This is a genomic window from Streptomyces sp. NPDC127119, assembly GCF_042677425.1.
Lineage (GTDB): Bacteria > Actinomycetota > Actinomycetes > Streptomycetales > Streptomycetaceae > Streptomyces.
In genome coordinates this window covers 1-56,940 of sequence record NZ_JBHXTO010000019.1, presented here as the reverse complement: position 1 = coordinate 56,940, position 56,940 = coordinate 1, and the positions used below count along the sequence as shown (strand labels likewise).

At 69.0% G+C, this 56,940-nt stretch carries 45 protein-coding genes, 1 tRNA gene and 1 riboswitch (1 of these 47 only partly in view); of the genes, 23 read left to right on the top strand and 23 right to left on the bottom strand.

Features of this window, described 5'->3' with window-relative positions; all coding sequences use genetic code 11:
• Nucleotides 1-550, top strand: the 3' portion of a protein-coding gene (locus ACFVH5_RS11970; RefSeq protein WP_385833415.1) for an MBL fold metallo-hydrolase. 203 nt of this gene lie to the left of the window's left edge; only the last 550 of its 753 coding nucleotides appear in the window; its start codon lies beyond the left edge, outside the window; its stop codon occupies nt 548-550.
• Nucleotides 551-628: 78 nt separating this feature from the next.
• Here ACFVH5_RS11970 and ACFVH5_RS11965 read toward each other — a convergent pair whose 3' ends face one another.
• Both ACFVH5_RS11965 and ACFVH5_RS11960 read right to left on the bottom strand, forming a co-directional pair.
• The gene (locus ACFVH5_RS11965; protein WP_385833413.1) at nt 629-1,879 is read right to left on the bottom strand and encodes a PTS transporter subunit EIIC; all 1,251 of its coding nucleotides are present in this window, start codon (nt 1,877-1,879) and stop codon (nt 629-631) included.
• Nucleotides 1,880-2,165: 286 nt separating this feature from the next.
• Nucleotides 2,166-3,452, bottom strand: coding sequence for a PTS transporter subunit EIIC (locus ACFVH5_RS11960; protein WP_385833412.1), 1,287 nt, complete (start codon nt 3,450-3,452; stop codon nt 2,166-2,168).
• A 131-nt stretch (nt 3,453-3,583) separates the two neighbouring features.
• Between ACFVH5_RS11960 and ACFVH5_RS11955 the strand changes: the two genes are divergently transcribed.
• The 4 genes from ACFVH5_RS11955 (at nt 3,584) to rdgB (ending at nt 5,973) form a co-directional block, all read left to right on the top strand.
• Nucleotides 3,584-3,883 carry a glucose PTS transporter subunit EIIB gene (locus ACFVH5_RS11955; RefSeq protein WP_384805189.1) on the top strand — a complete coding sequence of 100 codons (300 nt, stop codon included), beginning with the start codon at nt 3,584-3,586 and terminating at the stop codon, nt 3,881-3,883.
• Nucleotides 3,884-3,976: 93 nt separating this feature from the next.
• Nucleotides 3,977-4,714, top strand: a complete 738-nt coding sequence (gene rph, locus ACFVH5_RS11950) for a ribonuclease PH (protein WP_385833411.1) — start codon at nt 3,977-3,979, stop codon at nt 4,712-4,714.
• 169 nt (nt 4,715-4,883) lie between these two features.
• Nucleotides 4,884-5,288: a hypothetical protein gene (locus ACFVH5_RS11945; protein ID WP_384805185.1), complete on the top strand. Its 405-nt coding sequence runs from the start codon at nt 4,884-4,886 to the stop codon at nt 5,286-5,288.
• 82 nt (nt 5,289-5,370) lie between these two features.
• On the top strand, nt 5,371-5,973 hold the full coding sequence (gene rdgB / locus ACFVH5_RS11940) for an RdgB/HAM1 family non-canonical purine NTP pyrophosphatase (RefSeq protein ID WP_385833409.1): 603 nt from the start codon (nt 5,371-5,373) through the stop codon (nt 5,971-5,973).
• Nucleotides 5,974-6,071: 98 nt separating this feature from the next.
• Here rdgB and ACFVH5_RS11935 read toward each other — a convergent pair.
• Together ACFVH5_RS11935 and bcp are read right to left on the bottom strand one after the other, a co-directional pair.
• Nucleotides 6,072-6,156 (bottom strand) — tRNA-Leu (locus tag ACFVH5_RS11935).
• A gap of 101 nt (nt 6,157-6,257) precedes the next feature.
• Nucleotides 6,258-6,725 carry a thioredoxin-dependent thiol peroxidase gene (gene bcp, locus ACFVH5_RS11930; protein ID WP_381833322.1) on the bottom strand — a complete coding sequence of 156 codons (468 nt, stop codon included), beginning with the start codon at nt 6,723-6,725 and terminating at the stop codon, nt 6,258-6,260.
• Between the two features lie 168 nt (nt 6,726-6,893).
• Here bcp and ACFVH5_RS11925 point away from each other — a divergent pair, with 168 nt between their 5' ends.
• The 3 genes from ACFVH5_RS11925 to ACFVH5_RS11915 all read left to right on the top strand — a co-directional run bounded on the left by ACFVH5_RS11925 (nt 6,894) and on the right by ACFVH5_RS11915 (nt 8,182).
• Nucleotides 6,894-7,232: a DUF3618 domain-containing protein gene (locus tag ACFVH5_RS11925; RefSeq protein WP_385833408.1), complete on the top strand. Its 339-nt coding sequence runs from the start codon at nt 6,894-6,896 to the stop codon at nt 7,230-7,232.
• A gap of 78 nt (nt 7,233-7,310) precedes the next feature.
• Nucleotides 7,311-7,667: a co-chaperone GroES gene (locus ACFVH5_RS11920; RefSeq protein WP_107015997.1), complete on the top strand. Its 357-nt coding sequence runs from the start codon at nt 7,311-7,313 to the stop codon at nt 7,665-7,667.
• A 102-nt stretch (nt 7,668-7,769) separates the two neighbouring features.
• A riboswitch (guanidine-III (ykkC-III) riboswitch) is annotated at nt 7,770-7,833 on the top strand.
• Nucleotides 7,834-7,861: 28 nt separating this feature from the next.
• A complete protein-coding gene (locus ACFVH5_RS11915) occupies nt 7,862-8,182 on the top strand; it encodes a DMT family transporter (RefSeq protein WP_384805179.1) in 321 nt (106 codons plus the stop codon).
• 49 nt (nt 8,183-8,231) lie between these two features.
• Here ACFVH5_RS11915 and ACFVH5_RS11910 read toward each other — a convergent pair whose 3' ends face one another.
• A complete protein-coding gene (locus ACFVH5_RS11910; protein ID WP_385833407.1) occupies nt 8,232-10,913 on the bottom strand; it encodes a transglycosylase domain-containing protein in 2,682 nt (893 codons plus the stop codon).
• A 198-nt stretch (nt 10,914-11,111) separates the two neighbouring features.
• On the opposite strand from ACFVH5_RS11910, the gene ACFVH5_RS11905 reads away from it, so the two are divergent.
• From ACFVH5_RS11905 to ACFVH5_RS11890, 4 genes are read left to right on the top strand one after another with little or no spacing between them, the layout of a single operon-like run.
• A complete protein-coding gene (locus ACFVH5_RS11905; RefSeq protein WP_385833443.1) occupies nt 11,112-11,921 on the top strand; it encodes an ABC transporter permease in 810 nt (269 codons plus the stop codon).
• A complete protein-coding gene (locus ACFVH5_RS11900) occupies nt 11,914-12,822 on the top strand; it encodes an ABC transporter permease (RefSeq protein WP_385833406.1) in 909 nt (302 codons plus the stop codon). Before ACFVH5_RS11905 ends, ACFVH5_RS11900 begins: the two co-directional genes overlap by 8 nt.
• Before the next feature lie 6 nt (nt 12,823-12,828).
• Nucleotides 12,829-13,845 carry an ATP-binding cassette domain-containing protein gene (locus ACFVH5_RS11895; protein ID WP_385833404.1) on the top strand — a complete coding sequence of 339 codons (1,017 nt, stop codon included), beginning with the start codon at nt 12,829-12,831 and terminating at the stop codon, nt 13,843-13,845.
• 10 nt (nt 13,846-13,855) lie between these two features.
• A complete protein-coding gene (locus tag ACFVH5_RS11890; RefSeq protein WP_385833403.1) occupies nt 13,856-14,599 on the top strand; it encodes a DUF1707 domain-containing protein in 744 nt (247 codons plus the stop codon).
• Between the two features lie 218 nt (nt 14,600-14,817).
• Here the strand turns inward: ACFVH5_RS11890 and ACFVH5_RS11885 are convergent, their stop codons facing one another.
• Nucleotides 14,818-16,140 (bottom strand): SGNH/GDSL hydrolase family protein, encoded by a 1,323-nt coding sequence (locus ACFVH5_RS11885; RefSeq protein WP_385833402.1) that lies wholly within the window; start codon nt 16,138-16,140, stop codon nt 14,818-14,820.
• 217 nt (nt 16,141-16,357) lie between these two features.
• Between ACFVH5_RS11885 and ACFVH5_RS11880 the strand changes: the two genes are divergently transcribed.
• From ACFVH5_RS11880 to ACFVH5_RS11870, 3 genes are all read left to right on the top strand, one after another.
• Complete coding sequence (locus ACFVH5_RS11880; RefSeq protein WP_385833442.1) at nt 16,358-17,800, top strand: DUF445 domain-containing protein; 1,443 nt, start codon at nt 16,358-16,360, stop codon at nt 17,798-17,800.
• A 238-nt stretch (nt 17,801-18,038) separates the two neighbouring features.
• On the top strand, nt 18,039-19,505 hold the full coding sequence (locus tag ACFVH5_RS11875; RefSeq protein ID WP_385833401.1) for an MFS transporter: 1,467 nt from the start codon (nt 18,039-18,041) through the stop codon (nt 19,503-19,505).
• A gap of 77 nt (nt 19,506-19,582) precedes the next feature.
• On the top strand, nt 19,583-20,149 hold the full coding sequence (locus ACFVH5_RS11870) for a hypothetical protein (protein WP_385833400.1): 567 nt from the start codon (nt 19,583-19,585) through the stop codon (nt 20,147-20,149).
• A 3-nt stretch (nt 20,150-20,152) separates the two neighbouring features.
• On the opposite strand, the gene ACFVH5_RS11865 is transcribed toward ACFVH5_RS11870, so the two are convergent.
• Entirely contained in the window at nt 20,153-20,698 is a 546-nt protein-coding gene (locus tag ACFVH5_RS11865) for a protease (RefSeq protein WP_385833399.1), read from the bottom strand.
• A 199-nt stretch (nt 20,699-20,897) separates the two neighbouring features.
• Between ACFVH5_RS11865 and ACFVH5_RS11860 the strand changes: the two genes are divergently transcribed.
• Nucleotides 20,898-21,965 (top strand): GlxA family transcriptional regulator, encoded by a 1,068-nt coding sequence (locus ACFVH5_RS11860; RefSeq protein ID WP_385833398.1) that lies wholly within the window; start codon nt 20,898-20,900, stop codon nt 21,963-21,965.
• 129 nt (nt 21,966-22,094) lie between these two features.
• Here the strand turns inward: ACFVH5_RS11860 and ACFVH5_RS11855 are convergent, their stop codons facing one another.
• From ACFVH5_RS11855 to ACFVH5_RS11845, 3 genes are all read right to left on the bottom strand, one after another.
• Nucleotides 22,095-22,397 (bottom strand): hypothetical protein, encoded by a 303-nt coding sequence (locus tag ACFVH5_RS11855; protein ID WP_385833397.1) that lies wholly within the window; start codon nt 22,395-22,397, stop codon nt 22,095-22,097.
• Nucleotides 22,398-22,464: 67 nt separating this feature from the next.
• Nucleotides 22,465-23,370, bottom strand: coding sequence for a rhamnogalacturonan acetylesterase (locus ACFVH5_RS11850; protein ID WP_385833395.1), 906 nt, complete (start codon nt 23,368-23,370; stop codon nt 22,465-22,467).
• Nucleotides 23,371-23,455: 85 nt separating this feature from the next.
• Nucleotides 23,456-24,172: a hypothetical protein gene (locus ACFVH5_RS11845; protein ID WP_385833394.1), complete on the bottom strand. Its 717-nt coding sequence runs from the start codon at nt 24,170-24,172 to the stop codon at nt 23,456-23,458.
• 235 nt (nt 24,173-24,407) lie between these two features.
• Here ACFVH5_RS11845 and ACFVH5_RS11840 point away from each other — a divergent pair, with 235 nt between their 5' ends.
• The gene (locus ACFVH5_RS11840; RefSeq protein WP_385833393.1) at nt 24,408-25,826 is read left to right on the top strand and encodes an RICIN domain-containing protein; all 1,419 of its coding nucleotides are present in this window, start codon (nt 24,408-24,410) and stop codon (nt 25,824-25,826) included.
• A 738-nt stretch (nt 25,827-26,564) separates the two neighbouring features.
• Here ACFVH5_RS11840 and ACFVH5_RS11835 read toward each other — a convergent pair.
• Nucleotides 26,565-27,464, bottom strand: coding sequence for a radical SAM protein (locus ACFVH5_RS11835; RefSeq protein WP_385833392.1), 900 nt, complete (start codon nt 27,462-27,464; stop codon nt 26,565-26,567).
• 198 nt (nt 27,465-27,662) lie between these two features.
• Here ACFVH5_RS11835 and ACFVH5_RS11830 point away from each other — a divergent pair, with 198 nt between their 5' ends.
• On the top strand, nt 27,663-28,871 hold the full coding sequence (locus ACFVH5_RS11830; RefSeq protein WP_385833391.1) for a helix-turn-helix transcriptional regulator: 1,209 nt from the start codon (nt 27,663-27,665) through the stop codon (nt 28,869-28,871).
• Between the two features lie 30 nt (nt 28,872-28,901).
• Here the strand turns inward: ACFVH5_RS11830 and ACFVH5_RS11825 are convergent, their stop codons facing one another.
• Nucleotides 28,902-29,096: a DUF397 domain-containing protein gene (locus ACFVH5_RS11825; RefSeq protein ID WP_385833390.1), complete on the bottom strand. Its 195-nt coding sequence runs from the start codon at nt 29,094-29,096 to the stop codon at nt 28,902-28,904.
• On the bottom strand, nt 29,093-29,941 hold the full coding sequence (locus tag ACFVH5_RS11820; protein WP_385833388.1) for a helix-turn-helix domain-containing protein: 849 nt from the start codon (nt 29,939-29,941) through the stop codon (nt 29,093-29,095). The genes ACFVH5_RS11825 and ACFVH5_RS11820 overlap by 4 nt, the downstream gene beginning before the upstream one ends.
• A 193-nt stretch (nt 29,942-30,134) precedes the next feature.
• Here ACFVH5_RS11820 and ACFVH5_RS11815 point away from each other — a divergent pair, with 193 nt between their 5' ends.
• Nucleotides 30,135-30,815 (top strand): ATP-binding protein, encoded by a 681-nt coding sequence (locus ACFVH5_RS11815; protein ID WP_385833387.1) that lies wholly within the window; start codon nt 30,135-30,137, stop codon nt 30,813-30,815.
• An 8-nt stretch (nt 30,816-30,823) separates the two neighbouring features.
• Here ACFVH5_RS11815 and drmB read toward each other — a convergent pair whose 3' ends face one another.
• From drmB to ACFVH5_RS11795, 4 genes are read right to left on the bottom strand one after another with little or no spacing between them, the layout of a single operon-like run.
• Nucleotides 30,824-32,665: a DrmB family protein gene (gene drmB / locus ACFVH5_RS11810; RefSeq protein ID WP_385833386.1), complete on the bottom strand. Its 1,842-nt coding sequence runs from the start codon at nt 32,663-32,665 to the stop codon at nt 30,824-30,826.
• Nucleotides 32,662-35,913: a helicase-related protein gene (locus tag ACFVH5_RS11805; RefSeq protein ID WP_385833385.1), complete on the bottom strand. Its 3,252-nt coding sequence runs from the start codon at nt 35,911-35,913 to the stop codon at nt 32,662-32,664. The genes drmB and ACFVH5_RS11805 overlap by 4 nt, the downstream gene beginning before the upstream one ends.
• Nucleotides 35,910-37,817 carry a UvrD-helicase domain-containing protein gene (locus ACFVH5_RS11800; RefSeq protein WP_385833384.1) on the bottom strand — a complete coding sequence of 636 codons (1,908 nt, stop codon included), beginning with the start codon at nt 37,815-37,817 and terminating at the stop codon, nt 35,910-35,912. The genes ACFVH5_RS11805 and ACFVH5_RS11800 overlap by 4 nt, the downstream gene beginning before the upstream one ends.
• Nucleotides 37,814-42,601, bottom strand: coding sequence for a DEAD/DEAH box helicase (locus ACFVH5_RS11795; protein WP_385833383.1), 4,788 nt, complete (start codon nt 42,599-42,601; stop codon nt 37,814-37,816). The genes ACFVH5_RS11800 and ACFVH5_RS11795 overlap by 4 nt, the downstream gene beginning before the upstream one ends.
• A 668-nt stretch (nt 42,602-43,269) precedes the next feature.
• Here ACFVH5_RS11795 and ACFVH5_RS11790 point away from each other — a divergent pair.
• Genes ACFVH5_RS11790 through ACFVH5_RS11780 form a run of 3 tightly spaced genes read left to right on the top strand, consistent with a single transcriptional unit; the run spans nt 43,270 to nt 47,284 of the window.
• Nucleotides 43,270-45,393: a helix-turn-helix domain-containing protein gene (locus ACFVH5_RS11790; protein WP_385833381.1), complete on the top strand. Its 2,124-nt coding sequence runs from the start codon at nt 43,270-43,272 to the stop codon at nt 45,391-45,393.
• A complete protein-coding gene (locus ACFVH5_RS11785) occupies nt 45,390-46,382 on the top strand; it encodes a hypothetical protein (RefSeq protein WP_385833380.1) in 993 nt (330 codons plus the stop codon). The genes ACFVH5_RS11790 and ACFVH5_RS11785 overlap by 4 nt, the downstream gene beginning before the upstream one ends.
• A complete protein-coding gene (locus tag ACFVH5_RS11780) occupies nt 46,379-47,284 on the top strand; it encodes a DUF6339 family protein (RefSeq protein ID WP_385833379.1) in 906 nt (301 codons plus the stop codon). Before ACFVH5_RS11785 ends, ACFVH5_RS11780 begins: the two co-directional genes overlap by 4 nt.
• Here ACFVH5_RS11780 and ACFVH5_RS11775 read toward each other — a convergent pair.
• The 6 genes from ACFVH5_RS11775 to ACFVH5_RS11750 all read right to left on the bottom strand — a co-directional run bounded on the left by ACFVH5_RS11775 (nt 47,212) and on the right by ACFVH5_RS11750 (nt 55,838).
• A complete protein-coding gene (locus ACFVH5_RS11775; RefSeq protein WP_385833378.1) occupies nt 47,212-48,600 on the bottom strand; it encodes a DNA cytosine methyltransferase in 1,389 nt (462 codons plus the stop codon). The genes ACFVH5_RS11780 and ACFVH5_RS11775 overlap by 73 nt on opposite strands.
• Nucleotides 48,597-49,604, bottom strand: coding sequence for a DNA cytosine methyltransferase (locus ACFVH5_RS11770; RefSeq protein WP_385833377.1), 1,008 nt, complete (start codon nt 49,602-49,604; stop codon nt 48,597-48,599). Before ACFVH5_RS11770 ends, ACFVH5_RS11775 begins: the two co-directional genes overlap by 4 nt.
• A complete protein-coding gene (locus ACFVH5_RS11765; protein ID WP_385833376.1) occupies nt 49,601-50,044 on the bottom strand; it encodes a very short patch repair endonuclease in 444 nt (147 codons plus the stop codon). The genes ACFVH5_RS11770 and ACFVH5_RS11765 overlap by 4 nt, the downstream gene beginning before the upstream one ends.
• Nucleotides 50,045-50,059: 15 nt before the next feature.
• A complete protein-coding gene (locus tag ACFVH5_RS11760) occupies nt 50,060-52,960 on the bottom strand; it encodes a Z1 domain-containing protein (RefSeq protein WP_385833441.1) in 2,901 nt (966 codons plus the stop codon).
• A 98-nt stretch (nt 52,961-53,058) separates the two neighbouring features.
• Entirely contained in the window at nt 53,059-54,612 is a 1,554-nt protein-coding gene (locus ACFVH5_RS11755; protein WP_385833374.1) for an ATP-binding protein, read from the bottom strand.
• Nucleotides 54,613-54,821: 209 nt separating this feature from the next.
• On the bottom strand, nt 54,822-55,838 hold the full coding sequence (locus ACFVH5_RS11750; protein ID WP_385833373.1) for an SEC-C domain-containing protein: 1,017 nt from the start codon (nt 55,836-55,838) through the stop codon (nt 54,822-54,824).
• 219 nt (nt 55,839-56,057) lie between these two features.
• On the opposite strand from ACFVH5_RS11750, the gene ACFVH5_RS11745 reads away from it, so the two are divergent.
• Complete coding sequence (locus tag ACFVH5_RS11745) at nt 56,058-56,849, top strand: class E sortase (protein ID WP_385833372.1); 792 nt, start codon at nt 56,058-56,060, stop codon at nt 56,847-56,849.
• Nucleotides 56,850-56,940 lie beyond the last annotated feature (91 nt).

Below are 56,940 nucleotides of genomic sequence, written 5' to 3'. Positions count from 1 at the left end.
GTGCGCGTACTTCGTCGCGCGCTACTACCGCCATGACGGCGGGCGCTGCGATCCGATCCCGGTCTACGGACCCGAGGGCACGGAGCAGCGCCTGACCACCGCGTACGCGGACACCCCCTCCGCCTCCTCCATGAGCGAGGTCTTCGACTTCCACACGGTCAAGCCGGGCTCCTTCGAGATCGGCCCGTTCTCGGTGCACACCGAGAAGGTCAGCCATCCCGTGGAGGCGTACGGCATCCGCGTGGAGCACGGCGGGCGGTCGCTGACCTACTCCGGGGACACGGGCGTGTGCGACACGCTCGACGAACTGGCCCGGGACACGGACCTGTTCCTCTGCGAGGCCGCGTTCACCCACGGCAAGGAGAACATCCCGGACCTGCACCTCAACGGCCGCGAGGCCGGCGAGACCGCGACCCGTGCGGGCGCGCGCCGCCTGGTCCTCACCCACATCCCCCCGTGGACGGACCCCCAGGCGAACCTGGACCACGCCCGAGAGGTCTTCACCGGCCCGGTGGAACTGGCGACGCCTCGGGCGACGTACGACATCTGACGACAGTCGGAAGCAGCACAGGGCCCCCGGAGCAGATCCGCTCCGGGGGCCCTGTGCTGTGTCACGCCGTGCGAGGACTCACGCCTTGGTGAGGTCCTCGACCTCCTCGTCGGGCTCGCGGCCCGGGGTGGCGAGGTTGAACTTGATGATCGCGAAGCGGAAGGTCACGTAGTAGACCGCCGCGAAGACCAGACCGATCGGGATGATCAGCCATGGCTTGGTGGCGAGGTTCCAGTTCAGGAAGTAGTCGATGGCACCGGCGGAGAAGCTGAAGCCGTGGTGCACGCCCAGCGCCCAGGTGATCGCCATCGACAGGGCGGTCAGGACCGCGTGGATCACGTACAGGAGCGGTGCGATGAACATGAACGAGAACTCGATCGGCTCCGTGATGCCGGTGACGAACGAGGTCAGCGCGAGGGAGATCATCATGCCGCCGACGGCCTTGCGGCGCTCGGGGCGGGCGCAGTGCGTGATCGCGAGGGCCGCGGCCGGGAGCGCGAACATCATGATGGGGAAGAAGCCCGTCATGAACTGACCGGCGGTCGGGTCACCGTGGAAGAAGCGCGGCAGGTCACCGTGCCAGAGGGCGCCCGCGGAGTCCTTGTAGGAGCCGATCTCCTGCCAGGCGACGGTGTTGACGAACTGGTGCATGCCGACCGGGAGCAGCGCGCGGTTGATCGCGCCGAAGATGCCCGCGCCGACCGCGCCGAGGCCGGTCATCCACTCGCCGAAGTTGGTGATGACGTCGCCGACGGGCTCCCAGACCAGACCGAAGAAGACGCCGACCGCGGTGCCGATGAAGGCCATCAGGATCGGGACGAGGCGACGGCCGTTGAAGAAGCCGAGCCAGTCGGGCAGCTTGGTGCGGTGGAACCGCTGCCAGGTGACGGCGGCTATCAGGCCCATCACGATGCCGCCGAGGACCTTGGGGTCGTTGTAGGTCGCGGCGACGTCCGCGCCGTCCTGGACCTTGGCGTCGGTGATCGGGAACGCGGTGAGCACGTTCTTGTAGACCAGGAAGCCGACCAGCGCCGCGAGGGCGGTGGAGCCGTCGGACTTCTTGGCGAAGCCGATGGCGATGCCGACGCAGAACAGCAGCGGCAGGTTGGCGAAGACCGCGTCACCGGCCGTGGCGAACACGGAGGCGACCTTGTCCCAGCCGAGTCCGTCGGCGCCGAACACGTCGGGCTGGCCGAGCCGGAGCAGGATGCCGGCGGCCGGCAGCACGGCGATGGGGAGCTGCAGGCTGCGGCCGACCTTCTGCAGGCCCTGGAGCAGGCCGGAGCCCCACCTCTTCGTGGGGGCCGCCGGAGCTGTGGCGGTGGTCATTGTTCCTCCATGTGCTGCGTGCTGCCGGGGACGGAAAGGGAGAGAAAAAGGGAGAGCAAGAGGGTGCACGAGGGATGGACAGCATCCGCGTGGTCTACACCACTCAGTGGTGTAGACCTGTTGTAGCACGGTGAAGGTGAGATAAGGAACCCGCCAGTTTTGTGGCCCCGGCGATAGCGGGAGGCTCGGCTCAGATCGTTATCAACGCGAACCGGGAGCACGCCGAAGGGCCCCCGGACCGGTCGGCCGGGGGCCCTTCACGGGGCACGGGGTCCTCGCCCGCGCGCTACGCCTTCGTCACGTCCTCGACCTCGTCCTCCGGCTCCCGCCCCGGCGTCCGCAGATCGAACTTCGTGATCGCGAAACGGAAGACCGCGTAGTAGACGACCGCGAAACACAGCCCGATCGGGATGATCGCCCAGGGTCTCGTGGCGAGGTTCCAGTTGATGACGTAGTCGATCAGACCGGCCGAGAAGCTGAAACCGTCATGCACCCCGAGCCCCCACGTCACCGCCATGGAGACACCGGTCAGCACCGCGTGGACCGCGTACAGGAGCGGCGCGATGAACACGAACGAGTACTCGATCGGTTCCGTGATGCCCGTGACGAACGAGGTCAGCGCGATCGACAGCATCAGGCCCCCGATCTCCTTGCGGCGATGCGGCTTCGCGCAGTGCGTCATGGCCAGGCACGCGGCAGGCAGCGCGAACATCATGATGGGGAAGAACCCGGACGTGAACTGGCCCGCGTTCGGGTCGCCCGCCAGGAACATGTTGATGTCACCGTGCACGACCGACCCGTCCGGCTTGGTGAAGCTGCCGAACTGGAACCAGATGGGCACGTTCAGGAACTGGTGCAGCCCGATCACCAGCAGCGCACGGTTGGCGATACCGAAGACACCCGCACCCCACGCCCCCAGACTCACCAGCCAGTCGCTGAAGTCCTCCAGGCCCCGGCCGATCGGCGGCCACACCCACAGGCACAGCGCGGCGAACGCGATCGCCACGAACGCCATGATGATCGGCACCAGCCGGCGGCCGTTGAAGAAGCCCAGCCAGTCGACGAGCCTCGTGCGGTGGTAGCGCTGCCAGAAGTAGGCCGCCATCAGCCCGATGGCGATACCGCCGAACACACCCGGATTCTGGTACGTGAAGACCGCCACCGTGCCGTCCTGCGCCTGGCAGCCCGCCGCCACCGCCTTCGCCTGGTCCGCACAGTCCTCCGGGAACTGCCGCAGCACGCTGTAGTAGACGAGGAAACCGGCCGTGGCCGCCAGCGCCGTCGAACCGTCCGACTTCTTCGCCATCCCGATCGCCACACCGATGCAGAACAGCAGCGGCAGACCGAGCGAACCGTCGAGCAGCGCGCCGCCCGCGCCCGCCATCACCTTCGAGACGTTCGTCCAGCCGAGACCGTCTGCCCCGAACACGTCGGGCTGCCCCAGCCGGTTGAGGATGCCCGCCGCCGGCAGTACCGCGATGGGCAATTGCAGGCTGCGGCCCATCTTCTGCAGCCCCTGGAACAGATCGCTCCACCGGGAGCGCGCGGGCACGACCGCGCTGTCGGCACTCATGGGTGTCCTCCTGCGTCCCAGGTTTGGCGGCCGCCGAAAACTGGTGTAGACCAGTCAGCGAACGATGTGTGAACGGTTCTCGCTGTCGTGATCGCCATCATTCGGCAGAGGCGACGTGGCCGCTCGCGAAGATGGGCCAACTGTGGGTTACTGCGAAAAAGCGCTGCGACAAAGCGGTTCGGATCAGGGAGAAGGACATGGCCAGCAAGGCTGAGAAGATCGTCGCCGGGCTCGGTGGCATCGACAACATCGAAGAGGTCGAGGGCTGCATCACCCGGCTGCGCACCGAGGTCGTCGACCCGAGCAAGGTCGACGAGGCCGCCCTGAAGGCCGCGGGCGCCCACGGCGTCGTCAAGATGGGCACCGCGATCCAGGTCGTCATCGGCACCGACGCCGACCCGATCGCCGCCGACATCGAAGACATGATGTAACTGCCGGGACGGACGTCGAAGTCCCACCCGGTCGAGGGGCCGCTTCCGTATACGGGGGCGGCCCCTCACCCGTATACGACTAGGCTCTTCGCCATGTCTCGCATCGACGGCCGCACGCCCGAACAGCTCCGCCCGATCACCATCGAACGCGGCTGGAGCAAGCACGCCGAGGGCTCCGTCCTCGTCTCCTTCGGCGACACGAAGGTCTTCTGCACCGCCTCCGTCACCGAAGGCGTCCCGCGCTGGCGCAAGGGCAGCGGCGAAGGCTGGGTGACCGCCGAGTACTCCATGCTTCCCCGCGCCACCAACTCCCGCGGCGACCGCGAGTCCGTCCGCGGCAAGATCGGCGGCCGCACCCACGAGATCAGTCGGCTCATCGGCCGCTCCCTGCGCGCGGTCATCGACTGCAAGGCGCTCGGCGAGAACACCATCGTCCTGGACTGCGACGTCCTCCAGGCCGACGGAGGCACCCGCACCGCCGCCATCACCGGCGCGTACGTCGCCCTCGCCGACGCCGTCACCTGGGCCCAGGGCAAGAAGCTCATCAAGGCCAACCGGCAGCCCCTCACCGGAACGGTCAGCGCCGTCTCCGTCGGCATCGTCGGCGGCCTCCCCCTCCTCGACCTCTGCTACGAGGAGGACGTCCGCGCCGACACCGACATGAACGTCGTGTGCACCGGCGACGGCCGCTTCGTCGAGGTCCAAGGCACCGCCGAGGCCGAGCCGTTCGACCGCGACGAGCTCAACTCCCTTCTCGATCTGGCCGTTCTGGGCTGCACGGAACTCGCTGTCGCCCAGCGCACGGCACTTGATACCGTCCTCGAAAGGTAAAGGACGTACCAAGAAGGCCGCAGGTCGCGGGCAACCACGGCACCGGCGGTCGCGTCCCTACAGGTGCGGGCGAACGGCACACCACCGTCTCGCCCGGCCAGTACCAAACGGGGGCCCTGAGGCCTACGAAACGGGGCCCTCGGGGGCCTGACCACGGGAGGACCGTTCCATGGCCGCGAGCCGCCGCCGACCACGCCGTATCACCGCCGTCGCCGCAGCAGTGGCAGCCGTCGCGCTGACGGCCGGGCTCACCACCGGCTGCGACGCCGTCAACAAGGCGCTCGACTGCGTCCAGACCGCCGACACGATCGCCGACAGCGTCACCGACCTCCAGCAGGCCGTGGAGAACGCCGGCGACGACCCGAGGCAGGCCGACGAGGCACTCGACTCGATCGACAAGAACCTCGACACCATCGGCGACAAGACCGACGACACCGACATCAACAAGGCCGTGGACGACCTCCAGAAGGCGGTCGGCAACGTCCGTGACGCCATCAACGACGGTGACGCGACCCCGGACATCAGCCCCGTCACCGACGCGGCGGGCGAACTCACCAAGGTCTGCACCCCGTAGCGACACCGGCCGGCCCCCGCGGGCGGCGAACGATCACGGGCGGCACGCGAACAGCTGCGTCCACCTGGCTAGGGTGAGCACCATGACCCGCCTGATCCTCGCCACCCGCAACCCCGGAAAGATCACCGAGCTGAGGGCGATCCTCGCCGCGTCGGATCTGCCCCACGAACTCGTCGGCGCGGACGCCTACCCGGAGATCCCCGACGTCAAGGAGACCGGCGTCACCTTCGCCGAGAACGCGCTCCTCAAGGCCCACGCCCTCGCCCGCGCCACCGGACTCCCGGCCGTCGCCGACGACTCCGGCCTGTGCGTCGACGTACTCGGCGGCGCCCCCGGCATCTTCTCCGCCCGCTGGTCCGGCACCCACGGTGACGACCGCGCCAACCTCGCCCTCCTCCTCGCCCAGCTCGGCGACATCGCCGACGGCCACCGCGCCGCCCACTTCGCCTGCGCCGCCGCCCTCGCCCTGCCCGACGGCACCGAGCGCGTGGTCGAGGGCCGGCTGCGGGGCACCCTGCGCCACGCCCCCTCCGGCGCCAACGGCTTCGGCTACGACCCGATCCTCCAGCCCGACGGCGACACCCGCACCTGCGCGGAACTGACCCCGGACGAGAAGAACGCGATCAGCCACCGGGGCAAGGCGTTCCGAGAACTGGTACCGGTGGTGAGGGAACTGCTGGGCTGACAGAGCCGGACGGTCGGAAGTTCGGACCTGGCATGTGCCACGCTTGGCGCAAAGCAACGGCCTGTGAATCAGTCCTTCGATTCACAGGCCGTCTGCCGTGCGGCGGAAGGGATTCGAACCCTCAAGCCGTTTCACGGGCCACAGATCCTAAGTCTGCTGCGTCAACCGTTGCGCCACCGCCGCCAGCGCATGCCATCGTACCGGTCAAGTGGTCGGTGGTTGGCGGGGGTTTGCGTCACGCGGTCCACGGGTCTACGGGTCCACTGCTCCGCGGACCTGGGGCGTCAGATCTCCAGGTCCTTGATGATCTTGGCGACGTGGCCCGTTGCGCGGACGTTGTACAGGGCCCGTTCCACCTTGCCCTCCTCGTCCACCACGATCGTGGAGCGGATGACGCCCATGTAGGTCTTGCCGTAGTTCTTCTTCTCGCCGAACGCGCCGTACGCGTCCAGGACCGTCTTGTCCGGGTCGGCGACCAGGGTGACCTTCAGGTTCTCCTGCTCGCGGAACTTGGCGAGTTTCTCCGGCTTGTCGGGGGAGACGCCGATGACGTCGTAGCCGGCGCCCGCGAGCAGGTCCAGGTTGTCGGTGAAGTCGCAGGCCTGCTTGGTGCAGCCCGGAGTGAGGGCGGACGGGTAGAAGTACACGATGACCTTGCGGCCCTTGTGGTCGGCAAGGGACACCTCGTTGCCGTCGGCGTCGGGCAGGGTGAAGGCGGGGGCGGTGTCGCCGGGCTGGAGTCGCTCGCTCATCTCGGTTCGGTCTCCTTGCGAGGTGGTGGATACGGAACCGAGCGTAATGGGGGTGCCGGGCGGTGCGCGGAGGGTGAAGCTGACAGACTGTCGATCAGGTACAGGGCCGACAGGAACCGGCCATGGACCGGCCACGGGAAGAAACGACCACGATTACGGAGGCAGCGCGTGTCGGACACGTCGAGCACGCCGGACACCAGGACTCCGGCGCAGATCGAGGCGGACATCAAACGCCGTCGCGAAACCCTCGCCGAGACGCTCGACGAGATCGGGGTCCGGGTGCACCCGAAGACCATCGTCGGGGACGCCAAGGCCAAGGTGGCGTCCAGCGTCGACCACACCCTCGGACGCGCCTACGTCGGCGTCAACCGCGTCGTCGACGACGTGAAGGGCCAGTTCGTCACGGAGGACGGGGCGCCGCGGCTGGACCGCATCGTGCCCGTGGCCCTCGTGGTGGTCGGCGTCGTCGGACTGCTCACCCTGAACACCAGGCGCCGCAGGCGCTGAGCCGGGCCGGCCCGGCCGCGGCCCACTACGTACGACCCACCCACGTACGAGTGGCGCGAAGGCAGGTAAATTCGGACCGTGAGCGCCAAGAGGACTGAGCCCAGCAGCCAGCACGACAAGCTGCCCATCCGGATGCTGCACGACCGTGTGCTCGTGCGGCAGGACGCCGCCGAGGGTGAGCGCCGGTCCGGTGGCGGCATCCTGATCCCCGCGACCGCGGCGGTGGGCCGGCGGCTTGCCTGGGCCGAGGTCGTGGCGGTCGGGCAGAACGTACGGACGGTGGAGCCGGGTGACCGGGTGCTGTACGACCCGGAGGACCGTGCCGAGGTCGAGGTGCGCGGTACCGCGTACGTGCTGATGCGCGAGCGGGATCTGCACGCCGTCGCCGCGGACCGGTTCGAGGGGTCCGAGGACTCCACCGGCCTGTACCTCTAGATCTTCATACAGGTCTTCATGCAGATCTTCAGACAGATCTTCATGAGCGGCAGGAACGGCCGAAGGGGCTGGTGACCATCGTCACCAGCCCCTTCCGCCTGCTCCTTGCTACCTTGGAAGCAACCCGACGAGACGCGCCGTACCGGGCAGGAAAAGACGACGCACCCCTGTTGATTCCTTCACGGAGGTGCCCCATGGCCTGGGTCCTGCTTGTCGTCGCCGGTCTGCTCGAAGTCGGCTGGTCGGTCGGTATGAAGTACACCGACGGGTTCACGCGGCTCGTGCCCAGCGTGTTCACCGGCGCCGGCATCGTCGCCAGCATGTTGCTGCTGTCGTACGCGGCGAAGACACTGCCCATCGGTACCGCGTACGGCGTCTGGGTGGGCATCGGCGCGGCCGGGGCGGCGGTGTACGGCATGGCGGTGCTCGGTGAACCGACGACCGCCGCCCGGATCTTCTTCGTCTGTCTGCTGCTGGTGGCCGTGGTCGGGCTGAAGGCGACCTCCGGCCACTGACCACCAGCCACTAAGCACCAGTCACCAGTCACTCGACGGGCGGCCGGGGCTACGGGAAGTCCCCGAACGTCGTCCCCGTGCTCCCGACCCCGCCGTCCCCGGTGGTGCCGCCCGTCCCGCCGTCCGTTGTGGCACCGCCGTCCCCGGTGGTGCCACCCGTGCCGCCGTCGGTGGTCGCACCGCCGTCGGTCGTCGTGCCGCCGGTGCCGGTGGTACCGCCGTCCGTGGTGGTGCCGCCGCCTCCGGTGGTCGTGCCGCCGGTGTCGGTGGTGCCCCCGTCGGTGGTGGTGCCGCCGTTGTCCTGGCCCTGGGTGCCCGGGGTCTCCTCGCCTCCGGTGGTCGTACCGCCCGTGTCGGTGGTGCCGCCCGTGGCGGTCGCGTCCTCGTCGGGGTCGGCCGGCGGGAGCTCCTGCTCCTCGGCGCCGTCCTGGAGTTTCAGGTCGAAGTCCTTGACCGCGACACCCTTCAGCGCGGCCTTGGTGTACTGGGCCCAGATCTGCGCCGGGTATCCGCCGCCGTTGATACGCGCCTGCCCGAGCGCCCCGTACAGCGACTTGTGGGCGCCGGTGTCGGGGTCCTGGCCCATCACGGCGACGACCGTGGCGAGGTTCGGGGTGTAGCCCGCGAACCAGGCCGCCTTGTCGTCCTCCGCGGTGCCCGTCTTGCCCGCCACGGGACGCCCGGCGGCCTGCGCGGCCGTACCCGTGCCGCCCTCGACGACGCTCTGCAGGATCGACGTCGTCGTGTCGGCGGACTCCCGGCTGACGGCCTGCTCGGTCTTCTCGTCCGGCAGCTTCACGTCCTCGGAGCCGTCCTTGGTGACCTTCTCGATCATCGTGTACGTGCCGTGCTTGCCGTGGTTGGCGAGGGTCGCGTACGCCTCCGTCATGTCGAGGACGCTCGCGGTGGCTGTGCCGAGCGCGATGGACGGGGACGCGTTCAGGTCGGGGGTGTCGGCCGGGATGCCGAGGTCGACGGCGGTCTGCTCGACCTTCGCGGAGCCGACGTCCACGGCCATTTGCGCGTACACGGAGTTCACGGACTTGTCGGTGGCGGTACGGACCGGGATCTGGCCGTACGAGACCTGGTCCTCGTTCTCCGGGGCGTACGTGCCGCCGTCCCAGCCCTGCACGGGCCGCTTGTTCGTGCCGTCGTAGACGGTGTTCGGGGTGATCGTGCGGCCGTCCTGGGTGACCGAGTCGTTCTGCACGGCCGAGGTGAACACGAACGGCTTGAAGATGGAGCCGACCTGGTAGTCCCGGCGCGTGGCGTTGTTGTAGTACTGCTTCGTGTAGTCGATGCCGCCGTACATCGCGAGGACCTTGCCGGTCTTCGGGTCGATGGAGGCGCCGCCCGCGCGGACGTAGTTGTCGACCTTGCGGTCCTTCTTGTCGAGTTCGTCCATCACCTGGTCGTCGACGGCCTTCACGAAGGCGTCCTGCTTGGGCTTCTGCAGGGTGGTCGTGATGCGGTAGCCGCCCGCGTTCAGCGCGTCCTCGCCGAGGATCTTGTTGTCGGCGAGGTAGTCGTTGACGGCCTTGACGATGTAGCCGCGCTGGCCCGACATCCCGGCCGCGACCACCGTCTCCTTGGGCGCCGGGAACTCGACGTCCGCCCGCGCCGACTGGCTGATCCACTTCTTCTTGACCATGCCGTCGAGCACGTAGTTCCAGCGGGCCAGCGCGGCCGGCTTGTTCTCGGGGTGCGCGACCACGTCGTACTCGCTCGGCGCGTTCAGGAGCGCCGCCAGGTAGGCGCCCTGCCCGGCCGACAGGCCCTTGGCGTCGACGCCGTAGTAGGCCTGGGCCGCGGCCTGGATGCCGTACGCGTTGCGGCCGAAGTAGCTGGTGTTGAGGTAGCCCTCAAGGATGTCGTCCTTGCTCTTCTCACGGTCCAGCTTGATGGAGATGAAGAACTCCTTCACCTTCCGCGTGACCGTCTGCTCCTGAGCCAGGTAGTAGTTCTTCACGTACTGCTGGGTGATCGTCGAGCCGGACTGCTTGCCCTTGCCGGTCGCGGTGTTCCAGCCCGCGCGGAGCATCGCCTTGGGGTCGACCGCGGACTCGGTGTAGAAGTCGCGGTCCTCGGCGGCGAGCACCGCGTGCTGGGCGTCCTTGGAGATCAGGGACAGGTCCACGTTCTCGCGGTTCACCTCGCCGTCGCGGGCGAGTTGGCTGCCGTCCGCGTACAGGTACACGTTGCTCTGCTTGATCGCGGTCGCGTTCGCCGACGGGATCTTCACCAGGTAGTAGCCGAGCGCGAACGCGCCGACGAGCAGCAGGACCACGCCGACGAACGTGCCGAGCACCATCCGCCAGGTCGGGATCAGCCGCTTCCAGCCGGTGCGCTTGGGCCGCTTGGCCTTCTTCTCCTTCGCGGGCTTCCCGGGCTCCTCGGGCTGTTCACCGGGTGCGGCTCCCGCGTCGACGGACGCGGCCGTCAGCGCGACGGTCGCGTCGTCCCGCGCGGCCGGGTCGCCCGGTCCGCCCGATCCGTCCGGTGCGTCCGTCGTCCCGCCCGACGCGGCCCGTGCAGTGTTCGGTGCCGTGTCCGGTGCGGTGTCCGGCGCCGTCCCCGACGCCTTGCCGGGCGCGCCCGGCTCACTCGGCTTACCCGAAGCGCCCGATGCGCCAGATGTGCCCGGTGGTTCCGACGCGGCCGCCGAGGCGGAGTCGGGATCTCGCGGTGCCCAGCCCTCGCTCGGCTGCTGCGGCTGCGGCTGGTCGTTCATCTTGTGCCGTGCTCCCGTTTCACGTCGTACGTCTGGTACGCCCTCGTACGCCTGCTGCGCCCTCCCTTGAAGACTGTCCCATCCGGTGAATCGTTCCCGGTGCGTGGCACGCGTCCCAGGAGAAAATGCCTGGCACGCGGTACCGGCCCCGGACTAGGCTCCAGCGCTTTGGCTCAGAACGGCTGGAGAGGCTTCGTGGTGCGGGCTTGGAGGTTGTACGCGGCCGTCGCGGCGGGCGGGTTCCGGCGGTACGCGACCTATCGGGTGGCCACCGCCGCGGGTGTGTTCACCAACACGGTTTTCGGGCTGATCCTGGCGTACACGTACATCGCGCTGTGGGACGAGAGACCAGGTCTCGGCGGGTACGACCAGGCCCAGGCGGTGACGTACGTGTGGGTGGGGCAGGGGCTGCTGGCGGTGGTCGCGGTGATGGGCGGCGGCTTCGAGGACGAGCTGATCGAGAGAATCCGTACGGGTGACATCGCGATCGACCTCTACCGGCCCGTGGACCTCCAGGCGTGGTGGCTGGCGGCGGACGCGGGACGGGCCGCGTTCCAGCTGCTGGGGCGCGGTGTGGTGCCGATGGTGTTCGGCGGGCTCGTCTTCCAGCTCGCGCTGCCCGTGGACGCCGGGACCTGGCTGGCGTTCCTCGTCGCCGTGGTGCTGGGGGTGCTGGTGAGTTACGCGATCCGCTATCTCGTGGCGCTGGCGGCGTTCTGGTTCATGGACGGGGCGGGGGTGCAGCAGCTGGCCGTGCTGGCGGGACTGTTCTTCTCCGGGATGACCCTGCCGCTGAACGTCTTCCCGGGCGCGCTCGGCGAACTGGCCCGCGTACTGCCCTGGTCGGCGCTGATCCAGGCCCCGGCGGACGTGCTGCTGGGCGAGCGCACGGGCTTCGCGCTGCTGCGTACGTACGCCTTCCAGACCGCCTGGGCCGTCGGGCTGCTGGCGGTGGGCCGGCTGGTCCAGTCGGCGGCGACACGGAGGGTGGTGGTCCAAGGTGGCTGACCTGCGGGAGAAGACCGGCTCCGGCGGCGGTACCGGCTCAGGCTCCGGCTCCGGGCCCGACAGCGGCTTCGGGTCCGCGCCGACGTACGGGTCACGGCTGGTGGACGGGCTGCGGGCCTACCGGCTCATCGCCTGGATGTGGATCCGCTCGACGATGGCGTACCGCGCGTCCTTCGCGATGACCCTCTTCGGCAACTTCGCCGGGACCGTGCTCGACTTCGTCGCGATCCTGCTGATGTTCTCGCGCGTCGACCAGCTCGGCGGCTACTCGCTCGGCGAGGTGGCGTTCCTGTACGGGCTGTCCAGCGCGGCGTTCGGCATCGCCGATCTGACGCTCGGCTCGATGGACCGCCTCGGGCAGCGGGTGCGGGACGGCACGCTCGACACCCTGCTCGTACGCCCCGCGCCGGTGCTCGCGCAGGTCGCCGCGGACCGGTTCGCGCTGCGGCGCCTGGGCCGGATCACCCAGGGGCTGCTGGTCCTCGGGTACGCGCTCGTCGTGGTCGACATCGACTGGACCCCGGCGAAGGTGCTGCTGATGCCGGTGATGGTGGTCAGCGGGGCCGCCATCTTCTCGTCGGTGTTCGTGGCGGGCGGGGCCTTCCAGTTCGTGGCGCAGGACGCGTCCCAGGTGCAGAACTCGTTCACGTACGGCGGCACCACGCTGCTGCAGTACCCGCCGACCGTCTTCGCGAAGGACCTGGTGCGCGGGGTGACCTTCGTGCTGCCGCTGGCCTTCGTCAACTGGCTGCCCGCGCTGTACGTGCTCGGGCTGCCGTATCCGCTCGACCTGCCGGAGTGGACCGCGTTCGTGTCGCCACTCGTGGCCGTCGCCTGCTGCGGGCTCTCGGGGCTCGCATGGCGGGCGGGCCTTCGTTCGTACCGCAGCACGGGGAGCTAGCCGCACATGAAATTCACGCACACGCACACGGACACCGAACCGACCGTCCCGACCGGCTCGAACGGCGACTTCATCAGCCTCGACGCCGTGGAGAAGGTCTTCGACGTACGCAAGAAGACCGGCTTCCTGCGCAGCGAACGGCGGCAGGTGCGGGCGGTCGACTCGATCTCCTTCACCGTGTCGCGCGGCGAGATGGTCGGCTACATCGGGCCGAACGGCGCCGGGAAGTCCACCACCATCAAGATGCTCACCGGCATCCTCACGCCCAGCGGCGGACGCCTGCGCGTCGCGGGCATCGACCCCTCCCGCGAACGCACCCGGCTCGCGCAGCGCATCGGTGTCGTCTTCGGGCAGCGGACCACCCTGTGGTGGGACCTCCCGCTGATCGACTCGTACCGGCTGATGCACCGCATGTACCGGATTCCCGACGCCCGGTACGCGGAGAACCTCGACCGGTGCGTCGAACTCCTCGAACTGGGCGAACTCCTCGACGTACCCGTACGGCAGCTCTCGCTCGGGCAGCGGATGCGCGGGGACATCGCGGCGGCACTGCTGCACGACCCCGAGGTGCTGTATCTCGACGAGCCGACGATCGGGCTCGACGTGGTCAGCAAGGTGCGGGTACGGGAGTTCCTGCGCGACCTCAACGCGGAGCGCGGCACGACCGTGCTCCTGACGACCCACGACCTCTCCGACATCGAGCAGTTGTGCCGGCGGGTGATGGTCATCGACCACGGACGCCTGATGTACGACGGTCCGCTGACCGGGCTGCACGAGATCGGCGAGAGCGAGCGGACGCTGGTCGTGGACCTGGAGCGCGAACTGCCGCCCATCGACGTGGAGTCGGCGCGGGTGGTGAAGGTCGAGGGGCCCCGGCAGTGGCTCGCCTTCCCGGCGGCGCAGTCGGCGGCGCCGCTGGTGGCGCGGATCGCGGCGGAGTATCCGCTGGTCGACCTGTCGGTGCGGGAACCCGACATCGAGGCGGTCATCAGCCGCATGTACGCGGGCAAGGCAACCTCGTAGGCTTCTGTCCATGACGGACGAACTCCCGGCCGAACCTTCCGGCTCACTCCCCGAGTTGCGCGCCTCCGACGCCGACCGCGAACAGGTCGCCGAAGTGCTGAGGGACGCCCTCGCCGAGGGCCGCCTGGACATGGCGGAGTTCGAGGAGCGGCTGGAAACCACGTACAAGGCGCGTACGTACGGGGAGCTGGAGCCGATCACCCGCGACCTGCCCGCGGCGGGCGTCCCGGCCCCCGCTCCCGCCGTGTCGATGGTCAAGCGGCCCGCGGGCGCCGTCGGTACGGGGGACTGGGCGGGCCGGATCGTCGGCGGTGAGGGCACGTCCCGGTGGGGCGTCGCCGTCATGTCGGGGTTCGAGCGCAGAGGGCACTGGACCATGCCCAAGCGGTTCAACTGCTTCGCGTTCTGGGGCGGTGGCGTCGTGGACCTGCGCGAGGCGAACTTCGCGGACGGCGAGGTCGTCGTCAACTGCGTCGCCGTCATGGGCGGGTTGAACGTGGTGGTCCCGCCGGGGGTCGAGGTCGTGACCCGGGGGATCGGCGTCATGGGCGGCTTCGACCACGGTCAGGAGGGGGTCGCGGGCGAACCGGGCGCTCCGCGGGTCGTGGTGACCGGGTTCGCGTTCTGGGGCGGGGTCGGGGTGGAGCGGAAGATCTCGAAGGCGGAGCGGCTTCGCCTCCGCGAGGAGCGGCGGCGGGAGAAGCTTGAACGCAAGGCCGCGCGACGGGAGGAACTGGAACCGGGCCTGGACTGAGGGGGGTGCCCCCTCGGCCCCCTTACGCTTCCGCGGGTTGTTCGGTCGCCTGCGGGCCCGTCGTGGCTGGCCGCGCAGTTCCCCGCGCCCCTAAAAGACGAAAGACTGCGCAGTTCCCCGCGCCCCTAAGAGGGGCTGCGCCCCTTCAGGGGCGCGGGGAACTGCGCGGGCAACCCCCACCGGGCCGCAGGCGGCCTGCAAGCCCCCGCCCGGTGGGGCTAGAGCTGGGCCGGGGCCGAACCCTTGAGGTCGGACAGGTCGAAGATGTCCGCCATCCGCCGGTACCCCTTGTCGCTCGGGTGCAGATGATCCCCCGAGTCGTAGTCGGACCGCAGCCGCCGAGGGCTGTACGGATCCCGCAACGCCTTGTCGAAGTCGGCGTAGTCGTCGAAGACTTTCCCCGCACGGATCTGCGCGTTGACGGCCTGCCGCGTGTCCTCCAGATACGGCCGGTACCCCCGATGCCCCTGGAACGGCATGAGCGTCGCCCCCACGACCCGCAGCCCCCGCGCATGCGCCAACCGCTTCAGCTCACGCAATCCCGCGGTGATCCGGTTCGCGTCGGTCTGGTTCGGCGTCCGCAGGATGTCGTTGACGCCGAGGGCGATCACGACCGCCTTGACGTTGGTGCGGCCGAGCACGTCACGGTCGAAGCGGATCAGCCCGCTCGGATTCTCGGCGGGCCGCCCGAGCCCGCTGGCCAGGACGCGGTTGCCGCTGATCCCCTGGTTGACCACGCTGTAGCGGGGCCCGTCGGAGCCGGCCGCGTGCAGCCGTTCGCCGAGGACGTCGGTCCAGCGCCGGTTCTCGCCCACGGTCGAGGTCACACCGTCGGTGAGCGAGTCGCCGATGACGACGACGGTGCCCTGCGACTCGTTGCTGAGCACGTCCAGCGCGGTCAGATACCGCCAGTAGGGCGTCTGCCCGGTGTACGCGGCCCCGCTGACGTCCTCCGTACGGTCGCCCTCCGCGGTGTACGAGATCTGCCGCGCCTGCGGGTGGTAGGTGACGGGCCCCGACGGGGTCGGCGAGTACGTCGTCACCAGCACGTCGCTGCCGTGCGGGACCAGCAGCCGTACGGCGTCGCTGACGACCTGCTGCCCGGCGGGCACGACCACCGAGGGACGGCCCCCGAAGGTGAGGCGCCGCATGGTGTCGGCGGTCGCGGCGGCGTTGTTCGCGGTGGCCGCGACGGCGACCGAGGCGTGCGTGATGCTGAGCGGCTGCTGCCCGTACAGGTTGGACAGGGTGATCCGGGCCGCGGTGCCGCCGACGCCGACGTGCACCACGTTGCGTACGGAGCGGCCCGCCATGCCGTTCGCCTCGGTGCCGGGCTCCGATCCGGCGGGGGACGCCGACCAGGCGCCCACCCAGGTGCCGACGGAGGCGGGGGCCGCCGAGTTGTGCGGGGTCCGGCCGCCGACGACGGCCGTGGTCTCCCCGCCGTCGTCGGCGGCGACTCCGACGTATATGGCGGTCGAAATGGCGACGATCACAGCGACGATCGCGGCCAGCAAGGCATAACCGTGACGCTTGGTCATGCGGTGCGTATCTCCTCGGAAAAGTGGGAGCCCGGAGCTCCGGTGTGATGACCCCATGATGAGGCATGACGCGGGAGGAACCCGACAGGACCCCTCGGGACACCCCAGGACCCCTGGGCCCCGGTGAAATCCCCCGCCCGGACAGACGCGGGGAACTCCTGTTCCGTTCCAGGAGTCGGTCAGGTTGGAACAATGCGTTATGGGGGACCGGGAACGGATGGAGCGGATGGAACGAACGAAAGAGGACGAAACAGGGGAAACGGGCCCGGAAGGGCAGCCTTCCCACGCCGACGGTGTGGCGAACCCCACGAGCCCCGCGAGCGCCGTCGGGGCCGAGGGGCCGGCCACGGCGGCCCCGGGAGCCACGGGGCCCGGCCGCGCCGCGCCGAACCGGGCGATGAACTCGTTCAGCCCCGCCGACGAGGAGAAGTTCCGCGGGGTCCGCCGCATGAAACTCATGGCGACCGGACTGCTGCTGTTCGTCGCCGTCGTCTACGTACTCGCCAAATGGGCCGGAAACTCCGGCGCGGGCGCCTGGACGGGGTACGTGGCCGCCGCCGCCGAGGCCGGCATGGTGGGCGCGCTCGCCGACTGGTTCGCCGTCACCGCACTGTTCCGGCGGCCCATGGGCCTGCCCATCCCGCACACCGCGATCATCCCGACCAAGAAGGACCAGCTCGGCGTGTCGCTGGGCGAGTTCGTCGGCGAGAACTTCCTCTCGCAGGACGTCGTACGGCAGCGGCTGCGCGCCGTCGGCATCGGCAGCCGGCTCGGCACCTGGCTGGCCCTGCCCGAGCACGCCGACCGGGTGACCGAGGAACTGGCCACCGCGCTCAGGGGAGCCCTCGCGGTACTCCGCGACTCGGACGTGCAGGCCGTTGTCGGCGAGGCCATCAACCGACGGGCCGACGCCCAGGAGATCGCCCCCGGCATAGGGAAGACACTGGAGAAGGTCGTCGCGGACGGCGGCCACCGGCGGGTCGTCGACCTGATCTGCGTACGCGCCCACGACTGGCTCGTCCTCCACAACGAGCAGGTGATGGACGCCGTACAGGGCGGCGCTCCCGGCTGGACCCCGCGCTTCGTCGACAAGCGGGTCGGGGAGCGCGTCTACAAGGAGCTGCTGCGTTTCGTCACCGAGATGCGCGACATGCCCGCCCATCCGGCGCGTGGCGCCCTCGACCGGTTCCTCACCGACTTCGCCTCCGACCTGCAGTCCGACACCGACACCCGGGCGCGGGTGGAGAACCTCAAGCGCGAGGTCCTCGGCCGGGGCGAGGTCCAGGACCTGATCGCCTCCACATGGTCCTCCGTACGGCGGATGATCGTGTCCGCGGCGGAGGACGAGCGCAGTGAGCTGCGGCTGCGGGTACGGGCGTCGCTGCTGTCCCTCGGGACGCGGATGGCGACCGACGCGCGGCTGCAGGGCAAGGTCGACGGGTGGGTCGAGGGGGCGGCGGTGTACGTCGTGACGACGTACCGCGACGAGATCACCTCGCTCATCACCGAGACGGTCGCCGGGTGGGACGCGGAGCATACGTCTCGGAAGATCGAGGCGCACATCGGGCGGGATCTGCAGTTCATCCGGATCAACGGCACGGTTGTTGGCTCGCTGGCGGGCCTTCTGATCTATGCGGTGTCCAAGGCGCTGGGGGCGTGACGGGTTCGCTTCCGCGGGTTGTGCGTTCATCCGCGGGCGCGCTGTGGCTGGCCGCGCAGTTCCCCGCGCCCCTGAAGGGGCGCAGCCCCTCCTTCCAAGGGGCGCGGGGAACGGCGCGAGCAACCCCCACCGGCCCGCAGCCAACGCACAACCCGCAGAGCGCCCCCCACCGGCCAGGTGAGAGGTCGGCGGATCGGGGAACTCGGGGAGATGTTCCCGAACCGCAAGGAGGGGTGCCATGGCCGTCACCGATGCCGGGTCCGCGGAGACCGGAGCCGTCACCACCGCCGTGCCCGCCCGACTGGACCGCCTGCCCTGGTCCCGCTGGCACTGGACCATCGTCATCGGCCTCGGCACGGTCTGGATCCTGGACGGCCTCGAAGTCACCGTCGTCGGCAACATCGCCGGCCGGCTCTCCGAGGAAGGCAGCGGACTGCCCATCTCGGCCGCCCAGGTCACCGGCATCGCCGCCGCCCTGTACGTGGCAGGAGCCTGCGCGGGCGCCCTGTTCTTCGGTCGGCTGACGGACAAGTTCGGCCGCCGCAAGCTGTTCATGGTCACCCTGGCCGTCTATCTCGCGGCCACCGCCATGACGGCCCTCTCGTTCTCCGTATGGTGGTTCCTCCTCTTCCGCTTCTTCACCGGCTTCGGCATCGGCGGCGAGTACGCGGCCATCAACTCGGCGATCGACGAACTGATCCCCTCGAAGTACCGCGGGCGCGTCGACCTGATCATCAACGGCAGCTTCTGGCTGGGCGCGATCGCCGGCTCGCTCCTGTCGATCGTCGCGCTGAACACGGACCTGTTCGCGATGAACGTCGGCTGGCGGCTCACCTTCGTCCTCGGTGTCGTCCTCGGCCTGGTGATCCTCCTCGTACGCCGCAACGTCCCCGAGAGCCCGCGCTGGCTGTTCATCCACGGCAAGGGGGAGGAGGCGGAACGGCTGGTCACCGAGGCCGAGCGGCAGATCAAGGAGGAGACGGGACGCGAACTGCCACCGCCCGCCGGTGAGATCACCATCCACCAGCGCAAGAGCATCGGCTTCGGCATGATCGCCCGCACGGTCTTCACGACGTACCGCAAGCGCGCCGTCCTCGGCCTCTCCCTCTTCATCGGGCAGGCGTTCCTCTACAACGCGATCACCTTCGGCTTCGGCGCGATCCTCACCACGTTCTTCGACGTCCCGACCGGCAGCACCGGTTACTACTTCGCCGTCATCGCGGTCGGCAACTTCCTCGGCCCGCTGCTCCTCGGCAAGTTCTTCGACACCGTGGGCCGCCGGATCATGATCTCGTCCACGTATCTGCTCTCCGGCATCCTGCTCTTCGGCACGGCCTGGCTCTTCGACCGGGGCTCGCTGACCGCGACCACCCTGACCGCCTGCTGGTGCGTGGTCCTGTTCTTCGCCTCGGCGGGCGCGAGCAGCGCGTATCTGACGGTCTCCGAGATCTTCCCGATGGAGACCCGCGCGATGGCCATCGCCTTCTTCTACGCCATCGGCACCGCGGCGGGCGGTATCAGCGGCCCGCTGATCTTCTCGGAGCTGACCAGCACGGGTGTCGTCGGCGACACGGTCCTCGCCTTCCAGATCGGCGCCGGTCTGATGTGCGCGGCGGGCCTCGTCGCGGCGCTGCTCGCGGTACGGGCGGAGGGCCGTTCCCTGGAGGACATCGCCAGCCCCCTGTCGACGGCGGAAGCCTCCTAGGGCCTGTCTGACAGAACCGGCGAACTGAGTACGCGTACTCTGTCGGCCGCGTGTGCGACGGAGGCACCTTTGTTCCCATGACCGAGAAGCTGCTGGGCCCGCTGTCGAAGCGCCCCTGGACGGAACGCTGGTCGACCCGCCTGCTGGGTGCCGCCGTGTCCTCGGCGGCGTACCTCCTCTGCCTGCCCAGGGATCTGCGCGACCACCCCGCGTCACCCGGTTCGACCACGGAGGCGACGCCGGTGACCGTGTTCGGAGTGGCGGTCCTGGCCGTGCTGCTGCTCCTGCTGGCCGTCTACTTCGGCCACCGTGACGCCCTCGCCTGGCCCCTGCTGCTGGTGGCGGTGCCCCCGGCCGCGCTCATGTACCTCTCGTTCCACACGCACCCGGAGCCGCCCGAGCCGGCCGAGATGCCCGGCTGGCCCTGGCAGCTGATCTGGGCGTCCTCCACACTCGTGATCGCCGCGGGCGTGCTCGTCGCGACGTCCGTGGGCCGGCGGCTCAGGGCGGACGCGGAGGAGTCGCTGGACGGACTGGTCTTCGCCCATCAGCTCCAGCCCCAGTCGCAGCCGCAGTCCCAGCCACAGCCGGAGTCTCACACCCAGTCGCAGGCCCGGCAGCAGCGGCACCAGCAGCGGGTGTGAGCGTCAGGCGCCCGTCGTGGACCCGGGCCGCACGATCATGAGGATCGTGACGGTGGCCCAGAGCAGGTTGAAGATGCCGGTGAACATGGCGAGTTGAACGGTCACCCGCGGGTTCACGGCGACCTCGGTGGAGGCGGTGGAGGCGGTGGAGGCGGTGGAGGCGGCGACCTCGGTGGAGGCGGCGGATGCGGCGGGTGCGGCGGACGCGGGCCCCACCGCTTCGATGATCTCCTCCTGACGCGGCAGCACCAGCGCCAGCAGGACGGCCGCCGCGATCCCGGTCAGGACCATCGAGACGATCAGCCAGGTGTCGTAGAGCACGCCCATGCTGAGCGCCGTGGCCATGCCGAGGACGGGAACGGCGATGCCCAGGCCCGCGTACACCCGGCAGATCCGGTGCAGCAGGCGCACGGTCTCCGTGGCCCGCGGGTTGTCCGGTTCGGCGAGGGCCCGCCGGGCGCTGGGCGGGAACATGCTGGCCGCGACGGTGACGGGACCGACGGCGACGATCGCGACGAGGACGTGGAGGACGAGGAGGAACTTGGTCACGAGGGGACGGTAGGCGGCGTACCGGATCTTCGGGAAGTGGCGGTATCGCCAGCCTTCAACGGATTCTCGCCAGGCGCGGGACAGGGCGATCCCCGCTCCCGCAGCGCAGAGGTTCACGCTCGCGGAACAGGGCTCGGGCCCTCCACCCCCCCCGGGGCCCCCGCTTGGCCGTAATCCGTTGCCTGCCTATTCTTTCGCCATGCACACCGTGGCCGTACTGGCGCTCGACCAGGTCATCCCGTTCGATCTCTCCGCCCCGATCGACACCTTCAACTGGGCCCGGCTGCCCGACGGCCGCGCGCCCTACCGGATCAAGGTCTGCTCACCGGCCGAGGAGGTGAGCGCGGGGGCGTTCACCGTACGGGCGCCGTACGGGCTTGAGGCGCTGGCCGAGGCGGACACGATCATCGTGCCCGGCACCACCGACCCGACCTCCCCGCTGCCGCCCGGGGTGGCCGAAGCTCTGCGCGCGGCGGCGGCGAACGGGACGCGCATCGCCTCGATCTGCGTCGGCGCGTTCATCTTCGCCGCCACCGGGCTGCTCGACGGGCAGCGGGCGACCACGCACTGGATCGCCGCCGCGGACCTGGCGGCCATGCATCCGGCGGTGGCGGTCGACCCGAACGTCCTCTACGTCGACAACGGCCAGTTCCTCACCTCGGCGGGCGCCGCCGCGGCGATGGACATGTGCCTGCACATGATCCGCAAGGACTACGGCTCGGCCGTCGCCGCCCACGCGGCCCGGATGTCCGTCATGCCACTCGAACGGGAGGGCGGGCAGGCCCAGTTCATCGTCCACACCCAGCCCCCGGCCCCGGCGGGCACGACGATGGAACCCCTGCTGAACTGGCTGGAGGAGAACGCCGGCCGCGATCTGACGCTGGACGACATCGCCACCCGGGCGGGCACCAGCGCCCGTACGCTCAACCGCCGTTTCCGCGAGCAGACCGGTACGACACCCCTGCAGTGGCTGCACCTGGCGCGGGTGCGCAGGGCCCAGCACCTCCTGGAGAACACGTCCCACCCCGTCGAACGGATCGCGGTGCAGGCGGGGTTCGGCTCGCCGACCGCCTTCCGGGACCGGTTCAAGAGGGTGGTGGGGACGAGCCCGCAGGCGTACCGGAGGGCGTTCCGGGGAGCGCCGGAGGGCACGGAGAGCGACTTCGCCCGGCCGATCGACACCGATCTCGCCCGGCCGATCGACACCGATCTCGCCCGCCCGGCGGACTCCGATCTCGCCGGGCTGAGCGGGGCTCGGCGAGGCTGAGCCCGGGGAGCGGGCCGAACCGGAGCAAGTGGCGCCGCGGCGGGCAGGCTCTCAGCCCTACCGATCAGCCCCGCCGATCAGCCCTACCGGTCAGCCCCGCCTGTCAGCCCTGCCGGTCGATCCCGCAGGTCAGCCCCGCCGGTCGGCCACGGCCCACGACGCCAGGGCGACGGCCCCGGCTGCCCCGAACACCGCAGGCCACGCCCCGACCTTCTTGGCGAGCGGATGGGATCCGGCGAAGGCGACGACGTACGCGGCGGTCAGTGCCCCGGCGGCCCGCCCGCCGGCCTGCTGCCGCCACTGCTGGGCGGCGGCCACCCCGGCGGCGGCGAGCACGACCCCGCCGAGCTGCCGCTTCCTCGTCCAGCGGGCGACCCCGTACCCGCCGACGAGCCCACCCGCGGCCACCACCGCGGTCGGTACCTTCGCCATCACTGCCTCCTGCTGCTGTCGCGCCCGACGGCCACGTCCGACGGTCACGTCCGCCGATCAGCCGAGACTAGCCCGCCGATCCCGCCAGCCGCCCGCCCGCATACCCGCCCTGTCGGGCGAGGCCCGGAAGCACCTCTCCCGACAGCGGCAACCCCAGCCCCGCCACCGCGCGGGCGACGAGCCGGGCCATCTCGACGGCGCCGCGCTCCTGGAAGTGGGTGTTGTCCTGCACCCCGTTCGGGAAGTTCGGGTACTGCCCGGCGTTCAGCCACAGGAAGATCCCCTTGGAGGCCTCGACGCCGATCCCGTCGAGGTAGGCGCGGCTGGCCGCCGAGAGGTCGACCAGCGGAGCGCCCTCCTCCTGCGCGACCGCCTTCGCGGCATCCACGTACGCGGGGAAGGAGACGTTGAACTTCCCGGTCGTCGCGTTGTAGGAGCGCCGCGAGACGGGCGTCACGACGACGGGGGTCGCGCCCCGCGCGCGGGTGCCCCGGATGTAGTCGTTGCGCAGGTACTCCTTGTAGTCGGCCGGGGAGGTGTACCGCTCGGCGTTGCCCACGGTGGCGTCGTTGTGCCCGAACTGCACGAAGAGGTAGTCGCCTGCCTTGATCACCTGATGGATCGCGGCCAGCCGCCCCTGCTCGATGAAGGAACGCGAACTGCGCCCGCCGATGGCACGGTTGGCGACGGTGATGTTCGAGGTGAAGTACGTGGACAGCTTCTGGCCCCAGCCGGCCTGGGGGTAGTAGCCGGAGCTGTAGGTCTGCGCGGTGGAGTCACTGGCGATGTAGAGGGTCCCGGTCGCCGCCGCGGCGGCCTGCGCGGCCCCGGGCAGCCCGAGCACCCCGAGGGCCCCGCCACCGACGACCCCGGCAGAACCGACCAGGAACCGCCGACGACTGCCTACCTGGCCACTGCCACTACCACTGCCACTACTGTCGCTACTGCGTCTGCTGCTGCTGTTGCGGCTCATCTGACCTTCCCTGTACGGGAGATGGGGGGGATGTCAGAGAGGGGTGGCAGCAGACGAGGGAAAGGTTGCCGCCGCTAGTCGCTGCTCACTGCTGGGCGTCCGCCAGCCAGGTACGCCAGACAATTGGGCTGTTCGGCACGTCGGGCCGATCGAGAAGCCACAGCACGTACCCGGCGTGCAGCTGCGCCCAGGGGTTCTCCGAGCGCCGGGCCGCCTCCAGCCGCACGCGCAGCGGAGGCCCGTCGACGACCCGGGCCACGCGCACGTACTCGCGGTCCTTGCAGCGATAGGCCCGCCGCACGACGATCTCCACCAGGTCGATCAGCTTGGTCCGGGCCACCGGATCCCGCCCGACGGAGTCCACGGCCAGTTCCCGGATGAGCTTCTCCTTCGTCCCCCACTCCTTGGCGGCGAGGGTCCACTCGTCCGGATACCGGGCCTCCCACTCCAGGAAGAGCAGGGCGTAGGGCAGCCCCGGCCACTCGACGATGTCCTCGTGATCCAGGCTGTTCCACACACCGTCGGGCAGCGAACGGGCCCCGGCCCGCAACCGCTCCTCCCAGGCCGACCGCAGAGCCGGAACCTCGTACGGTTCCTCCACCCCCTCTTCCTGCAGCGACATCAACGTCGTGTTGAAGCGCGCCACGGCCTCCGCCGCCGCCTTCTGGGCGGAAGCCAAGTGATCGAGTGCGACGGCCCGCTCGGCCGGATTCTTCGAAATCAGTCCGTACGCCCAGGCCAACCGCTCGTCCCACGCCAGGGCGTCGTCCATGTCCGCCCCGCGCCCTTTCTCATGCCCCATGTGCCCCATGGGACAGATCATCCCCGAGCGGACCCGACACCACCCCTCCGGGCACCGATACCGAGACGGAACGCAAGGCAAAGGCGATGGATCGGCGGCGGATCGCCGCCGGACCGGCGATGGTTCAGCGGTGGATCAGCGATGGATCACGGGCAACCGGCCCTGCCCCTTCGGGCACCCCGCTGTGCCCCGGTGCCTCCTGATCGGGCATCGGGCATACGTATAACGTCCGAGAGTGAGCCCTTGGACTTCCCTCGAACCTGCCTCTGCGACCGTGGACCCGGGTGGCAGTACGACGGTGCGGCTGCGTCTTCGCAACACCGGTGACGTCGTCGACGAATACCGTTTCGAGGCGGTCGGAGCGCTGGCGCCGTGGACGGCTGTCGAACCGCAGACGCTGCGGCTGTATCCGGGTACGACGGGTTCGGTGGACCTGACATTCGCGCCGCCGCGCACGCCGGACGCGACGGCGGGCCCGAATCCGTACGCGGTGAGGATCACGCCGACGGAACACCCCGAGGCAACGACGGTTCCCGAGGGGAATCTGACGATCACCCCCTTCACGGAGGTGCGGGCGGAGCTGGTCCCGCCGACGGTGAAGGGCCGTTTCCGGGGCCGTCCGAAGCTCGCTGTCGACAACCTGGGCAACACGAAGCTGACGGCGTCGCTCAGCGCCAGCGACAACGGCGATCACCTGTCGTACGACATCCACCCGTCGAACGTGCAGATCGAGCCGGGCCGCGCGGCGTTCGTGAAGACGACGCTCAAGCCGCGCCAGATCATCTGGTTCGGCTCGAAGGAGTCCCGCCCCTACACCCTCGCCGTCCAACGGTCGGGCGTGGACCCCCTGGACGTCGAAGGCACGTACATCCAGAAGGGCTTCCTGCCGCGCTGGCTCGCCACCTTCCTCGGCATCTTCATGGCGCTGGCCATCACGTTCGTGATGCTGTGGATCGCCTACAGGCCCCAGGTCCGCAGCGTCGCCACGGAGAAACTGCAGGCAGCCGACATCAGCACACTGGCGCCCTCCCCCTCACCGACCCCCGAGGCGCCGAAGGCCCCGTCCGTCGACCCGGAAGCCGGCGCGTCGGCCACGCAGAATTCCGACGGCGGGGGTGGCGGAGGGGCTCCTGCAGCGCAGCCCACGAAGACGGCAGCGCCCAAGGGCGTGGTGCCCGCGAGCAACATCCTCCTGCGGAACACCGCCACCAAGCGATGCGCCGACATCCCGGGGGAGGGGAAGGGCGAGAAGGACGGCCGGGTCCAGCAGTTCACGTGCGACGAGGGCACCGACGACAACCAGCTCTGGGACCTTGAGGTCCGCTACCCGAAGCTCGGCCCCGGCGGCAAGCCCCTCTTTCAGATCCGCAACGTCAAGGACCAGTTCTGCATGGACCTGCCGGGCGTCGGCCCCCAGCCCATCCACGCGGCGATCTCCGAGGCAGACTGCGTAGGCACGACGGACGACAACCAACTCTGGTGGGTCGACAAGCAGGACAGCGGCGCCTACTGGATCCGAAACTTCGCCAGCAACCACATGTGCCTGGAGGTAGGCGGAAACCAGGACACCAAGGACGGCGTACGCCTCCTGCTCTTCACGTGCACGAACACAGACGACCAGGAATGGCAGATCATCCGCCCCTCGCAGGGCTAGACGTCCTCAGGCCGACCGAGTGCCGCCCACGCTCCGCAAGCCGCCAACTCAACCCGGCGTGCAGGCGAGACGCGCCCGCGCCCGCAATCCCCGCCCCACAACCCGACCGACCCGCCCGCATCCCACCCAGCGGGCCCCCGCTCTTCCGGGCCGCACGCTCGCTTCTGACCCGTGCCGGAGCGGGCCGGGTCAAGGGTGAAGCGCAGCGCAATCGCCGCAGGCGACGGCCGCAGGCCGCCCTTTGCGCGGCGCGCGGAGGCACGACACTGCAAAGAAGCGTGCGGCCCGACCAGCACTTCGTCAGTAGGCCTCACCAGCACCCACCCGGACCACCCCGACCTCCGCACCACCCAGCGGCGTGGGGGTCAGCGATTGGCAGCCGCAGCCGCACTCTGCTCCCTCACCCCAGCCAATCGCCGCTGATACAGCGGTCCAGCGGCGAAGGCCCCTCTGGCCTCACTGGGAGTGGACAACTCCATGAGGTGGTGGGCGACGGCCTTGAGATGCGCGGACCAGGCCAACACATGCTGCTGAGCGGTCCGCCCACATTCTTGCGGCTCACCGGGAAGACACAATGGCAGCGAGGGCCCCAACTTGTTCGCCGCATGCCGGACGTAACGCGCGACCGCGGCCCACTCATCATCGGTCCGCTGCACGGCGCTGTGGACGCCCTCCGCACCCCACGCCCCGAAGTCGTCACCGTGATCGTCCATGCGCGCTCCTCACCATCGCAGCGGATCAAGCCGGTACGCCGAGCGTAACGGCGCCGTCTGCTCCCCTGGGGTCACAGTGCCCGACGGAGGGTACGCACGGACCACAAGGACCGCACATCGGCAGGAACTGAGGCGGAGTACAGGACTGTGCGCCTTCTCCATGCACTTCGGTGATGTCTGCGCAGACCTCCTTCATCTGTCCCCCGCCCCAAATCTCAGCGAGGGGAGCGCTCAGCACGTTTCCGATGGTCAGGAATCGACCCAGGACGCAGGGCCATACGTCACCGTTCGGACCGATGGCGCATTTCTCGTGAGCGCAGTGCCCGCACAGATCGCTGATCGTCGGGGCAGCCCCTTTGCTCGCCCGCCCGAATGCCCGGCTCTTGTCTCCGCCCACCATTCCCACGCCGAGCACCGCAAGGTCCCTTGCCGCTTCACGGACGCGTTGGCCCTCCCGGACCGCCACGACGCCGCCACGAAGCGGGATGTCGAGGCCCAGTGCCCTTTCGACATTCGCCCGCGTCCTCCTGTGAGAACCCCTGAGCCGGGTCACCGAGTCGTGCTCCTCCGCTGTGTCGGAGTAATACGAAGTCGCCAGCTTGACCCCGCATTCTTTGAACGTCTCCCACAGCTCGTCACGGATGTGCGTCATGTTGGAGAACACTTCGACGGACAGTCCGGAACCGTGAGAGTGCCGGATCAACGCCGGAAGGTGCGGATACAGGGTCGGTTCACCACCGATGAACTGAATGTCCAGCGTCCCCATGTCCGCGAGCTGGTCGATGACGCGAAGCCAGTCCTGAACGGTCAGAGTGCCGTGAGTCCCCTTGGGTGAGGAGTCCGCATAGCAGTGGTCGCAGAACTCATTGCACAGTCCGGTGACCTCCAGCCATACGAACTTGAGTGCGTTTCGGGCAGCGCTCATTACAGGACTCCATTCGGGGTTTTCACGATTCGGGGACGCAGTTGCCGGGGCCTCCCGTCCCGGGCCCGCAGCGCGAAGGCCGCCGCCGCGGTGAGTTGCGACGTCTTGTCGGTTCGCCTCCGCGGAACAAGCGTCGATCCCGGAACCCATCCGTGACTAGCGGCCCCGTGTTGGCCGGCTGTCGGCCAGAATCGGCACATGGGCAGCTGCGTTGGGGCCAACATCCGACACCTGCGCGAACAGCGAGGGTGGAGTCAGTCACGGCTGGCGCGTGAGGTCTGTCAGGCGGCGCGAGTATCCGGGGAACCAGTCGGACGCCAAGAGGTCAGCCGTTGGGAGACGGGCAAGCGCACGCCTCGCGAATGGTTGCCGTTCCTGGCCACTGCGCTGGGTGTGACCGTGGATGCCCTCGTAACCGCGCAGAAGACGGTTGACCCGCCTCTGCCGACACTGACTGAATTCCTGCCCGAAGGGGACCCGCTGAGCCCTTTGGAATGCCGCACGGGGCGACGCGTCGGTATGGGTACCGTGAACGAATTACAGCAGCGGGTTCACGGGCTCCGACTCGCTGACGACGTGCTTGCGGGTGGAGACCTGATCCGGCCTGCGCTCAGAGACGTACGGCGCGCGGTGAAGCTGTACCGGGAAAGCTCACACACCAGCGAAGTTGGGCAGCAACTGCTCGGCCAGATCGGCGAGTTGGCGCAGATCGCAGGATGGATCGCCAGCGACGCCGGCCAGCACGAGGAGGCGGAGCGAATCTACCGGCTGGGAATCAGCGCCGCACGGCAGGCGGAAGACCACACCCTCGCGGGTAATCTCGCCGGCTCACTGGCCTACCAGATGAGTAATACCGGACGGGAGGCCGAAGGGTTGACGCTGGCCCAAATCGCCCTCCATGACGCCGGCAGCGAAGCGCCCCCGAAGGCCCGTGCGCTGTACCTGGACAGGGTGGCATGGGCGTACACGAAAGCAGGGGGCGCGACCGGCGGACAGCAGGCCATGCGCGCGTTGGGGGAAGCCGGACAAGCACTCAGCGAGGACAGCGAGGGGATCGAGTCACCCGCCTACCTCTACTGGGTGGACGCCGGGGAACTCAAGGTCATGGAATCGCGCGTCTACACGGAACTTCACCGGCCGCTGCGCGCTGTGCCGTTGCTCCGGGAAGTCCTTGGTGGCTATGACGCGACACATGCCAGGGAAATGGCCCTGTACCTGTCCTGGCTCGCGGTCGCCCTGGCCGACGCCAACGAACCGGAAGAGGCGGCAGCCGTCGCGGAACGGGTCATTTCTCTGGGATCCGAGACCTCGTCGGAGAGAGTGGCGGAACGAATGCGCGTCATTTTCGATCGGTTGCAGGATTATACGGGCGTGCCAGAAGTCGCCGCTCTGCTCGCGGAGCACTGAAGCAGCCACACCCTGTCTGCGGGAATGGCCCTACAGCGCCCGTATGAAGGCACGCCAAGCATGCACACGAACGGTGAGTACGGGCCCTTCGGCATCCTTTGAGTCGCGCAGGAGAACCCCGCCGACACCATGGGCGCACTCGACACACTCACCGCCCGCGCCGTTGCTGTGGGAGGACTTGAACCACGACGAGGGAGCGTCGGAGACCGGCCGCGCAATCTTCATCCTGCGTATTCCTTAAGAACGGACTTGATGAGCTGGACGGACCGCTGAGGGCTCAGAGCGGCGGCTCGCAAGCCATCGAAAGCCCTGGTGTACTCCCGCACATGATGCTCCCCTTCGAGGTAGACGGCATCGGTGATGCCGTCCCGGTACACGATGTCGGGGTCCTCCTGGTCGGGGAAGCCGAGCATGGTGAACGATCCGGTGGCCGGGTAGGTGCCTGAGTTGAAGGGCAGGATCTGCAGAGTGACGCTCGGAAGCTCCGAGCACTCCACGAGACGTTCGAGTTGCTCTCGCATCAGGGTCCGATCCCCGATGACATTGCGAAGAGACCCTTCGTTCACGACGAACCAGGCGTTCGGGGCTTCCGGCCTCGTCAGCATGGTCTGACGTTCCATGCGCACACGCACGGCCCGTTCGATGTCCTGGGCCGGCAGATGGGCCCCGGTCGTGTGGAGTTCGCCCGCGTACGCCGGAGTCTGCATGAGCCCGGGCAGCAACTCGCACTGATACTGGCGAAATGTGGAGGCCTCCTGCTCCAGGCCGATGTAGATCGAGAACCACTGCGGCACCCCCGACCCGTGCTCCTGCCACCACCCGCGCGTCTTGGCCTGCCTCGCAAGGGACTTCAGGAACTCCCGCAACTCGTCGTCGGTCTCGTAATAGCGGCACAACGCATCGATGTCGGACGGCTGGACCCTGCCGCTCCCCGTCTCCATCCGATTGACCTTGGAGCCACTCCAGTCCAGGGCCGCACCGACCTGTGCGCAGGTGAGGGCGTTGGCCTCGCGCAGTTTCTTCAACTCGATCGAGAGGCGACGACGACGCGCCGTCGGTGAACCTGCCATCTCCAACACCCTTCGCAGTAACTGGCGATCAGTCTCGTGCCAAGGGGCGCGCTTGCCAATCACTCAGAAGTGGGAATCCCGCCGTGCACATTGCATTTCGGGATGCGATCGCGCCACTCTTCCAGTGAAGCAACTCCCTGTGAACGTTCGTGACGCTCCGCTGCCCATGTGGAGTCGGGGGAGTCGGCATACGATGAGAGGGACCTTCGTGATTCGGGAAGCCTGTGTGTCACCTGGCCGGTGGAAGCTGCGGTTCCTGGCGGAGGCCGAGGAAGTAGCGGCTCTACGTTCCGCCCTACGGGTCCACCTGGGACAGTGGGGGCTGGACGAACTCGTCGACACGGCCCAGCTCTGTGTCAGCGAACTCGTCTCCAACGTGGTCACCCACGTCGGTCCGGGCACCCCCGCCACTTTGATCGTGGGCAAGGAGGGAACCGGTCTGCGCATCGAGGTCCATGACCCTGACACCCGTGCGCTGCCCACCCTCCGCAACGAAGGCGTCGACTCCGAGTCGGGACGGGGCATGGACCTCATCACCGCTGTGACCGACCGGTGGGGCGTCCAACTCCTCGCCGACAGGAAAGTGACGTGGTGCGAGCTGGCCACCGCCAACCCCTCGCCGCGCGGGCACAGCGGCGGGACGCGCGTCACGCGCGCTGAGGCGATGCTCGGCTTCTACCGGGCAGCCGGGCTGCCTCGTACCGTGGGCTCGGAGGGCACCCTGCTGAGCGTGGCCGTCGCGGAGGAGGCGGCGATCGACGTGATCGCCGACCTCCTCCACTGGCTCCGGGCACACGACTGCAACCCGAACGAAGCTCTGGATCGGGCACAGACCCACTTCGAGGCCGAGACGAATTCACGGGGCATCCGGTGAGGCGTTGCTCAACCGGTCAGAAGGTCCGCGAAGAACCCGATGGCCGGGTCCTCCGGAGTGCCTACCAGCAGGGCGCGGTCGAGCAGACAGTTGTTGTGCTCGCAGCTCGTCTCCGGAAGCATCACGCAGGCATGACAGGCGGCGAGGTTGGTACTCCCCGTGCCGGTGGCTTCGGACTCGATGCACAGAGGATCGGCGGAGCACCACTGCGCGCGGTGCACGGCCGAGCACAGTGCCTGGGCCAGCCGTGTCGGCTCGCCCTGGGCGACGACACCACCGAGGCTGCCCGCCGAGTCGCTGGTGGCCGTGTATATCAACAGACCGGCCATCGTCTCGTCCGCGTACAGGCGCTCGCGCAGGGAGGCGGCCGGGTAGCCGGCGTCCAGGCTCCATTCGTTGATCAGCGCGTGGGCCAAGGTGTGCAGCAGCACCATGCGAGGCTCCGCGGGCGAATCGGGGACCTGCGTGGGATCGGAGGCCCGCTCCCGCAGCAGGCGCTCGTGGTTGGCGCGGATGCGGTCGACCCGGGCGACCACCGCGGTGGAGGCGGCCCACCTCTCCAGGCGGTCGTCGTCCAAGCGCAGGAAGACGCCCTCACCGTGGACCTCCATGGCGGGCAGCCAGGTGGTGGGCCGCAGGGACAGCGCCGCCTCGTGCACCTCGACGTTCGAGTCGGGGGCGGTGACGCGGGAGAAGGCCTTGAGCGCGCGGACCTCACGCAGGCGCTTGACGAGCATCGGGGTCATCAGGCCGGTGGGGAGGAGGGGGGCGCTGTCGCCGGACGGCGGCTCGCACACGAACTGCTGGCGTCGGTCGTTGTCTGCCTCGGCGTTCCCGGCGCAGAGACGTTCGTACTCCTGCCTGCGCAGGGCGAGGTAGCGGTGGTTCTGCCCGGTGGAGGACCCGTCGGGATCGGGATCTTCCTGGTCCTCCGCCTCGATCAGGGCGAGAACGGCGTCGGTGGAGATCTCCTCGTTCGGGAACGCTCCCTGGAGGTAGATCGCCAGCTTCGAAGGATCGGAGGCGTACTCGCGCACGGTGTCCCACCGTCCCGAAAGGCGATCGGCGAGGCCGTCGCTCCAGGGTGGGATCGACAGTGCCGACTTGAGGACCGGAGCCCAGACGACCGAAGAACCACGCTGGAGCGTGCGCGGCGGCTGGGCACATGACTCCGCGGGCGCGTCCTGCAACCACGGACGCTTACCTGAGCAAGGGACCTTGAGGTCGGCGAGCGCGGAGCGCCGGAACGCGCCCTCCATCGATGCCTCGGGCACGCCGCACGTACACGAGATGCGGATGGAGCGGAGCGAGGCGGTACGACCGGAGGTACGCAGACGCAGCTCGCCGCCGCAGTGACCGGACGCGCCGTCCGCCCGGTTGCCCCGATGTGCCCACTTCCAGTAGGGGAAGTCGTCGAGGTGCCCGTGCTCGCACGCCACCACGAAGCGGGAGGGAACGAGGTCCTCCTCGCAGTCGGTGCAGATGTTCTTGCCGGGCGGCGGGTTGAAGCCCCGCACGTGCTGGAGTGCGTCGCAGCGGGGGCAGGAGTGCCAGAGCGGGAAGCGGCGTACCCGGATGCCGTCCTTGCTGTCGTCGTCCGAGGAGGGAGGCAGCCGGAAGTGCTGGACTCCGAGGATGCGCGCCAGCCGGTGCTCGTGGATGATCGGCGCCTCGTCCAGGCTCCATGCCTCATGGGCCCCGTCGAGGCCGGCCACGACGAACGACTCGTTGTCGACCGCGATCAGCGAACCGACACCGTACGTGGTGATCATCTGAGCCCGGCGCACGGTCCCACGTCGGGGGAGGCTACGTCGGGGGGCGCCGCGTCGGCGGGCGGGGGGCGGGGTCATCGGGAAGCCTCCATGAACAGGGCGGACTCGGCGTCGACGTCGCGCAGACTCCACAGGGTCGGCCAGGCCTCGGCGTCCTCCGACTCGTCGTCGTACGCCTTGAGGAGGGACGGTGTCCTGTTTCCGCGTACGGGCTCGTACAGGAGGCCGCCGAAGAACTCGGCGTCCTTCTTCCACGAGTCCACGAACTCGTCGTAGGCGTCGGAGGTCGCGTCGTACTCCTCCTCGTCGACTCCCTGTACGCGAGCCATGAGGATCGGCTTGATCTCGTGACGAAGGATGTCGATGTAGTCGGCGATGCGCCCTGCGCCGTCGTTCGGCCGCGCAGCGGGGATCAGGATGCGGGCCAAGGCCACCACGACCGCGTGCAGGCCGCGGTCACGCGCCCGGGAAGAGAACGGGGTCACGGACGTCGACTCCACCTCGCGGTACAGGGCCGAGTGGAAGTGCAGGAAGTTCTCGTAGTGGGACCGGTCCCGGGAGCGCGTCGAGTTGAGCATGACGGCGACCAGACCGGGGTGGGAACGCCCGACCCGGCTGGTGGCCTGGATGTACTCGGCGGTGGTCTGCGGCTGGCCCATGACGGCCATCAGGCCGAGCCGGTCCACGTCCACGCCGACCGAGATCATGTTCGTGGCCAGCAGGACGTCCACGACGTCCGGGTCGGGATAGCGCCGCTCGATCTGTTTGAGCCGGGCCGGGATCGCGCTGGCGTCGATGCGGCTGGTCAGTTCCGCGTACCCGTTCGTGCCGCGCGGAGCTTCGAGTCCGTCCCGCTCGGCCAGGAGATCCAGGTACGACACCACGTCGTCGTGCACCTGGAGTTCGGCCGCGGACAGCAGACGCAGGCTGTTGAAGTAACCGACCAGGGTCCAGTAGGCGTCGCGCACCTCGTCGGTGGTGTCGGTACGCATCGCCTGGTGCAACAGGGTGGCGTAGGTGCGGATCAGCAGGGTCGACTGACTGGTACCGGGGGCGAGCAGCCCGACGTAGTGGCGACTGGCCTTGACCTCGCGGGGTGTCTCGACGGCGAACCAGGAGTCCCGCGAGTCGAGACCCGCCGGCGGGAACTGTCGCACCTCACGGTCGAAGAGGGCCTTACCCTGCTCCCCGGCCCGACGGATCGTCGCCGTGGAGGCGATCACCTTCGGCTGGTCGGCGAGGGCGTCGACGGCGGTCTCGTACAGACCCGTGAGAGTGCCGAGCGGACCGGAGATGAGATGCAGCTCGTCCTGCACGATCAGCTCGGGAGGCGGCGTGTTGTCGGAGCGGTCACGGTTGAAGAGCGCGGCGGTTTCCTCGCGCCACGGCATCGACGCGAACTTGTCGACAGTGGCGATGACGAGTGTCGGCCGGGCGTCGTACACCGCGTCGTCCACGAGATGCACGGGCAGACCGGAGGTGAAGTCGCAGCCGTCGCCGGGACAGCGCGCGTACATGCGCCGGGCGTCCTCGTCCACCTCGTAGTCGTCGGCGTCCATGGCGGTCCCGCACCACGGGCAGTAGTGGAGCTGCGCCGGGTTCTCCTTCTGCAGGGTCTTGCCGGCGCGCAACTCGTCGAGCTTTCCGGCCGCGACCTTCAGTTTGTTGGGCGTGGCGGACCTTCCGACCCACATGCCGATCGAGATCTGCTCGGACCCCAGCGTCAAGGGATCCTCGCGACGCATCAGTTCCATGGCGCAGATGAGGATCGTGGCGCGTTCGAACTGCTGAAGGGTGAGCAGCCGCAGTGTGTAGCGCATGAGGACGGTGACGCCGCCCCCCCGCTCCTTGCCGCGGATGCGACGGAGGAAGGCGGTGAAGGCGATCAGCCCCAGATACGCCTCGGTCTTGCCACCACCGGTCGGGAACCAGAGTAGGTCGGAGATCCGACGGTCCTCGTGGTCCGCGTCCTCGATGCCGGTCAGGCACAACAGGACGAAAGCGATCTGGAAAGGCCGCCAGCGACCTGACGTGACGTCGGGTTCACCTTCCCGACCGCCCCTCACCCAGTCGGTGCGCGCCCGCTGCTGCGCCATGGCCTGGTTGGCGAGACGGAAGGCGTGCATCACATCGGGTTCGGAGCGCAGGAGCCCGATGCCTCGGCGGATACGACGCAGCGCCTCGCGGCATGCGCGGATCTGCTCGTGAGCGGTTCCCTCGTACGGGGTGCCGGACAGTTGGGAGGCTTCCGCGTCCTTCCGGACGATCCACTGCTCGTAGCCGTTCGCCAACCCTTCGAGGGCGGACAGCACGTCGGCGTCCGGGCGGGTGGCGAGGTCGTGCATACGGAGCGCGGAGGCGTCGATCTCCGGGTTGGAGTCGGTCAGCAGGACCTCGTGCGTGGGCAGGAACTCGGTGCGGACCTCGGCGATCGCGGCTCGTTCTATGTCGGTGATCCCGACCTGTGGCGGTGTCCAGTCCCAAGCGACCGAGCAGCCGTGCCCGACGGCGAACGTCGGGGCGTGCCGGTGCAGGAGCCGACTGGTCTCCAGTTCCTCGTCGACCGCGCTGAGGACGGCGGGACGCTCGACGAAGGCGGAGGACCCGTTGGCGGCGGTGACGGTCAGCCGGGGTTGGAAGAGGGCGTAGGCGTCCTGGAGCTCACGCTCGCCCACCTTGTTGCAGTTGATCAGCGTGACGGTGACGGTGACGGTCCCGATGGCGCTCGGTTTGCGGACCAGGACGTCGAGTTCGACACCGTCGGCCAATTCCGGCTTCGGCTTCAGACGACCGGGGCGGGTTACGTCGACCGACACCTCCGGCAGGTCGAGCACCCGACGCCGCCAGTGTTCACGTTGATCGACGGTGGTCCTCGACTCGGCTCGCTTGGGCGCCACCTTGCGGCCCTCGGAGTCGACCGGGCTGTACATGGCGGCCCGGGCCTTCACTACGATCGTGTCCGTCGCCGTCGGATCGATGGCGAACGTCAGGCCCATGCTGGATGGCCTGCGGTCACCGGCCGACGGCAGCTCGACCGCCGGGGCCGACTCGTCCGCGCTGTCGCGGCTCAGGACCGGAGCGGCGTCGAGACCGTCCTGCTCGGCCTCGTCCTCCTCGACCTCTCGGCGCGCGGCCGTGTCGGCGGGCTGCGGATAGAGCACGCCGATGGGGTAGACCGTGATCGGCGCGTCCTGGGTGAGGACCTCCTCGCGGTCCTCACCGACGGCGTCGTCGGCCGGACCGAGCAGGTCACGACGCAGTCTTTCGACGAGGTCCTCACGGGCCCGGTAGTGGGCGTCGTGGCGTCCGTTCGTGCTGTCGGTCATGCCTTCTCGTCTCCCTCGTGAGTGCCCGGCGCGCGCCGGTAGCTGCCGAGTCCGTCGAGCCGGGGGGCCATCCACGCCCCGTGGTCGCCGAGCCCGGCGCGGATGCTCGCGGCGGTACCGCGGGCGACCGTCTCCACGCAGCCGACCCGCAGTCCGGTGATCTCGACGGGCCAGCTCACCTCCCAGGTGCGGGAGATCTTCTCCACCGTGTACAGGTCCCTGCGGAAGCTCTCCGAGACCTCGCCGATCTCGCGGTCGCGGTGGTGGATCCCGTAGGGCGGGCTCTGGTCCGGGCCCATAGGCATCTCGTGGCGCAGCCGCAGGACGACCTCGTCCCCGGGGCGTACGTGGTCGAGCAGGTACTCCTGCACGGACAGCGCGGTGGTGTCCGCCAGGTCCGCGCCCGGCGGCTCCTCCCAGGACACGTCCCGGTCGGCCGCGGCGACGCCGTACCGCTGGTGCGCCTTCCACCCGCCCTTGTAGAAGCGGTCCGTGCGACGTTCCCTGCGGATCTGTGCGGTGTTCGGCGGGCGTACGTGGCAGAGGTCCGCGCGGGGCCGGGTCATCGCGACGTACAGCGCACGCGCCTCCGCGGTCGGGTCCACCGCGGTGTGCTGCTTGCGCAGCTCGGCCAGGGTGGGCGGGATCAACAGGATCACCCGGTCGTACTCCAGGCCCTTGGCCCGGTGGACGGTCGAGACGACGAGCCGGGACGACTCCAAGGGCGCGAGCTCGTCGGGGAACCGGCCGTCGGCCACCGCTCGACGCACTCCGCCCAGCTCCAGGAACCCGCGTGGCCCCCGCGCCACACCGCGCAGGGAACGCCAGACCTGGGCGGGGTCGGTGCCGTCCGGCAGCGGGATGTCGGCGACGATCTCAAGGAAGCGCGCCTCGGCCAGGGTGGGCGCACCGGTGCGACGGAGCAGTTCCGCCACCCAGTACGGCACCGGACGGTCTCGGAGAGACCGCTTGAGGCTGTGATCGACGCCATGGGAGGCGAGCAGTTCGGACACCGCCAGTGCCTGGCGGTTGTCCCGGGTGAGGATCGCGCAGGTGTCGGGGTAGACCCGTAGGGCCGTCAGGGTCGACGGATCGTCGAGAAGGCCCAGGTCGGGGAGGATCGAAAGCCGGCCGCACAGCTCCCGATAGAGACGTTCGCCCCCCTTGTCCGCGCTGTCCGGGCCGAGCCGCTGGAACTCGGGACCCAGCGACAGGGCGGTCCGCGCCTCGGGTGTCTCGGCGCGGAAGTTCTCGGTCAGATGCAGCTCCACCAGGTCATCGGGATAGGAGACGCGCAGCCAGGTCAGGAAGTGGTCGACCTCGGCGGCCCGGGCGTCCGGGTCGTCGATCTGGAAGCCGTAGATCGACTGCGCGGAGTCCCCGACCACGGTGAATCCGCACGAGTCCTGGAACTGGTCGAGCAGGGTCTCGACCATGTCGCGGCGATCGCCGACGAGGTCCTGCACCTCGTCGATCACCACGTGGGAGGGTGCTCCCGTCTCACCCGCTTCGACCGCTCCCTTCCCGATCGCCAGTGTCGCCTCCCTGATCCGCTCGTCGAAGGTGCGAAGCCCCCACTCCTCGTCCGGGTACGCCTGGGTCAGAAGGGCGTACGCCCAGGAGTCGAAGGTCTGGACGCGCACCCGCCGGGCCCGCTGCCCGTGTGTGGCGATGCGATGACGCAGCTCGCGCACGGCGGCCCGGGAGAAGCTGAGAACGAGGATCTCCCCGGCCTCCAGAGCGTCCTCCTCGTGGCCGACCAGGGCGTCGAGACGCCGGACCAGGGTGTGGGTCTTGCCCGACCCGGCGCCGGCCGTCACCAGGACGCGCGCGTCCCAGGGCCGGTCGACGACGGCCCGCTGCTCGTCGGTGAGCGCCGGACTGTCGGCGTAGGCGTCGATCACTTCTTGCTCCAGAGGTGCTCGAACTGCGTGAAGGCCAGGGCCTTGCCGTAGTTGGTGATGTTGTCGCGGACGTTGAGGATCAGGCAGGTGTCCTTGCCGCCGTTGCGGGGACCGCGCAGGCCGCGCCCGATCATCTGCTGGTAGACGTTCGGGCTGTAGGTGGGGCGGGCGACGACGACGGCCCGCGTGGCCGGGGCGTCGAAGCCCTGGGTGAGGACGCCGTAGTTGGTGAGGACCCTGGTGCGACCGCTGCGGAACGCGTCGATCCGGCGGCGACGGTCGGAGGTGGAGGTGGCCGAGTCGACGGCTGCCGCGTCGATGCCTTGACCGTTGAGCTTGGCCGCCAGGAACTTCGCATGGCTGACGGAGGTCGCGAAGACGAGTACCGGCCAGTCGTCCGGCATGGCCTTGATCTCGGCGATGATCCGGTCGTTGCGGTCGTGGTCCTCCGCGAGCCGCTGCTCAGCCGCCTTGGACAGGATGCTCAGCTGTTCGGCCTGCGTCTGTTCCTGCGGAGTCAGTTCGATGGTGCCGCCGGTGAGTTCCCGGTGCTCGACGCGGGCGAGCATGCCGAGTTCCTGGAGTTCGGCGTACGGGTCACCCGTCGTGAAGACCCCGTCGTCCAGACGCGTGCTGCCGAACCGTCGGACCAGACGCTCGGTCTCCTCGACGTTGGTGTTACGGAACGGGGTCGCCGTCAGGCCGAGCAGGTGCCGGTCGGTGCGGGACGCTGTGAGACCCAGGTGGGACAGGATCTCGGTGTACTGCGGGGCGATGGCCATGTGGGCCTCGTCGACGATGACGAGCGCGGCTTGCCGAAGCCAGGCGTACGCGTCGGTGTCGAGGCAGACCCGCAGCTTGGCGTCCGTGGCCACCACGAGGTGCGGCCTGTCGGTGACCGGTCCCGCCTCGTTCGTGGTCCAGAGCCGGCTGATCACGAGTGGTGCCTCCGCGCCGACCTTCTCCCATACGAACTTCCAGCTCTGCACCGCCTGTTCGCACAACTCCTCGCTCTGGGCGATCCACAGGATCGGACCGTCCAACTTCTCCACCTGCTTGACCCAACGGATCACCGCCTCCGCTGTCACGCGCGTCTTGCCCGCACCGGTGGGCAGGGACAGCATCCCGCGCTGGGGGGCGATGCGGTCCAGCATGGTGAAGACGTTCGTCGCCAGCCGCTCCTGGTAGTCGTGGAGGCGCGGGAACTGGGTCGGGCCGGACACCTCGATCCGGGGTTCGAGGGAAGGAGCCCTGACGCCGGCGAAGGAGTCGGGGAAGTCGAGGTCGGAGACGAAGGCGAGTGCCCGGGAACTACCGGAGAACGACGACGGGGCGTTGGTGGGGTAGTTGGCCTGGAGGTCTCGGACGTGGACCTGCAGTATGCCGTCGCCGTGGGCGTCGAAAGCCAACTGCGCGATGCGGGAGTCGGAGAGCTCCGCCCCGCCGAGAGCGGCCTTCTCGCTGTCCAGCAGCCCGGCGGGCAGTCCGGCACGCAGGGCGTCGGCACCGATGAGCAGCTCCAGCTTGGTCACCACGTTCTCGGCGCCGCGCACCGCCTTCAGCGTCTCCTGGACCTTACGGTTCTGCTCCTGCTGCTCCTGCGCGTCGAGCACTTGGCGGCAGCCCGTCTCCCGGAGATTCAGACGCAGTTCGCGGTCCACCGCGACGAGCGCCTCCAGGTCGGTGGCGGGCTCCAGGACCAGGACGGTCGTGCCGTCCAGCGCGCTCCTCAACGGGGTGGCCTTCATGCCGTTGGGGGTGCGGAGGACTTCCTCCAGCTCGGAGCAACGCAGCAGGAAGTACTCGTTGGCGGCCTTGCCCACACGTTGCCGGAGCGTGGGGTAGGCGTCGCGCAGCGGGATCGGCTCACCGGCCGCCACGTGCCGGGTCTCCTTGCTGATGACGTCCGCGTACGGCAGCATGCCCCACTGCTTCACGAGCAGAGCGGCGTCCCCGGGGGAGGCGGTGAGCAGGGCGGGAACCTGCTCGGCGCGCAGCGCCTTGTACTCGGCCGGCGTGGCGGCCACGGCGATCTCGCCGTCCTCACGGGTGCTCCACTCCGCGCCGACGCGGCAGCGGGTGAGGGAGTCCTCGGGGAAGGCGACCTCCAGACGGGTCAGCATCACGTACATGTTGCCGACGAAGGCGTCGTCCTCGCTCTCCTTCAGCTGCTCCAGGAGCTGGGCCCAGTACTTGTCCGGGACCTTGTCGAGGCTGACGGGGAGGCCCAGCTTGCGGGCCTTCTCGGAACTGATCGCCGCGACCGGTAGCAGGTCGCGATAGGCGTCGAGCTGCGGGCCGACGGCCTCGGTGAGCGGCTTGAGGCCCTGGGAGGTCCTCACCCGGCCGTGGCGTCGGAGCATCCAACGCAGGGGCGAGGCGACGGCCTGACGCGTGCCGACCTGGGCGCCGAACTGGCGCGTCCAGCGGTCGATCACCGAGTCGTCGGACAACGCCCCCATGAAGGCGGCCTTCGCCTCGTCCGACATCAGCGGAAGCAGGTGAAGGGGACCGCCCACAGCGGCGCCTTCGAGTTTCATGCGGGTGATCTGCGGCCGGGACGCACGGTCGTCGAGCTGCCCCAGGTAGAGCTCGTAGGCCCACTCGCGGTACTCCCGCTCGTACCAGTCCTCACCCTCGGGCCGGTAGCCGCCCGTCGGCCGGTCGCGCAGGCCCACCTCGCGGAAGAAGCCGGCGTCGTCCGAGTGGAAGCGCATGTCGACCGTGAGGGACGGGTCGGTCCCGGCGGTCACCACCGGGCCGGGAAGCATGGCGTTCCGCATCGGACGGTAGGTGCCGTCGGCCACCCGGACGTGGAGTGTGGTGAGGGGCGTCGCCACCCGGGAGCGGACCTCGTTGGAGACATGACTGCCTCCCGCACTGTGGAACAACTCCCAGAAGTGGTTCCAGTCCTGGGGCGCGTAGTTGTCGAATCCCTGGTCCAGGACGCCGACGAAGCGACCGCGTGCGTCCGCCTCCTGGATCCCGACGGTGTTCAGGGCCATCGACAGGGAGTCGTCGTCGGACAGGCCGGCATGGACGTATACCAGGTCGTCCTTGAGCCCGTCCTGCACCGAACGCCGGAAGACCTTGCCCGCGACCGGCGCGACGAGGCCGTGTTCCTCGGTGAGTGCGACGCGTGCCCTGCGGGCTTCGACGGCGTACGGGGACTCCACCTCGATCATGGCGGCAACGATCCGGATCGCGGCTGCGGAGGCCGCCGGGGTCCCGTCCGAGACGAGCGCCTCCAGCCACTCCTTCACCGTGGAACGGTTCAGCTCGGCGGCTTCCAGGATGTGCTTGACCTTGCCCGCGCGGAGGTTGTCGGCCTCGGCCGAGGGGTGGAGCCAGTTCGTGGGACGGCCGGCGTAGGCGTTCCACATCCCCAGCCACCGCACCTGGTCCTTGGGGGTGGCCTTGCCCAGGTCCGGAGGGAAGCTGAGGTCACGAGGGGTCTGCAGCACACCGTCCTGGTCCGGCAGGGAGGGGCGCTGCGCAGCCGCCGCCCAGATGTGCCGGGTCAGGTAGCGGTCGGCCCAACTGACGGTCTCCGACTCACGGGCACGTCCGGGCAGCAGCCGAAGGTAGACGGCGGGGTCCTCGGCGGGTGCCAGCTTCGGCAGGGAATCGATGACAAGGCGCGCCGCGACCTGGATCAACTCCTCGTTGAACGGGGACGAGTCCAGCAGGTTCTGCCGGTCCTCGTTGGTCTTCCAGGCGCCGTTGAGGTATCCGCTCAGGGTGATGTCGTACTTGGTGGGGAAGAACGACCAGAACTTGCCGCGTCCCCGGGGGGACGTCAGCAGGCCGGTCGTCTCGTCCTTGGTGTACGCCGGAACCGCCCATGAGACGTCGATGGCGATCCGGTCGTGCATCTCGCCAGCGCTGAGACGAGCCCGCTCCGTGGGCTGATGGGTGTGCGTGAAGACGTTCCATCGGTGGGCCTTCACGGGGCTGCCGGTGCGCTGCTCGTGGACGGTACGGAGATGACCGTCCTGTTCCGTCCTGAGCACCCGTCGGACCACCGGACGAAGCCGCCGGTCCTCAAGTGTCACCTCACCCACGTGCGGCGAGAACAACTGGAACCCGGCAGGGAAGCTGTCGCGTACCGGACCGGTGCCGTTGTTCCCCTCCTTGCGCGGGGAGGGCGGGACGGCGTGCATGTCGTGGGCCAGCTTCTCGTCGGCCTTGGGGAGCAGCGGCAGACGGACCACCGTGGTCGCCCACCTCATCAGTTCGTCGAGCGTCTGATCCATGCTCCGTTCAGCCGCTTCGTCGAGGGGACGCGCCATACGCAGTACCGGCGCCTCGAAATTCTCGCCGAGACGCTTGACCCCGGGCACGCTTCTGATCTGCTCGTACGCCCAGTCACGGTCGAACCCGAAGCACCCCGTGCGACTGAAGAACTCCGGCGTGTCCGACACGACGAGCACGGACTTCACGCCGACACCGAAGCGCCCGATCTGACCGCCCCGCTTTTGGGACATGCTCATTCGAAGAATGGTCTCGGCGCCCTCGGGGGTGACGGGAGTTCCCTGATTCGCGCAGTAGAGGTGCGTCTCCGTCAGGACGACGTGCACCTTTCCGCCGGGCTCGTCGGCGATCTCGTCGGCGGCGTTCTGGACGAGCTCGAAGAGCTGCCGGTCACCGTAGCCACCCTGAGTGATCCGTCTTTCTCCATTGGCGTGTTCCGGAATGAGTCCGGGGTCGACACGGTAGGTCTCCAGGACACGGGCGGACTGTTCGACGACGGTCTTGATCACCGGTGTTTCGATATGGGTCATGGCGGGACTCCATTCCAGGAACAGCGAGCACGAGGGAGTGCGGAGACCGGTCGCCTGCGTCTGGCCAGGCGCGGTGCGGTGAGGTGCGTGTAAGTGGAGCCGCTGCTCGTGGGGTCAGCGGTGACGGTGATGGCAGGGACGCGATGTCGGTGCCGATGGTTCCTGCTTCCCTGAGAATCAGGGACAGGGAATCGTTTCTCCGATGTCGCGTCGAATGCGCGGGAGTCCCGTGTCATGTGCCGGGGATGCAAAAAGAGAATGACTGGTCACGGGAACCCATTCGTTTGCGGCGAAATAGACTACTCGTGCAGGACGGTAGGGGCGCACGAATGGGGGGGGGGAGGTCCGGTGACCTACGGCGCACTGAAACCAAAAGCGAAAATAGGAGTTACGAGGTGGTAGGCCGCGTTCTCTGGACGGAAGGTTAGCGAGTTCTGTTCGAGTGGCGCAAGGGGGTGCTGCGGAATGCGGGCCCTCACTTGCTACGGAGGTCGGAGGAGCAAAAGGGATGCATGGTGCATAGGGTGATAAATGTGGGTGAAAAGATCTGATCCGTCGTGGCAATGTTCCGGGAGTCGGAAGGTGCCCGTCAAGTATCATTTGACAGGTCGCTGTCGCGTCAATCGACCCGTGCCGTGGGTCGAGACGGTGACCCGAGAGGGGGAAGCATGGAGGTCGGAGAAGACTTCGGGCCCTGGCTGGCCCGTCAGCTCCAGCTGACGAGGATGAAGCAGACGGAGCTCGCCGAGGCGGTCGGGGTGACGCGAGCCGCCGTCTCCGCCTGGATCACCGGCCGGGCCGAGCCCCGCACGGAGACGATCAACAAGATCGCCGAAGCACTCAAGTTGGATGTGGGCACGCTCCACACCCGTACCACCGACACGCTCGCCGGCCTCCCGATCACCTGGTACCACCGCCCCGGACACGCCGACGGCGGACGGGAGTTCGGCAATGCGGCGGCCTTCGCCTTCGAGGCCGACCTGGAGGTCCTGGCCCGCGAGGCGACCCAGAACAGCCTGGACGAGCGCCGCCGGGAGAACGAACAGCCGGTCCGCGTCCGCTACACCCTGAACGAACTGACCGGCGAGACCCTGGCCCGGTTCCGTACGGCCATAAGTTGGGACGACCTGTTCCCGCACTACGAGAGTGCCGCCGCGCAGGACCAGAAGGTCGGCCGTGTCATCAGCGCGGGTCTCCGTGAGATGTACGACCGCGACCGTCTGGTGCTGCTCCGGGTCGACGACTACAACGCGAGCGGTCTGACGGGCGACGACTACGCCGACGGTCGCTTCGCCGCTGTCGTGCGGCGCCAACTCGACAGCCGCAAGTCCGACTCGGGCGCCGGTGGCTCCTACGGTCTGGGCAAGGCCACCCTGTGGGCGGCGAGCCGGCTCGGCCTCGTCCTCATCAACTCCACCCTCGCCGAGCCCCACGAGGGACGCACCGATCGACGGCTGATCGGGCGCCTCGACCTGCCGTGGCGCGAGGTGGACGGCAAGCCGTACGCGGGCCCCGCCTGGCTCGGCCGCCCCGACGCAGAGTCGGACAACGTGGACGTGGTGCGTTCCTGGTGGGCGGACGAGGACACGGTCAAGAGCTTGCACCTCGATCGCGAGAGCGACGATCCCGGCACCTCCTTCCTCGTCGTGGGGGCGCACGACGTCGCCAGTCTCGCGGGGACCCGCCCCGACGGTGACCCGAGCGACGACGAGGACAGCCTGGAGCGCATGCACAGGCGGCTGGTCCAGGCGCTCGGCCGCAATTTCTGGGCGGCGATGACGACGGGCGGGGACCGGCAACCGCTCCTGGAGGCGTCGGTCCGGACCCAGCGCAACGGCGAGGAGTTCCTCAAGGAGGAGCGGGTCGACCCGATGATCTACCAACCGGCGCGCTCCCGGGCCCTGCAGGCTTTTCTCGCGGGGAACACGGTGGAGCGGATCACCGAGGTGGGTCAGGTGGCCGCCGTCACCGTGCCACTGAAGGTGCCGGACATCGAGGGACGGCCCGGCTCGGGCGGCGAACACCGAGCCGTGCTACTCGTCACCGATGCCTCGGACCCCGACGGGAAGCCGAACCAGGTGACAGCGATGCGCGGCAACCGGATGACGGTCAGGACCAGCCGGGTCCCCGACCTTCCTCTGGGGACCGACCCGTTCCAGGCGGTCCTCCTCGCGGGACGCGCCGCGGGCGAGGACGCTCCCTTCGCCGCGGAGGCCGAGGAGTTCCTGCGGACGTCGGAGCCGCCCGAGCACAACAAGTGGAGCCAGACGGAGGAGCTGCGTATGCGCTACTCGCCGTCGGCCCACCGCCGGATCGCGGCGCTGACGACGGCGACGAACAAGGCCGTGAAGGAACTGGTCGCCGTCCCGAAGGAGAAGAAGGACAGCACCGGCACCGGCAAGGTACGCAAGCGGCTGAAGGTCTCCGGCAAAGCCGCGGCCAAGGGCAACACGACCGTGGCGCTGCCGAAGCTCGACGATCTCGATGCCACGGTCGGCACCGATGGAGCGTGGCAGGTCACCGCCGAAGTGAAGGTGCCTGTCGGTGGTGAGACCTGGCACATGAGCCCGATCGCGAAACTGGAGGTCAGATCCGGTCCCCGGCCTGTGGTGCGGTGGGCCGAGCTGGTTGCGGTCAGCAACTGTGAAGTGGTCGACGGCGTCCTGCACTTCGCGCCCGGCGCGCGCCGCGCCTCCTTCCGGGGAGTCACCGACGTGTCCACGCACACCGTACGGGCCGCGCTGACCGGTCTCGTCGTCGAGCTCCACACGGGTAGGGGAGACAGCGCATGAGGGCCTATCCGTACCCCCGGCCGTCCGGCCCTGTGACCATGCGGGTCACGGCCGTACGGCTGAGCGGGCCCGACGAGGCACGGGAGGATCTGGACACCAAGGGTTACTCGGTCGTCGAGCAGGTCGCGGCCCTGGGGCGAGCCGAACGCTCGGACTGGGAGACGGCTCGGTTGAAGCTGTCGGCGACCGTGCCGGCCCGGGAGATCGAGACCAAGGGGCACTGGTCGGAGGTGAAGGTCGTGGCCGTCCTGGCGGAGAAAGCCACCAACGCCCGGACCGTCGCCCGACTGGAGCCGGAGGGACCGGACGACCGGGAGTGGACGGGAAGCATTACGCTCGTCCGGCCCGACCACCTGGACAGGGCGACGCTCTCCGTCCATGTGGTGGCCACGGTCGACGGCGTGCCGGGCCGGATCATCGCCTCCTCCGAGCGGGACTGGATGGTCGACGTGACGGCCGACGTTCCGCTGCGGGACCGGCAGTTGGACGTCGTGACGGTCAGCTTCGCGCGTGCGGCCGAGTGGTTGCGCCCCTTCCGGGACGCGCCATGGATGGTGGACACATCGGGCCGGATGCCGACCGTCCGTCTGAACACCGACTTCGAGGGCCTCACCGCGTTGGTGCAGGGAGCGGGCACCAAGGTCGAGAGTCTGGTGGGCGAGATGCTGCTCTCCCAGTTGTGCACCGACGTATGGACCGCCGTTTTCCATACCGCCATCGGCGACTTGGAGATCGAGGACGACGGGACGCCGCTGCTTCCACCCGATTGGCGGGGCGAGGTGCTGCGCGAGATGCTGCCGGACGTCGTGCCCGGTCGCTCCGTGGAGGACGCGTTGCGAGAGGTGCACGCCCGACGTACCGGGGACGGGACCTGGGCCGAACTCCAGCCGCGCATCCACTACGCTGCCACGCGCCGCGCCGAGGTGCCCAAAGCGTTGGGCGAGACCGTCCGTGGCATCGAACGACTCGATCAGGAGGCCACCGCGTGACCGCGAGACCCGACCACCTGCCGGAGCGGCTGGCGTTGCTCGCCGACATGCAGGCCGCCACGTACATCAGCGAGGGTCTGCTCACAGGCCGTGAGGACGTGCCGTCGATCGCGTTGAACAAGGCCACGGAGGAGTTGCCTGTCGACGACGCCCGGTTCCGCCTGCGGCCGGTGCGGGACCTGATCGACGACGTCATGTACAAGGTGCAGGCGGAGGAGAGGCCCGTCACGGCGGCGGACGCCTGGTTGGCTCCCCGCCTGCACGCCACGCTCCGGCTGACTCGCCGTGAGGCGGCGGACGCACGGCTGTGGAACTACCTGGCACTCGGAGTGGCGCCGGACTACGTCGTCCGGCGCCACTTGCCGACGACGCCGAAGAAGGACGGCGGCACGCCGAGCGTGGCCCGGGCCCGGTTCCGTGGCGCCCACTACACGCAGGCGTTCTCCCGGCTCTGGTGGGCAGCCGAACTCTTCCGGAACGGCCCCGACTACTCACCTGTCGTGGTTGCGTGCGGGAATCAGGACATGCTCAACACCGCACTGCGGATGGACGTCGTCGACCACCGCCCGACCGCTCTGGCGCTCGTCAACCTCATCGAACGTGGGCTGATACGCACAGGTCGTGAGGCCAATGCGCTGGCTTCCGCGGTCAATGCGTCGGCCGCCACGCTCATGTACGACGTGGTCGCGCAGGACTCCGAGCGGGACGCGGAGCCATTGCGCGACTGGATCGCGGCGGCCGAGGGAGCCTCTCCGGTCCGTCGGAACGCGCTGCCCGAAGGCCCGGAGGAGGAGCGTGCGCCCGAGGCCTCGGTGGCTGTGCTCACCGACTACTTCGAGGGGCTCTTCGCGGATGCTCCGGTGCGGGGGCGTGAAGTCGTGGAGGAGCTCTCGGCAGGTTGATCGTAAGGGTGCCCGGTCGGACAGGTTCGCTCCCGCGGGCACCCTTCGAGTCGGAGGTCGGCACCGCGCAACGCATCGGCGGGTCCGCCCCAACTGAGGTTCAGCTCGTCCGGAAAGGAAGGGGTCAGACCGAGTGCAGCCCCGAGGACGTGCATTCCGAACAACGGTGGGACCGCGTTACCGACCTGCTGGGCCTGGTCTTTTCCGGACCATGGGAAATCCCCGGGGAACGACTGGAGGACGCCGGCCTCATGAATGGTGAAACGAGGTAGAGGTCTCCCGTTCGCGTCCATCGGTCGATTACGGGAAATCTTACCCGTGACGGTGAACGAGGGTTGATCCCAGTGTCGGATTCCCCGCTTCTTCGGATCTCCGCCGGATCCATAGTTGGAGACCACGTAGAATTTCGAGTCGCGCGGAATTGAATCGTGGGAGGCGTCCAGCTCCTCCTTCGCGGCATGCAAAGCGGCATGCATGGAGCGCCACGAGTCCTTCGAATCCTCTTCGGGTTCCTTCGATTCGACGGGAAACAGTGCCGCGTCGTCCTCGACAGCTTTCTGTCGCAGGGTGACGAAACGGGCGTGGGTGGTGCCGGGTAGTTCCAAGGGCTTGTCCGGGCGCTGCTCCTCGTCGATGAGGCGGGCGACGAGGACTGCTCGTTTACGGGTCTGTGGGACGCCGTACTCCTCGGTGCGTAGTACGTCGTAAGCGACCTCGTACTTCACGTCTTCGTTCTGCACCTGCCCGGAACTGTCAAGGCGTGGACGCTTGATCGCGCCGCCGGCGAGCACCCTTGCGTAAGCCTCCCAGACCGCGTAGACCGCAGGTACCTGTTCCAGGACGATGTATTGGTACGGCCCTCTGCCGGAGGTGATGGCCTTCAGCAGGTAGCGCAGCGGCTCCAATACCAGGCCGGTACGCGCATCGAGGTCTTGGAGCTTTTTGTCGACGAGCTGACCTTCCGGGTCTTCGATCAACTCGTCGATGAGTTCCGTCACCGTGTCCAGGGCTTCTCGCCCTGCGCCTTTTCCCGCGATGGAGAATGACTGGCAGGGCGGTCCACCTGACAGGACCCTTGTGTGCGGGACCTCGTCATAACGCTCCTTGCGCATGACGGTCACATCGGCATGGATGGTCGGCAGGCCGGCTCGGTAACGCGTTTCACATGCGTTGCCGTCCAGCTCGATACCGACGCTGGTGAGACCCAGGAAGTGCGCTGCGACATCCAATCCACCAGGGCCGGCGAAGAGGTCGAGGACGTCGTAGTCAAATGATCTGTCCTCGGAGTCGTGCGTCTGCGGTTCCGGGTTGCTCATGTGGCCGAAGTGTAGCCGGCCGGTGGGTGTGATCGTCGCCCCAGTGCCTCGGCCACCGAACGCCCCAGAGCCTCACCGACCGCAGGTGGGGCGGCATTGCCCACCTGCCGGTAGCGCGCGGTCTTTCCACCGGCGAAACGCCAGTCCTCGGGGAAGTCCTGCAGCAGTGCCGCTTGCATCACGGTGATCTTCACCAGCCCCTCGTCGCCCAGAGCCGGGTCCCATCTGAAGTCGTGATCGGGGATCTGGTCACCGAAGGACTTTGTGTAGACCCCCATCCGCTCCCACTGGGCCTTGGTGCCGCGCGGCCCGAAGTCCGCGCCTCCTCGTGCCTTGGAACCGCCTACCAGCGTCGGTGCGACATGTACGGCTTGTGCTGCCCAGCGGTCGGCGTCCGACCAGCCCCGGGACCGCATCGACCGTGCCAGTGCCTGCCCCACCGATACATGTCGGCGAACGGTGGGCGCAGGTGGCTGAAACGCCGCGGCCCACCGGCGCTTCACAGCCACAAGGACACCCGACTCGCGGTCCTGCGGCACTCCGAAATCTGCGGCGTTCAGGGCGAACCAGCGTAATTCGTAGCCGAGGTGCTCCAGTTCGCCGCGCAGGAAGTCCCGTACGGGTGCGAAGGAATCCTTGTCGACCAAGGTGCGCATGTTTTCGATGACCAGGGCCCGCGGTTGTACGGCGTGGGTGAGGTACGCGGTGGCCTCGATGAGTCGGATCTCTTCGTCCGACGAGTCGCGTGTCACTGTCGCGCTCGACTTCACCCGGGGGAGGCCGGCCGTGAGCACGTCCACGTCGTACGCTTCCGGGTGCTCCGAAGGGTCGAATTCCAACAGGTCCTCTTGCACGACGTTCCAGTGCGGGCGGTTCATCAGGAGTGTCTCGCACGCATGTGGGTCGATGTCCAGCAGCAACTTCGGCTCGAAGCCGGCTCTCTCCAGCCCGAGCGCGAGACCCCCCGCGCCTGAGCAGACATCGACGAACGTCAGCTGATTCATGCGTTCCGCATCCCCCTGTTGCCGTGCCGCTGTCGGTCCACTGCCGCCGCCACCCGCTCTGCCACGTCCCCCGGTGCCTCGTGCTCCCAGAACCGCAGCACCGTCCACCCCGACGCCACCAGGTGCCGTGTCGTCTCCGCGTCCCGGGCCATGTTGCGGTCCAGCTTCTCGCGCCACCACTCCGCGTTCGCCTTCGGCCGGGTCGCGTGCTGCGGGCAGCCGTGCCAGAAGCAGCCGTCCATGAAGACGGCGACCTTGGCGCGGGTGAAGGTGATGTCGATCGTGCGCCGGGACATCCCCGGAACCCGGACGTTGAGGCGGTACCGATGACCCGCGGCATGCAGCAGCTTCCGCACGGCCACCTCGGGTGCGGTGTCCCGTCTCGCCTGGCGACTCATCCTCGCGGAGACGGCGGGCGAGGACGGTTTCGCGGTGTTCATGGACGTCTCCCGTGCTCAGATGTCCTGGTGATCGACGATCGCGTGGCGGCTCGTGCCGTTGTCCCGGGCCCGGAAGCGCAGCAGGCCGCGTCCTGCCCGTGCGGAGCCACCCGGTGCGACCAGGGTAAAGGCCATGACCAGACGACGGGGGTCGACCGAACCGTCCGAGGAGAGCACGGGATCGGACTCCACGACCGGGTACAGAACGACGGCGCCGCGTCGGGGACGGACGATTGACTCCACGGTCTCGTTGCCGTGAGGTGCCCCGCCGGACCCCGCGATGCGTAGGACGGAGGGCCGGTGCTTGGGCTCGCTGATCGCACCGAACAAATCGTTCCTGCGCCGCGTACGACGGGCCAGCGACAGCGGTCGCGACCCCAGGACACGCCCTTCGGTACGACGGCCCGACGTCTGCTGCGGAGCGACGACGACCCAGTCGTCGATGGGCGCGTTGAGGTTCCCCGCCTCGACAAGGGATTCCAGGTGGGGCGAGAACTGACGTGGCTCCGACCAGCGCAGCTCGCACAGCACCTTGAGGAGGGTGTCGTGGTCTACGGTGGAGACGAGTGCCTCGTACTCGGTTCCGCCACACGCGAGGGTGACCGGCGGCGCGTCGAGGCGGTCGATGAGCGGCTTCCATGTCTCCACGTTGTGACGCAGGTCCGCCGCCGTGGTGGCAGCCGGGTAAGCCGTGGGCTCCACCCACTCACCTGGCGACCGGATCTCCACCAACTCCGCGTTGAACATCTTGTTCCGCGCCGCCGGCTTGAGCCACGGCAGGTGCTGGGAGACCAGGGGCGGCACCTGCGAAGGCGTCAACTGCGGATGTCCGTCCACCAGTTCCGCGTACCGCGCCAACTGCCCGCGGAACAGTTCCTCGTCCCGGCACACCGCCTCGAACGCCTCGTACAGGTCCGCCGTCTCGCTGCGGCCGTACGCCTCCTCACGGCCGATGTACAGACGTACGAGGTCGCGGTAGCCGGGGCGGAAGCCGAACCAGCGGCCCATCTGCATCAGGGTGTCCGCCTGCTGGGTGGTGCGTCGGTAGTACGTGACCGTCAGGCCCTCCACCGTGAAGCCGCGCGAGAGTTTCGTGCCGCCGACGAGGATCTTCCAGACGTTTGGCGTGCGGTCGAAGTCCAGATCGAGCTGGTCGAAGTAGCGGTCCGAGTCGCCGTTCACGACGATGACGGGGCGGCTTCCGGAACCGATGAGCTGGCGTGCGCGGCTGACGTGCGGGCGCAGTTCCTCGTATGAGGCCGGCGAGGGCAGGCCTGCCGCGCGGGCCTCGCTGACCTTCGCGTGGTCCGACTCCCACAGTGCGGCGAGCCGCGTGTGGCCCGCTGTGGACGCGTAACCCGCCTCGTGCCACATGGAGTTGATGCGCAGCGCGAGATCCGCGTGGTCGTCCTTCTTCACCGACTCGTGCACCAGCATCGTGTGGTGGCGGAACGGGCCTTCCGGCACGCCGTGCGCCGCCCGGTAAAGCTTCAGCGCGCCGGACAGGACGAATGCGTCCATCGCCTCCTGGAGGCGGTCGCCCGTGGAGTCGTAGACGCCGCGGACGTGCGCCTTCTCCTGCGAGTCGGTGTACGTCCGCTCCTCGTGCGGCACCGCCGAGTCCAGGTCGTGGAAGTCCTGCACGCCCATGTAACCGGCCGGGCGGGGGAGGGAGATGAGGAAGTCGGAGGGGAAGATGTCGTCGCCGTCGCTCGGGTCCACGAAGACGTTGGCGAACGGGGTCGCCGTGTAGCCGACGTACTGGGCGCGCGGCAGCAGGCCGAGGAGCTGCGATATGAGCTTGTTGATCGCGGTGCGCTCGGTGCGGCCCTGCTCCCACTTCTTCGGGTTCGACGTGTTCACGGATGCCTGGTCGGACTCGTCGTCGACGATCAGGGCGGGCAGTTCGCCGAGGATGCCGTGGATCTGCTTGAGGTCCTTGACCAGCTTCTCCAGGACGCTCTTGTTCTTCTTGACCACCATCACGCGGGCTGCCGCGTGGTGCAGGTTCGACGGGTCGTGGAGCGGGCGGGTCGGTTCGCGCTTCTCGAACTCCAGGGCGCGGATGCCCTGCGCGAGGCTCTTGTAGTCGTTGTCGCGCGTGGTGAGGCGTTCGATGTCGAACGCGCCACGGGTCGAGGGGCGCCCGCCGTGCCGGACGAACTCCGGCCACTCCTCGTCGTCGCCCACGTAGTCCACGCCGACCAGGCTGTCCACGTCGTCGGGGTCCGCGCCGCGCAGAATGTTCTCCTGCCCGATCAGCTCCATGTCGAGGCGGCGCTGCGTCTGTGCGCGCAGCATGTTCAACGTGCCGCCGAGGATGATGACCAGGCGGTATCCCGCGTCGACGGCCTTCGCGGCCACACCGGTGAAGTTCGCGGTCTTGCCGGACTGCACGTAACCGACGACCAGGCCCTTCGCCTGGCGCGCGGCGGTCTGCTCAGGGTCGGCGAGGCGCTCGACCACCGCGTGGCTCGCCTCGTCGAGACCGGCGACCGCCTCCGGCGACCAGCCCTTGGCGCGCAGCTTGCGCTCGTACGCACGCCAGTAGAAGGAGCGGGCCTCCGCACGCTCCGGGGTGTACCAGGGCGTGAACTCCCGGGTGATGATCGTCGCGCCGGGCACCTCGGACACCCGTACCAGCTCGTCGAGCACTTTGCGCAGGTCCTCGCCGAGCCGTAGCCGGTCGTACGCGGTCGCGCGCCGCTCCGGGGTGCGCGGCGGGATGCCGGGTGCCCAGGGGGCGGACGCGGCGAAGTCCCAGTCGTTGAGGTGGCTGCTCCACAGGGCGAGGAGCGCCTCGTCGCCGGTGGTGAGCCGGGCGCGGAACGTCTCCTCGGTCAGGTCGGCGTCGGGGTGGTCCTCGTCGGCGGCCAGCGCCGCCCATTTGGCGAAGTGCTTCGGGCCGCTCGTCATGCCGGACAGGGCGGAGGTGTGGATGGCGAGGAGGTCGTCGTCGCTCACGGGGGTCCTTAGACGATCGGGGTGGCGGTCACGGTGGCGGGCCGGGAGGGTCAGGAGACGCCGCGTTCGCGGCGCTCGCGCTGGACCCGTACCGACGCCAGCAGGATCGTGTTCCAGTAGTCGACGCGGTCCTGGCGTGTCTTCTCCCAGCGGCCGAGGCCGAAGCAGTCCTCAAGGAGGAGATAGAGGAGCGTCTTCGTGACCGGGGCGTCGTTCGAGCCGCCGCGCCGGCCGTCGTTGAAGTCCTCCCGGAACGATCTGTTGAGGAGGACGGCGTTCGCCTCGCGGTCGAGGTCGAAGAAGCGGTCGTTCGGCAGAGAGGCCCAGCGGAACTCGATGGGCTCCTCGCCCGGCTTCTCCGGCAGTTCCTCCTTGACGACCCGTTTGACCTTCGGGTCAAAACCCTTGCCGGGCGGCGTCACCGGCTTGCGGGTGATCTCGGTGCGCTTCGAGCCGTCGCGGTACGCCTCCTCCGCGTCCAGGAGGTAGGTGTGAAAGGTGTGTTCCGCCGCGTCCCCCGCCTCCTCCACGCCGAGGGTGAAGGCGGGAGTCACGGTGACGCCCTCCTTCTTCACGTCGAGACTGAAGACACCGTTAGGAGTGGCCGGCAGATCCACCTCCACGCGGGCCAGGACGAGGTGCCCCTCCGGGCTGCGGAGACCGTTCCAGCCGCCCGCCTGCACGAGCCGGTCGTTGCGGTAGAAGTAGAAGCCCTGCCGCTCGGCCAGGGCGCCGATCTGCCGGAAGCCCGCCTGCTTGGACTTGGCGGACCAGATGTGCGCGGTGAGCGTCACCTTGCCGACGCCCTCGACCGGGGCCGTGAACGATCGGGGGTAACCCGCCCGCCCCGGCACCTTGTAGGCGAACGGGTCGAGGGGCTCGACGCTGATGTGGTCCAGCTCCTCCCACTGCCCGCCGTCGCCGTCGCCGACGTCCCACACGGCGATGTCCAGCTTCAGGCCCTTGCGCAGGAACCGGTGGAAGTAGAGGCCGAGATGGGTCTCCAGGCGGGAAATCGCCTTCGACAGGTACTGGTCGCTCTGTCCGCGCGCGACCGTCTCGAAGGTCCGCACCCGGTCCCAGCGGACCACCGTGCCCTGCCACTCGATGATGCCGTCGTAGCGGTCGACGAGGTCCTGCGCGTAGCGCGGGTCGACGGTGTCGCAGCGGAAGCCGTCCTCAATGCCCTCGGCCGTGAGGCGGCGGCCCGCGGCGCGGGTGCGCCGGGTGCGGCTGACGACGGTGAGCGAGGAGGCGTGCGAGAGGGAGGCGGCCTTCAGGCCCGTGCCGTACATGCCGAGGGATCCGTCGTCGTAGTCACGGCGTTTCCCGACCGTCATTGCGGCATCCAGGCCGGCGTCGTCCATGCCTCGGCCGTTGTCGATGATCAGGAGCGTCAGGATGCGCTCGGCGTCCCGCAGGAAGTGCACGACTATCTCGTCGGCGTCCGCGTCGAGGGAGTTGTCGATCAAGTCGGCGACGGCGACCTCGAAGCCGTACCCCTGGTTGGTGAGCGCCTTGCCGTAACCGGCGTCCGGGGGCAGATGCGTACTGCCGGTGGTGGGGACGTCGTACTGCCAGGCTGTGCTTGATTCGTAGGGCATGGGCTTCCTCGTGCACACAGGTCGGAGCCTGGGTGGGGGAGGAGCGGCCCGACATTCCGATCGATGGTGTGACGGTACTGCAAAGGTCGGACATCGGAACCGTCGGTACCGAAATGAAGACGGAGAGTTCCGTGCGCCCCGTGCCCGGGCGGCCGGGGGCTCCGGTCTGAGCCCCCGGCGCCGGGGACGGGCGAGCAGCGGAAGGCTGCCTACAGATCCGCCCCATGACACGTCTCGTAAGCCCGCCCCGACCCACACCAACACCCCACCCCCCGCTCCGGCGGCCAAGCCACAGCCCGGCCCCTCGCCGCCAAGGTCGTCGCGTACTGCGGGAGCAGTGACGCGTCGCTCGGGGAGGCCAGTTCCGAGGCTGCGAAGGCCTCGTACGACGGGACCGTGCCTGTCACGATGCCGAGGTTCGGGGTGCCCGAGGCGGACAGTTCGCGCAGCGAGGACTCTATGGTCGCCAGGTGGGCCTCGTGGGACGGGTACTCCGTGGACAGGTCCGGGTACGCCGTCAGGAGTTCGGTCAGTTCGGGGGCCGGCCAGTGCAGGACCGCCACCGGGAACGGGCGCGACAACGCCTCCCGGAACGTGCCCAGTTCGGCGCGCAGGCGGCTGATCTCCGCCTGCAGTTCCGCCGGGTTGTCGGAGCCCAGCGACCACACGCGCTTCGGGTCGTGCAGCTCGTCCAGGGTGACCGGGGAGGAGTTGAGGGTGTCCGCGAGGGAGTCCCAGTCGTCGTGGGACAGGCCCAGCATGCGGCGTACGCGATGGCGGCCGAAGAGGACCGGGTGCGTCGCGTACGGCGGCTCCGGGACGTCGGTCAGGAGGTGGACCGCCGCCTCCGTGAACGTCTCCTGCGCCGCCTCCAGCTCGTCGTGGGACTCCAGGGACTCGGCGACGATCACCCAGGGGGCCGGGTCGCGCGGGGCCGCCGCGCGGACGCCCTCGATGATGGCCCTGGCCTCCGCCTCGTGGCCGTACTCCCAGAGGTTGGCCGCCTTCAGGGCCCGTACCAGGAACGGGTTCTCCAGCGGGGTCGTGCTGGAGAGCAGGCTGTCGTAGAGAGAGGTGGCTCGCGGGCGGTCGTCGGCCAGTTCGAGGTGGGCCGCCGCCTGCACGAGCAGGTGTTCGGCGTCCTCGGGATACAGGCCGGCTGTCCGCTCCAGGCGTGCTGCTTCGGCGTTGTGGTCGACGTACTCGGCAGACGTGTCGGGGCGCATGAGTGACACCGTACTGCCGACCGCCCACAGAGGTGAGGTATGTGCAGGCCAGGGGTCGGATCGGCGCGCGGTGTTCAGCCGCTGTCGAGCCGCTTGTTCAGCTGAGCGTTCGGCGGCGTGCACGGGGAGCGTTCATGGGGATGGTGAGTTGAGGGCTCAGCCCTTATCGTGCGGGCCCGGTTCCTGAGCCCCGGTACCTGGCTGGGAGGAGGCGCGCGCGTGCGGGTTCCCGTCGTCCATCAGCAGGGCCGTCGGCGGCGTGCGCGGTACGCCCGGCTCCTCTGGAACGGTGCCGAGGTCGTCGTGACCCTCGGGGTCGTCCTCCTGCTCCTCGTCGCCCATCAACTGTGGTGGACCAACCGCCAGGCAAGGGAGGGCGCCGAGCGCAAGGTCCACGCCCTGGAACGCGAGTGGGAGGGAGAAGGAGAGGGGGAGCAGCGGGGTGGAGAGGGTGGTGGGGCTTCTGCCGCGGCGCGTTCCGGGGGCGGGTCGGATTCCGGTTCCGGTGACGGCCGCCCCGGGACCGGCTCCCGGGCCCAGCCTCGGTCGCAGCCCCGTTGGGACCAGGCCTACGCCGTCCTCACCATTCCCCGGCTCGGACTCCGCGTGCCCGTGGCCGAGGGGGTCAGCAAGTCCGGTGTGCTCAACAAGGGGTACGTCGGTCACTATCCGGGCACCGCCCAGCCCGGCCGCGTCGGGAACTTCGCTCTCGCGGGGCACCGGAACACCCATGGCGAGCCGTTCCGGTACCTCGACCGGCTGCGGCGCGGGGACCGGGTCGTGGTCGGGACCCGGGCCGCCGTCTACACGTACACCGTCGACCGGACGCTGCCGCGGACCTCGGCCGGGGACGGCGGGACGATCCGGGTGATTCCCCGCAGTACGGTCAGGCCGGCGTACGGGTACACGGAGCCCGCGCACTATCTGACGCTCACCACCTGCACACCCCAGTACACCTCCAAGTACCGGCTGGTCGTCTGGGGCAAGCTCCGTTCCGTGCGGCCCCGCTAGGGCCTGTCTGACCATTCCCGTCTGCCGGGCGACGCCATGCACGCCCTCTCGCCGCACCGGGCACAGAGCCAAGTACGTCCAGTACGAGGCT

Bases quoted from the DNA above. Each gene is read 5' to 3' on its own strand.
- ACFVH5_RS11850 (WP_385833395.1), bottom strand. From the start codon at position 23,370: ATGAGCCGCAACAGCAGCAGCAGACGCAGTAGCGACAGTAGTGGCAGT.
- ACFVH5_RS11785 (WP_385833380.1), top strand. From the start codon at position 45,390: ATGAGGGCCTATCCGTACCCCCGGCCGTCCGGCCCTGTGACCATGCGG.
- ACFVH5_RS11825 (WP_385833390.1), bottom strand. From the start codon at position 29,096: ATGAAGATTGCGCGGCCGGTCTCCGACGCTCCCTCGTCGTGGTTCAAG.
- ACFVH5_RS11895 (WP_385833404.1), top strand. From the start codon at position 12,829: ATGAAATTCACGCACACGCACACGGACACCGAACCGACCGTCCCGACC.
- ACFVH5_RS11795 (WP_385833383.1), bottom strand. From the start codon at position 42,601: ATGACCCATATCGAAACACCGGTGATCAAGACCGTCGTCGAACAGTCC.
- ACFVH5_RS11880 (WP_385833442.1), top strand. From the start codon at position 16,358: ATGGAGCGGATGGAACGAACGAAAGAGGACGAAACAGGGGAAACGGGC.
- ACFVH5_RS11775 (WP_385833378.1), bottom strand. From the start codon at position 48,600: ATGAGCAACCCGGAACCGCAGACGCACGACTCCGAGGACAGATCATTT.
- drmB (WP_385833386.1), bottom strand. From the start codon at position 32,665: ATGACCCCGCCCCCCGCCCGCCGACGCGGCGCCCCCCGACGTAGCCTC.
- ACFVH5_RS11790 (WP_385833381.1), top strand. From the start codon at position 43,270: ATGGAGGTCGGAGAAGACTTCGGGCCCTGGCTGGCCCGTCAGCTCCAG.
- rph (WP_385833411.1), top strand. From the start codon at position 3,977: ATGTCTCGCATCGACGGCCGCACGCCCGAACAGCTCCGCCCGATCACC.
- bcp (WP_381833322.1), bottom strand. From the start codon at position 6,725: ATGAGCGAGCGACTCCAGCCCGGCGACACCGCCCCCGCCTTCACCCTG.
- ACFVH5_RS11885 (WP_385833402.1), bottom strand. From the start codon at position 16,140: ATGACCAAGCGTCACGGTTATGCCTTGCTGGCCGCGATCGTCGCTGTG.
- ACFVH5_RS11875 (WP_385833401.1), top strand. From the start codon at position 18,039: ATGGCCGTCACCGATGCCGGGTCCGCGGAGACCGGAGCCGTCACCACC.
- ACFVH5_RS11860 (WP_385833398.1), top strand. From the start codon at position 20,898: ATGCACACCGTGGCCGTACTGGCGCTCGACCAGGTCATCCCGTTCGAT.
- ACFVH5_RS11915 (WP_384805179.1), top strand. From the start codon at position 7,862: ATGGCCTGGGTCCTGCTTGTCGTCGCCGGTCTGCTCGAAGTCGGCTGG.
- rdgB (WP_385833409.1), top strand. From the start codon at position 5,371: ATGACCCGCCTGATCCTCGCCACCCGCAACCCCGGAAAGATCACCGAG.
- ACFVH5_RS11890 (WP_385833403.1), top strand. From the start codon at position 13,856: ATGACGGACGAACTCCCGGCCGAACCTTCCGGCTCACTCCCCGAGTTG.
- ACFVH5_RS11945 (WP_384805185.1), top strand. From the start codon at position 4,884: ATGGCCGCGAGCCGCCGCCGACCACGCCGTATCACCGCCGTCGCCGCA.
- ACFVH5_RS11805 (WP_385833385.1), bottom strand. From the start codon at position 35,913: ATGACCGACAGCACGAACGGACGCCACGACGCCCACTACCGGGCCCGT.
- ACFVH5_RS11770 (WP_385833377.1), bottom strand. From the start codon at position 49,604: ATGAATCAGCTGACGTTCGTCGATGTCTGCTCAGGCGCGGGGGGTCTC.
- ACFVH5_RS11910 (WP_385833407.1), bottom strand. From the start codon at position 10,913: ATGAACGACCAGCCGCAGCCGCAGCAGCCGAGCGAGGGCTGGGCACCG.
- ACFVH5_RS11955 (WP_384805189.1), top strand. From the start codon at position 3,584: ATGGGCCAACTGTGGGTTACTGCGAAAAAGCGCTGCGACAAAGCGGTT.
- ACFVH5_RS11960 (WP_385833412.1), bottom strand. From the start codon at position 3,452: ATGAGTGCCGACAGCGCGGTCGTGCCCGCGCGCTCCCGGTGGAGCGAT.
- ACFVH5_RS11870 (WP_385833400.1), top strand. From the start codon at position 19,583: ATGACCGAGAAGCTGCTGGGCCCGCTGTCGAAGCGCCCCTGGACGGAA.
- ACFVH5_RS11820 (WP_385833388.1), bottom strand. From the start codon at position 29,941: ATGGCAGGTTCACCGACGGCGCGTCGTCGTCGCCTCTCGATCGAGTTG.
- ACFVH5_RS11815 (WP_385833387.1), top strand. From the start codon at position 30,135: ATGAGAGGGACCTTCGTGATTCGGGAAGCCTGTGTGTCACCTGGCCGG.
- ACFVH5_RS11760 (WP_385833441.1), bottom strand. From the start codon at position 52,960: ATGACGAGCGGCCCGAAGCACTTCGCCAAATGGGCGGCGCTGGCCGCC.
- ACFVH5_RS11835 (WP_385833392.1), bottom strand. From the start codon at position 27,464: ATGAGCGCTGCCCGAAACGCACTCAAGTTCGTATGGCTGGAGGTCACC.
- ACFVH5_RS11855 (WP_385833397.1), bottom strand. From the start codon at position 22,397: ATGGCGAAGGTACCGACCGCGGTGGTGGCCGCGGGTGGGCTCGTCGGC.
- ACFVH5_RS11750 (WP_385833373.1), bottom strand. From the start codon at position 55,838: ATGCGCCCCGACACGTCTGCCGAGTACGTCGACCACAACGCCGAAGCA.
- ACFVH5_RS11765 (WP_385833376.1), bottom strand. From the start codon at position 50,044: ATGAACACCGCGAAACCGTCCTCGCCCGCCGTCTCCGCGAGGATGAGT.
- ACFVH5_RS11755 (WP_385833374.1), bottom strand. From the start codon at position 54,612: ATGCCCTACGAATCAAGCACAGCCTGGCAGTACGACGTCCCCACCACC.
- ACFVH5_RS11965 (WP_385833413.1), bottom strand. From the start codon at position 1,879: ATGACCACCGCCACAGCTCCGGCGGCCCCCACGAAGAGGTGGGGCTCC.
- ACFVH5_RS11845 (WP_385833394.1), bottom strand. From the start codon at position 24,172: ATGGGGCATGAGAAAGGGCGCGGGGCGGACATGGACGACGCCCTGGCG.
- ACFVH5_RS11830 (WP_385833391.1), top strand. From the start codon at position 27,663: ATGGGCAGCTGCGTTGGGGCCAACATCCGACACCTGCGCGAACAGCGA.